Below are 56,305 nucleotides of genomic sequence, written 5' to 3'. Positions count from 1 at the left end.
GGCGGCCGTCCCGCCGGCCCTCGCCGTCGCGGTGAGCCCGCTGCTGGGACTGGACGTGGCGGGCGCCGTGTGGCTCGCGGTCGCGGTGGCCGTGGCCGGCCAGGTGGGCTGGTCGGCGGTCGGCGCACGGCAGGCGGGAGCGTCCTGGCGGCTGGTGTCCGTCACGGCGGCGGTCAATCTGCTGCTCGGCCTGGTGATCATCGCCTTCAAGATCGCGCTGACCCACTGACGCCCCCGCACCCGCCCGGTGTCCCCGGCCACCGTCCCCCGTATCACCTGCGCCGGGTGAGGTCCGGGGCGCGGGGGGCGGAGCAGGATCGCAGGTGAGACCGCAGGCGGCCCGCGGCGGGAGAACGGCACATGCGCTATGAGATCCGCGTCGATGGACACATGTCGGAGACCCTGACCAAGGCCTTCCCCGAACTGGACCATGTGATGATGTCCGGCCAGACGGTCCTGTTCGGGCGGATCATCGACCAGGCGCATCTCTACGGGCTGCTGGTCCGCTTCCAGTCACTGGGACTGCGGGTCGTGGAGATGCGGCAAGTCCCCGAGTGAAGGCCGGGGTTCGACCCTGGCCCGCCCCCTGGTCCGCTGGCCCGCCCCCTGGTCCGCCCCCTGTCTCCGCCGCCTCGACCCGCCTCCTCCCCGGCCTGCCGCCGTGACTCACACATCCGCCGCCCGGATCCGCCCCGAGCGCGCGGCCTCGCCCAGCGCCGCGAAGTCCCGCTCGTTCTGGTCCGCGTACGCCTGCGCGAAGTGGGGCAGCGCGCGGTCGAAGCGGTCCCCGCCGCCGAGGTAGGCGGCGATGGCGACGGGGTCGCCGGAGCGGGCGTGGGCCCGGGCCAGCGAGGCCCCGCACACCTGGCCGAACAGGTTCAGCAGAGGCGGGTCCATGGTCTCCGGGCGGACAATGCCCTTCCAGTCCCGCAGTTGGCGCACGTAGAAGTCCCGGCCCCGCCCGTCGAGGCCGATGACATGGGTCCAGCCCAGGAAGATGTCGCTGGTCGTCTGGATGAGCCGCTGGCCGGCCACCACCCGGTGCCCCTGGTTGTCGTACCGCTCCCCGTCCGTGTACGGCGCCAGCACCGACTCCTGGGCCTCCTTGGCCTGCAGCAGCAGGGGATCGTCGTCGTCCCGGCCGAGCAGCAGCAGGATCCAGCAGCGGGTGCCGACACTGCCGACGCCCACCACCTTGCGGGCGGCGTCCACCAGCCGGTAGTGGCCCAGCAGATGCCGCCGCTCCGAGGGCAGCGTGCGCGCGTACTGATCCAGCAGCGCCTGCAGGTACCGGTCCTCCTGCTCCGCCGGTCTGCCGGCCTCCAGGTCCCGCAGGGGAGTGATCAGCGGCGGGTCCGCCGCGATCCGCCGTCCCTGCGGCGTGAGCGTGGTCAGCTTGGCGAAGGCCTGCACATAGGTGCGTGAGCGGGCGCGCGCGGTCGCCTGTTCGGTACGGCGCCTGCCCGCCTTGTCCATCGAGGAGGCCAGCAGCGCGCGCATCCGGTCGGCGTCGTCCTGGGCGTACCAGATGTCGAGCGTGCGCAGGCGGGCGAACTCCCGCATCCGCTCCCGGTAGGCCCGCACGCAGCGGAGCACGGCCTCGTTCTGCTGCCTGACCGAGAAGCCGTCGGCCCGGCCCGCGATCACGAAGCTGGCCGCCAGCCGCTTGACGTCCCACTCGAACGGGCCCGGGAAGGTCTCGTCGAAGTCGTTGATGTCGAAGACCAGATGGCGCTCCGGTGAGGCCAGCAGCCGGAAGTTCAGCAGGTGGGCGTCGCCGCACAGTTGCACCTGGAGCCCGGTGCGGGGCAGCGGACCGAGGTCCGTCGCCATGACCGCCGCGGCGCCGCGGTAGAAGCGGAACGGGGACTCGAGCATCCGGCCGTAGCGGATCGGCACCAACTCCGGTACCCGGGTGGCGGACTGACGCTCCAGCACCTCGACCACGTCCGGCCGGTCCGGCGCGGGCCCGAAGACGCCGTGGCCCGAACGCGGGACGCGGGAGCGGGCGTTCCTGCCCCGGGCCGCGCGGTCGGCCAGTGACCGGGAGACGGTGACGGCACTCGGTGCGGTCATGATGTGGGCCCTCCTCGTGCCTCACCCCCGTGCCACTCCACCCCACCGTTCCGGCCGGTGGGAGGGATCACCCACCACGGGTGATCCCTCGCCCCTGCCGGAGCGGAATGCTTGCCGCTGAGGGGTTCGCGCGCCGCCCCACCGGCGGCCCGGCAGACGCCCCGTCGGTCACGCGAGGAGGAGCCATGACCGAGCCGCGTGGTACGACACCGGGCACCGGACCGTCGCATGCGTTCGGCGGGGCGGCCGCGGGACCGGGGCCGGGGCCGGGGGAGTCCATGACGGTGCTCGCCCGGTCGTGGCTCTGGATCCTGGGATCGGCGCTCGTGACGCTGGTTCCGGGGGTCCTGATCCTCGTCTGGCCGGACGAGACCCTGCACGTCCTGGCCGTTCTCATCGGCCTCTACCTGTTGCTCATCGGCGCCCTGCGATTCGTCACGGCCTTCTCTCTGGAGGGAGCCGGGGAACGGCTGCCCGGGCTGCTCATCGCGCTGCTGTTCGTCCTGGCCGGGGTGCTCTGCCTGCGCAACCCGCTGCAGACCATCACCGCGCTGTCACTGATCGTCGGGCTCGCCTGGCTGACGTCGGGCATCCTCACGCTCTACACCGCGATCTCCGCCGAGGACCTCCCGCACCGCGGGGTGGTCCTCGGCGCCGCGCTGCTCGGCATCGTCGCCGGGATCGTGGTGCTGGTCCTGCCCACCGAGTCGGCGCGGGCGCTGACCCGGCTGCTCGGGCTGTGGCTCGTGCTGCTGGGCCTGGTCGAGCTCGCGGTCGCCTTCGCCTGGCGGTCGGCGCTGCGCGGCGCGGACCGCCAGGCGAAGGCGACCGCACGGGCCACCCCGCCGAGCGCGTCATGAGACACCCCGTGCGACGCCACGCCGGGCGACCCCGGCTCGCCGCCGCGCGGGCGCCCGGCGGTTTTGGCCCGCCGCTCCGGGTGCCGCCGGACGGCGGTGGCGCAGCGGCCACGATCACCCGCCTCGGGTGAGGTCACCACGCCCCGCCCCGCGCACGCTGAGATCGGCACACACCGGCCCGGTCGGCTCGACAGGGCCGGAGCCCCGGACTGAGGAGAGAAATGAGCGCGCAGACCTACCTCGCGTACGACTATCCACTGCTGAGCGCCTTCTGGACGATGCTGGTGTTCTTCCTGTGGATCATGTGGTTCGTCCTGCTGTTCCGGATCATCGTCGACATCTTCCGCGACGACGGCATGAACGGCTGGGCCAAGGCCGGCTGGACGCTCTTCGTGATCGCGCTGCCCTTCCTGGGCGTCCTCGTCTACCTGATCGCCCGCGGCAAGGGCATGGGGAAACGGGAGCAGGAGCAGGCGCGCGCCCAGCAGGCCGCCTTCGACTCCTACGTCCGGGAGACCGCGCTGGGCGGCGCGGACCGCAGGAGCAGCGCCGACGAACTCGCCAAGCTGTCCGAGATGCGCTCGCGCGGCGACATCAGCGACGACGAGTTCCGCAGGGCCAAGGAACTGGTCCTCAGCGGCGGCGGCACGGCCACCGGCACCGCCACGGGCTCGGGGACGGCGCAGCAGCCCGCTCGCGGGGTACCGACCTCGTCCGGACACTGAGCACCTCCCACCACGACGAATGGAGGCACTGGTATGACCGCGTCACCGCGCACCAGCACGCACACCCGGACCGCCGAGCAGCAGTGGGCCGGTGGCCTGACGGCCTTCGCGGGCATCATGCTCATGATCGCAGGGCTGCTCAGCCTGTTCCGCGGCATCATGGCGATCGCCCAGGACGACGTCTTCGTTTTGACCCCGAACTACGTCTTCAAGTTCGACCTCACCAGCTGGGGCTGGATCCACCTGGTACTCGGTGTGATCGCGGTGGCCGTCAGCGTCGGTCTGTTCGGGCCGTCGATGTGGGCACGGGTCGCCGGCGTGGCCATCGCCGGGCTCGTCATCATCGCGAACTTCCTGTCCCTGCCGTACTACCCGGTCTGGTCGGTCCTGATGATCGCGCTGTCCGGCTTCATCATCTGGGCCCTGTGCGTCGTCAAGCGTGACGACGCCTCCGCGATGACCTAGAGGGCCACGCGCCGTCACCGGTGCGCGAGGAGGACGCATGGACAGGTATCCGCCCATCGCGGAGCACGGAATGGTGGGTGACCTCCAGACGGCGGCCCTGGTGTCGTCCGGCGGAACCGTCGACTGGTGGTGCACCCCCCGTTTCGACTCGCCCAGCGTCTTCGCCTCACTGCTGGACAGCGAGCGCGGCGGTCACTGTCGGCTGGCGGCGGAGCACCCGGAGGGCGACGGGATGTCGGTGCGCCAGCTGTACCTGTCCGACACGGCGATCCTGGTCACCCGGTTCATGGGGCCGGGCGGCGTCGGTGAGGTCGCCGACTTCATGGTGCCCATCGACTCGCCGGAGCCCACCGACCGGCACCGGCTGATCAGGGTCGCCCGGGTCGTGCGGGGCACCCTGCCCTTCGTCCTCAGCTGCCGGCCGCGCTTCGACTACGGGCGCGCCCGGCACTCCCTCGCCCTCACGGACGGCCACGCGGCCGTCCTGCGGGGCCCGGGCACGGACCTGCACGTCCAGACCACCGGCGGCATCACGCTGCGGGCCGACGAGGACGACGTCACCGCCCGCTTCACCCTCTCCGCGGGTCAGGCCGCCGCCGTCGTGCTGACCACCACGGAGGGGGTAGCCCCGGTGCCCGAGGCGCCGTCCCTCTCCGGCGTCGCCGAGGACGTGGAGCGGTGCCGCGACTTCTGGCTCTCCTGGCTGCGGTCCTGCACCTACCGGGGGCGCTGGCAGGAAGCGGTCAACCGCTCGGCGATCACACTCAAGATGCTCACGTACGCGCCGACGGGGGCACCCGTCGCCGCGGCCACCATGGGACTGCCCGAGCAGGTCGGCGGGGAGCGCAACTGGGACTACCGCTACACCTGGATCCGGGACGCCTCCCTGTCCGTGGGGACCCTGATCGACCTGGGGTTCGTGGAGGAGGCGTACGCGTTCCGCCGCTGGCTGCGCGACCGAGTCGAGGCCGGCGGCACCGCCTCGGGCGACCCCCTGCAGATCATGTACCGGGTGGACGGCGACCCCCATCTGACCGAGGAGATCCTCGACCACCTGGAGGGCTATCGCGGATCACGGCCGGTACGGGCCGGCAACGCGGCCGCCGACCAGCTCCAGCTCGACATCTACGGCGAGGCCTCCGACGCCTTCGTGGTCGGCGAGGACGTCGGCGCGATACGCGGCTGGAGGGCGCTGAGAGGTGTGCTGGACTGGCTGGCGGACAACTGGGACCGGCCCGACGAGGGCATCTGGGAGACCCGCGGCGGCCGGCAGAACTTCACCTACAGCCGGCTGATGGCCTGGGTTGCGTTCGACCGGGGCATCCGCGCGGCCACCGAGTTCTCCCGGCCTGCCGACATCGAGCGCTGGACCGCCGCCCGGGACGCGGTCTTCGAGCAGATCACCGAGCGCGGCTGGCACGACAAGCGGAAGGCTTTCGTGCAGCACTACGACACCGACGTGCTGGACGCCTCGCTGCTGCTGATGCCCCGGGTCGGCTTCCTCTCCCCGCACGACCCGGACTGGATCAGCACCCTCGACGCCATGGACGAGGAACTGGTCAGCGACAGCCTGGTCTACCGGTACGACCCCGCCGCGTCCCCCGACGGACTGCGCGGCTCCGAGGGCACGTTCAACCTCTGCAGCTTCCTCTACGTCGAGGCGCTCGCCCGCTCCGGCCGGCTCCTGCAGGCCCGGCACGCCTTCGACAAGATGCTCACCTACGCCAACCACGTCGGCCTGTTCGCCGAGGAGATCGGCCCCTCGGGCGAGCAACTCGGCAACTTCCCCCAGGCGTTCACCCACCTCTCCCTCGTCACCGCCGCCATGGCGCTCGACGAGGAGCTGAGCCGGGCGAGCACGATGCCGAGCGACGGCGGAACCCGGCACCCCGGCGTCCACGGCTTCAAGGTGCCGCCCGAAACCACGGACGGAGGCACCGAGGGTGACTGAGCAGCCGGTGCCGGCCAAGGTCCCGCCGGGGGAGCGGCGGGTCCTCGCCGCGCTGGCCCTCGCCCAGTTCATCTGCAGCTTCGCCGGCTCCAACATGAACGTGATGATCAACGACATCAGCAAGGACCTGGACACCACCGTCCAGGGGGTGCAGGTCTCCATCACCCTCTTCCTGCTGGTCATGGCCGCGCTGATGATCCCCGGCGGCAAGATCACCGACCGCTACGGCCGCAAGCGGTGCTTCCTCGCCGGTCTCGTCGTCTACGCCGTGGGCGCACTGCTGTGCGCGGGGGCACCGGGGCTCGGTGTCCTCATCCTCGGCAACTCGATCCTCGAGGGCGTCGGCACCGCCCTGCTGATCCCGCCGGTCTACATCCTCACCACGCTGCTGTACCCCGACGTCACCTCCCGCGCCCGGGCCTTCGGGGTCATCATGGCGCTGGGCGGCATCGGCGCGGCGGCGGGTCCGCTGATCGGCGGACTCATCACGACCGGCATCAGCTGGCGGGCGGCCTTCGTGTTCCAGGCGCTGGTCATCGCGCTGATCGTGTGGCTGAGCCGCGGTATCGAGGACCCCCTGCCCCCGGACCCGCACCGCGCGTTCGACACCGTGGGAGCGGTCCTGTCGGCCGCCGGCCTGGTGCTCATCGTCATGGGCATCCTGGCGGCGGACAACGACGTCTGGCTGATGATCGCGCTGCTCGTCCTCGGCGGCCTCGTCCTCGCCTGGTTCTTCCGGTCCACGCGCGCGAAGGAACGGGCCGGCCGCGAGCCGCTCCTCTCGCTGAGCCTGTTCCGCGACCGCACCTCCAACCTCGGGCTCATCACGCAGAACGTGCAGTGGCTGCTGCTCATGGGCACGTCCTTCACGGTGGCCGCCTACCTCCAGGTGGTCCGCGGCTACGACGCCATCCAGACCGGAGTGATCTTCACGGCGGCCACGCTCGGGCTGCTGCTGACCTCGCTGGCCGCCGAGCGGCTGGCCCAGCGGCGGTCGCAGCGGACCCTGATCATGGCCGGCTTCGCGCTCTCCGTCGCGGGCGTGGCGGTCCTGGTCGCCCTGGTCGCCGCCTTCTCCACCGCCTGGGCCTTCGTACCCGGGCTGCTGTTCATCGGGCTGGGACTCGGCGTGATGCTGACCCCGTCGGTGAACGTCGTCCAGTCGAGCTTCCCGGAGGAGCGGCAGGGCGAGATCTCCGGCCTGTCGCGCAGTGTGTCCAACCTCGGCTCGTCCTTCGGCACCGCCATCGCCGGCACCATCCTGGTCGCCGGGCTCACCACGGGCGCCTACGCCGCCGCGATGATCACCCTCGGCGTGATCGGCCTCGGCGGCCTCGCCGCGGCGGCCCGGCTGCCCCGCGCGCCGGGCGGCACGGCGGCCGGGGACGCGACGGCCGGCACCGCGCCGGGGACCGCGACGGCCGGCACGCCGCCTGGGACCGGGGCGGAAACAGGCGCGGAACCGCCGGTCCCGGACCCCGTGCGCCCCCCTGCTCCGCGCCGCCCGCACCGCGCGTGACATCATCGGCCCCGGTCAGGACCGACGCCGAAAGCGGTGGCAGGAGCCGCACGAGGAGCACGATGAACCCCGGTCTCACCGCCCCGCCCGCGGTGGGCACCTCGCTGCTGGACGACTTCTCGCTGGAGATGACCGGCAAGGACGTGCCGAAGCTTCAGGAGGCGCGCCACAGCATCCCGCCGGGCACGCGGATCAACGTGACCTTCCTCGCGGGCGAGGACCTCGCCACCCGGCTGGCCGCCGCCCGCGCGGTCAAGCGGCTCGGCTTCGTCCCGGTGCCGCACATCTCCGCCCGCCGCCTGCCCTCCCGGGGCCACCTGGAGGAGTTCCTGGCCGGCCTGGCCGCGGACGGCACCGCCGAAAACGTGTTCGTGGTCGGCGGCGACCCCGCCCGCCCCGAGGGCCCGTACCCGGACGCCCTCTCCGTCATCCGCACTGGCCTCCTCCAGCGGCACGGCGTACGCCACATCGGCATCAGCGGCTATCCGGAGGGGCACCCCGCGATCACCGACCGCACGCTGTGGTCGGCGCTCACCGACAAGTCGTCGGTCCTCGACGCCGAACGGCTCACCGGCGACGTCATCACCCAGTTCGGCTTCGACGTCGACCCGGTGCTCGGCTGGCTGGAGGCCGTCCGCGCCCGGGGCGTCGCCCTGCCGGTCCGCATCGGCGTACCCGGCCCCGCCGGGGTCCGCCGGCTGATGACCTACGCCACCCGCTTCGGCGTCGCCACCAGCGCCGCCGTGGCCCGCAAGTACGGCTTCTCGCTGACCAACCTCATGGGCACGGCCGGCCCCGACCGCTTCCTGCACGCCCTCGCCCGGCGCCACGACCCCGCCCGGCACGGCAGGGTGAAGGTGCACTTCTACACCTTCGGCGGGCTGCGGGCCACGTCCGAGTGGATAGCCCGGTTCCGGCACGGGGAGCGGACGGGCTGACCTTCGGGCGGGGCGAACCGGCTGCCGCCCGGCCACCGCGACGTACGTGTCGGATTCCCGCCAGCGAGCGCCCCCCGCGGTGACCGATCCTTGACCCATGCAGACAGGGATGCACCTCGACCGGGAGCACTGCGTGAGCGCCGTGCGCTCCAAGGACGCGCGGTTCGACGGATGGTTCTTCACAGCCGTCCTGACCACCCGCATCTACTGCCGGCCGAGCTGCCCGGCCGTCCCGCCGAAGGCGGAGAACATGACGTTCCTGCCGAGCGCGGCGGCCTGCCAGCAGGCAGGGTTCCGGGCCTGCAAGCGCTGCCGTCCCGACACCAGCCCCGGCTCCCCGGAGTGGAACCAGCGCGCCGACCTGGTGGCCCGGGCGATGCGGCTGATCGCCGACGGGGTCGTGGACCGCGAGGGAGTACCCGGGCTGGCCGCCCGGCTCGGCTACAGCTCACGGCAGGTCGAGCGTCAGCTCCTCGCCGAGCTGGGCGCCGGACCCCTCGCCCTGGCCCGGGCCCAGCGGGCGCAGACCGCGCGGCTGCTCGTCGAGACGACCCCGCTGCCCATGGCGGAGATCGCCTTCGCGGCCGGCTTCTCCTCCATCCGCGCCTTCAACGACACCGTCCGCGAGGTCTTCGCGCTCTCCCCGAGCGAGCTGCGCGCCCGGGTGCCGGGAAACCGCGCGGCGAGCACCCCCGGCACCCTCTCGCTGCGGCTGCCGTTCCGGGCCCCGCTGAACCCCGACAACCTCTTCGGCCACCTCGCCGCCACCGCCGTACCGGGCGTGGAGGAGTGGCGGGACGGCGCCTACCGGCGCACGCTGCGGCTGCCGTACGGACACGGCATCGTCGCCCTCACCCCGCGCCCCGACCACGTCGCCTGTCGTCTCACCCTCGGCGACCCGCGCGACCTGACCGTGGCCATCAGCCGCTGCCGGCGCATGCTCGACCTGGACGCCGACCCCGTCGCCGTCGACGAGCGGCTGCGCGCCGATCCACTGCTCGCGCCGCTGGTGGACCGGGCGCCCGGCCGCCGGGTGCCGCGCACCGTCGACGAGGCCGAGTTCGCCGTCCGCGCCGTGCTCGGACAGCAGGTCTCCACGGCCGCCGCCCGCACCCACGCCGCCCGCCTGGTCATCGCGCACGGCAAACCCCTGGACGACCCCGAGGGCGGCCTCACCCATCTCTTCCCGTCCCCCGAGACACTGGCCGCCGTGGACCCCGAGACCCTGGCCATGCCCCGCACCCGCCGCGCCACCCTCACCACCCTGGTGCGCCAACTGGCCGACGGCACCCTCCACCTGGGCGTCGAGTCCGACTGGGCGGAGGCCCGGGCCCGCCTGCTCGGCCTGCCCGGCTTCGGCCCGTGGACGGCCGACGTCGTCGCCATGCGGGCCCTCGGCGACCCCGACGCCTTCCTCCCCACCGACCTCGGGATCCGGCGCGCCGCCCGGGAACTGGGCCTGCCCGCCACCCCGGCCGCGCTCACCGCCCGCGCCGAGTCCTGGCGCCCCTGGCGGGCCTACGCGGTCCAGTACCTGTGGGCGACGGACGGCCACCCCATCAACTTCCTGCCCGCCTGAGGAGCTTCACCGTGAAGAAGCACACCGTCATCGACAGCCCCTACGGGCCCCTCACCCTCGTCGCCGAGGACGGCGTCCTGTGCGGCCTCTACATGGCAGGGCAGCGCCACCGCCCGGCGCAGGAGACCTTCGGCGACCCCGACGACACCCCCTTCGCCGAGGCCGGGGAGCAGCTCTCCGCCTACTTCGCAGGCGAGCTGAAGGAGTTCACCCTCGAACTCCGGCTGTCCGGGACCTCGTTCCAGCGCGGCGTCTGGGACCGGCTGACCCGCATCCCCTACGGCGAGACCCGCTCCTACGGCGAACTCGCCACCGAGCTGGGCAACCCCAGGGCCTCCCGCGCGGTCGGGCTCGCCAACGGCAGGAACCCGATCGGCATCATCGTGCCCTGCCACCGGGTCATCGGCGCCGCGGGCGGCCTCACCGGCTACGGCGGCGGCCTCGACCGCAAGCGCCGCCTGCTCGACTTCGAACGGGGAACGGCCCTGTTCTAGCGCGCGCCGCGCGACCGTTCACGCCCCTCCTCGGGCGTGCCCAGCCGGCCCAGCAACGCCGGCAGCGCCGTGCCGATCGGCTCGCGGACGACCTCGTCGGCCAGGTCGTCGTACGGTGTCGGCTCTGCGTTGACGATGATCAGCCGCGCCCCGTGGTCGGCGGCCACGCCCGCGAGGCCGGCCGCGGGCTGGACCTGGAGGCTGGTGCCGACGGCGATGAAGATCTGGCAGGCCTTGGTGATGGCGACCGCCTCGCCGAGGACTACCGGGTCGAGCCGTTCGCCGAACATCACGGTCGCCGACTTGAGGATGCCGCCGCACTTCAGGCACGGCGGGTCGTCCTCACCGGCCTCGACGCGGGCGAGGGCGTCCTCCATCGGCCCCCGGGCATGGCACCGGGTGCACACCACGCTCCGTGCGGTGCCGTGCAGCTCCAGCACCTTGCGGCCGGGCAGCCCGGCGAGCTGGTGCAGCCCGTCCACGTTCTGGGTGATGACCCTGACCGGGACCCCGGAGCGCTCCAGCCCGGCCACGGCCCGGTGCGCGGCGTTCGGCTCGGCGTCGCGCGCCCCGCTCGCGCGCCGCATCAGCCACGACCGCCGCCGGATCTCCGGATCGGCCATGTAGTACTCGTACGTCACGAGCTTCTCGGCCTCCGGGTCCCGCCGCCACAGCCCGTTGGGGCCGCGGTAGTCGGGAATGCCGGAGTCGGTGGAGATGCCGGCCCCGCTCAGCAGGGCGACGAGGGGCTTGGTCATGTGGCCGAGGGTAGGACGGCGATCGAGGGCACCGCGAGCGGATATCTCCGGGTACGGTCTCGGCGACGGGCGCCGGCTGTTAGCGTCCCGGCATGGCCAAGGTGACCGTCTCGCTCGACGCCCAGCTCGTCGTCGAGGTCATGGTGCTCGCGGGGGTCGGCAACCCGCAGGACGCCGTGGAACTCGTGGTCCGTGACTACATCCAGCGCGGGCACCGCACCGAGGCACGCGTCGCCGAGCCCGAGGAGGCGCTGCGCGACGTGGACGCCGGGCCCCCGGACCCGGAGGGCTGAACCCTCAGGCGACCCGGTGGCCGTTCTCCAGCTCCGCCGTGCACGCGCCCTCCGCCAGGACGTCCAGCGCGGCCAGTACCCGGCGGCCGAGGGCGCCGGGCAGGTGGTCGGGGAGGTCCTCGCGGGGCACCAGACGCCAGGACAGGAGTTCCTCCTCCTGCAGCCGGATGGCGTCGAACTCGGTCCCGGTGAGGACTCCGCCGTCGTACAGGTACGCCACCAGCGGTGGCCGGCCCGTGCCGTGCACCCAGTCCACCGCCAGCAGCCGGCCGAGCTCCCGGTCCAGGCCGATCTCCTCGAGCGTCTCGCGGCGGGCGCCCTGGCGCGGGGTCTCCCCGTCGTCGGACTCGACGGTCCCGCCCGGAAGGGCCCACCCCTCGCGGTAGTTGGGTTCGACGAGCAGCACCCGCCCCTCGGGGTCCCGGAAGAGCGCGGCGGCCGCGGCGAGGACCCGCGGCAGGCTCGCGATGTACGCGGCGAAGGTGTCCGTGCTGGTCATCCAGGAAGGGTATCCGGATACCGGATGGCTAAAGCCCGGCTGTCGCCAGGCGCACGGTGCGTTCGGCCAGTGCGCTGATCCGTACCCCGTCGAAGCCGAAGACGGCGCTGCGCACGGTGTCCCGCAGCGGCTCCGTCCACTGGGCCGGGATCGCGGCCGCGCCGGTCATCACCCCGGCCACCGAACCGGCCGTCGCGCCGTTGGAGTCGGTGTCCAGGCCGCCGCGGACGGTGAGGGCGATGGTGCTGGTGAAGTCGCCGTCGCCGTACAGCAGCCCGGCGGTCAGGACGGCCGCGTTGGGGACGGTGTGGATCCAGCCGAGGCCGGCGGTCTCCTCGGACATCGTGTCCAGGGTCTCCGCCCAGGACAGCCGGGTCCCGTGCAGGGACGTCACCCGGCGCACGGTACGGGCCAGCCTGCTGCTCGCCGGGATAACGGCCAGCGCGCTCTCCAGCGCGTCGCGCACGTCCGGCGCGGTGAACGCCGCGGAGATCAGCGCGGCCGCCCACATCGCCCCGTAGACGCCGTTGCCGGTGTGGGACAGCACCGCGTCCCGGCGGGCCAGCGAGGCCGCACGGCGCGGGTCGCCGGGGCAGGTCCAGCCGTGCACGTCGGCCCGGATCAGGGCGCCGATCCACTCCTGGTACGGGTTGTCGTACGTCGCCGTCAGCGGCGGCTTCAGACCGTTCGCGAGGTTGCGGTACGCGGCCCGTTCCGCGGTGAAGGTCTGCAGGTACGGCAGCCCGAGCAGCCACAGGTCGCCGACCTGCTCGGTGCTGAAGCCGAAACCGTGGGTCTCCAGCAGGTGCAGGCCGAGGATCGCGTAGTCGACGTCGTCGTCCCGGCAGCTTCCCCGCACGCGGCCGCGCACGCACCGGCGCCACTCGGGCCGCAGCAGGGCGGCGTCGGCCGGGTCGGTGGGCTCGGGCAGGTAGTCGGTGAGCGGCAGCGCCGCCGCCCGGCGCAGATAGCGGTCGATGCGCGCGCGTGTCCACACCTCGCCCTGCTCGACCGGCTTGCCGAGCATGTTGCCCGCGATCCGGCCGAGCCAGCCGCCGTGGACGCGGTCGGCGAGGTCCGGCCCGTTGTCGAGGTCACCCATGGCTGGTGCCTACCCGCTTTCCCCGGCCGCCTCCCAGCCGTTTCCCACGGGTCGGGCAGGGCATGGCGGCGCGGACGTCCTGCGGTTAAGGTCACAGCGGCGCGACTGGCCCCGACGTGCGCGGGGCCCGGAGAGCAAGGGGAATGCAAGGTGGCGGACGCTGCAGTGAACGGGACCCGTCGGGTGCTCATCGCCGCGGACAAGTTCAAGGGCTCACTGACGGCCGTGCGGGTCGCCGAGCGGGTCACGGCCGGGCTGCGCCGGGTCGTGCCCGATCTGGAGGTCGAGGCGCTGCCGGTGGCCGACGGCGGCGACGGCACGGTGGACGCGGCGGTCGCGGCCGGCTTCGAACGCCGTGAGGTCCGGGTGGCCGGGCCGCTCGGGCAGGAGGTCACGGCCGCGTACGCGCTGCGCGACGGCGCCGCGGTCGTGGAGATGGCCGAGGCGAGCGGGCTGCAGCGGCTGCCGGCCGGGGGGTTCGCGCCGCTGACCGCGTCGACGTACGGCTCCGGGGAACTGCTGCGCGCCGCACTGGACGCGGGCGCGCGGACGATCGTGTTCGGCGTCGGCGGCAGCGCCACGACGGACGGCGGCGCCGGGATGCTGTCGGCGCTGGGCGCCCGGTTCCTGGACTCGGACGGGGAGCCGGTGCCGCCGGGCGGCGGCGGCCTCGCCGCGTTGGCGCGGGCCGACCTGACCGGCCTCGACCCACGCCTCGACTCGGTGGAACTGGTCCTCGCCAGCGACGTCGACAACCCCCTGACCGGCCCGAAGGGCGCGCCCGCGGTGTACGGCCCGCAGAAGGGCGCCACTCCGGACGACGTGACCGCCCTGGACGCCGCGCTCGCGCACTTCGCCGAGGTGCTGGAGACCACCGTGGGCCCGCGTGCCGCCGACTTCGCGGCGGCGCCGGGCGCGGGCGCGGCCGGCGGCATCGGCTACGGCGCCCTCCTGCTGGGCGCCCGGTTCCGCCCCGGGATCGAGGTGATGCTGGACGTGCTGGGCTTCGCCCCGGCGCTGGCGCGCGCCTCGCTGGTGATCACCGGTGAGGGTTCGCTGGACGAGCAGACCCTGCACGGCAAGGCTCCGGCGGGGGTCGCCGCCGCGGCCCGGGCGGCCGGCAAGGAGGTCGTCGCGGTGTGCGGGCGGCTCGCCCTGCCCGAGGAGGCGCTGCGGCGGGCCGGGATCGGCCGGGCGTACCCGCTGACGTCCGTCGAGCCGGACGTCGCGAAGTGCATCGCCGACGCGGGGCCGATCCTGGAGCGGGTCGCGGAGCGGATCGCGCGGGACCTGCTGCGCTGAGGCCGGGGCGGGAAGCCGCCTTCCGCGACTCGGTGCTGTCCGGAAGTCCTTGATCGGCCGACGGGAACCGGGCAGCTCCTGCACGCGAAACGGGTGTGGCCCGAGTCCTCAGGACTCGGGCCACACCCGTCGGTGCCGGCGAGGGCGCTAGGGCAGCTGGGCCGCCCGCGACTCGCGGCGGTTGTCGCGGAAGTTGTTCACCCGGCGGGCCGTGGCGAACAGCGGGATCACCGCGCCCATGACGAGCTGCAGCGCGCAGCCGGTCTGCAGGAGCAGCTGCCCGCTCGGGGCCTCGAAGGCCCAGGCGGCCAGGAGGCCCATCGACAGGACGATCCAGGAGAGCATCGCCCCGGCGAGGCGGCCGCGCGGCTTCGGGTACTCGACGCGGCTCACCATCAGCCACGCGGTGCCCAGGATCGCCAGCAGGGTGGCCACGAAGGGCAGCTCCAGCAGGACGATCGAGACGACCGTCAGCGCGCCGAACGGCGAAGGCATGCCCTGGAACGTGCCGTCCTTCACCGTCACGCAGCTGAACCGCGCCAGCCTGAGCACCACCGCGAGGAGCACCACGATCGCCCCCAGCGCCGCCACCCTCTGGTGCGCGTCGTCCGCGACCATGCCGTAGACGAGGACGAAGTACGCGGGCGCCAGGCCGAAGCTGATCAGGTCCGAGAGGTTGTCCAGCTCCGCGCCCATCGGCGACGAGCGCAGCTTCCGCGCGACCAGGCCGTCGAACAGGTCGAAGACCGCCGCGCAGAGCATCAGGATGACCGCCGTGGCCGCGCTGTGGCGGGCCATGCCGGACTCCTGGCTGCCGGTGAGGTGCGGGATCAGGATGCCGGTGGTGGTGAAGTACACCGCCATGAACCCGCACGTGGCGTTGCCCAGCGTCAGGGTGTCCGCTATCGACAGGCGGAGAGAAAGAGGCATCTCCTCCTCGTCGTCCACGTCGTCGGCCTCGGGCACCCAGCCCGCCTGGGTCTCCGGATCAATCACGGTCAATGCGAGTCACCCCAGCCACGGTCTTCTGTCCGACCTCGACCGCGACCTCCACGCCCTCGGGCAGGTAGAGGTCGACACGCGAGCCGAAGCGGATCAGACCGATGCGGTCGCCCTGCTCGACCTTCGTGCCCTCGGGGATGTACGGCACGATGCGGCGGGCCACCGCGCCGGCGATCTGGATCATCTCGATGTCGCCGAGTTCGGTGTCGAAATGCCAGACTACGCGCTCGTTGTTCTCGCTCTCCTTGTTGAACGCGGGAACGAAGCCGCCGGGGATGTGCTCGACCGACGTCACGGTGCCGGCGAGCGGCGCGCGGTTCACGTGCACGTTGAGCGGGCTCATGAAGATCGCGACGCGGGTGCGGCCGTCCTTCCACGGCATGATGCTCTGCACCACGCCGTCGGCGGGCGAGATGACCCGGCCGGGGGCGATCTCGCGCTCGGGGTCGCGGAAGAACCACAGCATGCCCGCCGCGAGAGCGGTGACGGGCACGGCGACGGCCTTGGCCGCGCCCGAGCGGCGGGCGCGGGCCAGGCTGAGGGCTGCGGTGGCGACGGTCGGGAGAAGCCACGGCGATGCTCCGCGCGCGAGGCGTGCGCCTACCAGGCTGTCGCGGTGTGCAGAGGTTTGGCTGTGGGGCATGGATGACCTTCGTAGCGGATGATGCCGCGCTCTGACGGGGGACGGCGGCTTTCTCGGGATCGTACCGGTCGCAGGTCACAACTGGGCAAGCCAGGAAGCCGAGTCGGCGGCTGAAGGGTATCGACGGGGTGTGATCTTCTTCTCGAAGAAAACACCCCGTTTCCGGACAATCAGCCCTGGAATCGATACTCCTCGAGCAGCCTGCGCCCGATGATCATTTTCTGGATCTCGGCGGTGCCTTCACCGATCAGCAGCATCGGGGCCTCCCGGTAGAGGCGCTCGATCTCGTACTCCTTGGAGAAGCCGTAGCCGCCGTGGATCCGGAAGGCGTCCTCCACGACCTCCTTGCAGTACTCGGAGGCGAGGTACTTCGCCATGCCTGCCTCGAGGTCGTTTCGCTCCCCGGAGTCCTTTTTGCGTGCCGCGTTCACCATCATGGCATGCGCGGCCTCGACCTTGGTGGCCATCTCGGCCAGCTTGAACTGGATGGCCTGGTGCTGGGCGATCGGCTTGCCGAAGGTGTGCCGCTGCTGGGCGTACTGAACGCCCAGCTCGAAGGCGCGCTGCGCGACTCCGCAGCCGCGGGCCGCCACGTTGACGCGGCCGACCTCCACTCCGTCCATCATTTGGTAAAAACCTCGGCCGGTGACCCCGCCGAGCACCCGATCGGCCGGAACCCGCAGGCCGTCCATGATCAGCTCGGTGGTGTCGACGCCCTTGTAGCCCATCTTGTCGATCTTGCCCGGAATGGTCAGGCCGGGGCGGACCTCACCGAAGCCGGGCTCCTTCTCGACCAGGAAGGTCGTCATCGACTTGTGCGGGGCCGTGCCCTCGGGGTGACCTTCGTCACTTCGGACCAGAACGGCGACGAGGGACGACGTTCCGCCGTTCGTCAGCCACATCTTCTGGCCGTTCAGGACGTACTCGTCGCCGTCCTTCACCGCCTTCGACGTGATCGCCGACACATCGGAGCCGAGGCCCGGCTCCGACATGGAGAAGGCGCCGCGGATGTCGCCGGCCGCCATGCGGGGCAGGAAGTGGTCCTTCTGCTCCTGCGTGCCGTGCTGCTTGAGCATGTACGCGACGATGAAGTGGGTGTTGATGATGCCGGACACCGACATCCAGCCGCGGGCGATCTCCTCCACGCACAGCGCGTACGTCAGGAGCGACTCGCCCAGGCCCCCGTACTCCTCGGGGATCATCAGACCGAACAGGCCGAGTTCCTTCAGGCCGTCCACGATCGCTTGCGGGTACTCGTCGCGGTGCTCCAGCCCGGTCGCGACCGGAATGATCTCCTTGTCCACGAAGTCGCGGACGGTGGAAAGGATCTCCTGCTGGACGTCGGTCAGACCGGCGGTCTGGGCGAGGCGCGCCATGGTTACTTCTCCGTCTTTTCCGAAGGGTCGTTCAGCTCCGGGCGGCCGGGCTGCTCGCCGCCGCGCTCCTTGATGTACGTCTCGGTGGGCACCATGACCTTGCGGCGGAAGACGCACACCAGGGTGCCGTCCTGCTTGTAGCCCTTGGTCTCGACGTAGACGATGCCGCGGTCGTTCTTCGACTTCGACGGCCACTTGTCCAGCACGGTCGTCTGGCCGTAGATCGTGTCGCCGTGGAAGGTCGGCGCCACGTGCTTGAGCGACTCGATCTCCAGGTTGGCGATCGCCTTGCCGGAGATGTCCGGCACGGACATGCCGAGCAGCAGCGAGTAGATGTAGTTGCCCACCACGACGTTCTTGCCGAAGTCCGTCGTCTTCTCCGCATAGTTGGTGTCCATGTGGAGCGGGTGGTGGTTCATGGTGAGGAGACAGAACAGGTGGTCGTCGTACTCCGTGACCGTCTTGCCCGGCCAGTGCTTGTACGTCGCCCCGACCTCGAACTCCTCGTAGGTGCGTCCGAACTGCATCGCGCTCAGGCCTCCGGGATCTCGAACTTGCTGGTGCGCTGCATGCCGGCGGCACGGCCCTTGCCCGAGATGACCAGGGCCATCTTGCGGCTGGCCTCGTCGATCATCTCGTCGCCGAGCATCGCGGAGCCCTTCTTGCCGCCCGCCTCGGACGTGTAGTAGTCGTACGCGTCCAGGATCAGCTCGGCGTGGTCGTAGTCCTCCTGCGACGGCGAGAAGATCTCGTTGGACGCCTCGACCTGGCCCGGGTGCAGCACCCACTTGCCGTCGAAACCGAGCGCCGCGGCGCGCTGGGCGACCGCGCGGTAGCCCTCCACGTTGCGGATCTGGAGGTAGGGGCCGTCGATCGCCTGGAGGTTGTTGGCGCGGGCGGCCATCAGGATCTTCATCAGGATGTAGTGGTAGGCGTCCGCCGGGTAGCCGGGCGGCTGCTCACCCACGACCAGGGACTTCATGTTGATGGAGGCCATGAAGTCGGCCGGGCCGAAGATGATCGTCTCGACGCGCGGGGAGGCCTGCGCGATCTCGTTGACGTTGTTCAGACCCTGGGCGTTCTCGATCTGCGCCTCGATACCGATCTTGCCGACCTCGAAGCCCATCGTCTTCTCGATCTGGGTCAGCAGCAGGTCCAGCGCGACGACCTGCTGGGCCGTCTGCACCTTCGGCAGCATGATGCAGTCGAGGTTCTGGCCGGCCCCCTCGACGACCGTGACGACGTCCCGGTACGTCCATTCGGTCGTCCAGTCGTTCACCCGCACGACGCGCGTCTTGCCGGTCCAGTCGCCCTCGTTGAGGAACTTGACGATGGTGTGCCGCGCCTCGGGCTTGGCGAGCGGCGCGCACGCGTCCTCCAGGTCCAGGAAGACCTGGTCGGCGGGGAGGCCCTGGGCCTTCTCCAGAAAGCGCGGGTTGCTTCCCGGTACCGCCAGGCAGGAGCGGCGGGGGCGAAGGCGGTTGACTGTCGTCATGCGGGGACCTCCAGGGGGTCGAGCTTGTTCGCTTTCCGGATCTCGTCGGCTATGCGGCCGATGATCCCGGTGATGTCGAAGTCCTTCGGGGTGAACACCGCGGCCACACCGGCGGCCCGGAGCTCTTCGGCGTCACCGTTCGGGATGATGCCACCTGCGATCACCGGTATATCTGTGGCACCGGCCACACGCAGGCGCTCCAGCACGTCCGGTACGAGCTGCGCGTGCGAGCCGGACAGGATCGACAGGCCCACGGCGTGGACGTCCTCGGCCAGGGCGGCGTCCACGATCTGCTCGGGGGTGAGCCGGATGCCCTGGTAGACCACCTCGAAGCCGGCGTCGCGCGCGCGGACGGCGATCTGCTCGGCGCCGTTGGAGTGACCGTCGAGGCCGGGCTTGCCGACCAGGAAGCGCAGTTTGCCGACGCCCAGATCGCGGGCGGTGGCGTCCACCTTGGCGCGGACCTCGGCCATGGCCGAGCCGGCCTCGGCGGTGACGGCCACCGGTGCGGAGGACACTCCGGTCGGCGCCCGGAACTCGCCGAACACCTCGCGCAGGGCGCCCGCCCACTCGCCGGTCGTGACCCCGGCGCGGGCGCACTCCAGCGTGGCCTCCATCAGGTTGCCGGTGCCCTTGGCGGCCTCCTTCAGCCGGTCCAGGGCCTTGCAGGGGCGCGGGTGGTTGAAGGGCGGCTGGTAGCGGGTGTCCCGCCAGTTCTCCAGCGAGGCGACGACGCGGGCCTCGACCGCCGGGTCGACCGTCATGATCGCGGTGTCCAGGTCGGCCGTGAGCGGGTTCGGCTCGGTCGTCTCGAAGATGTTGACGCCGACGATCTTCTCCTGGCCGGACTCGATCCGCGCCCGCCGCTCGGCGTGCGAGGAGACGAGCTGCGCCTTGAGGTAGCCGGACTCGACGGCGGCCATCGCGCCGCCCATCTCCTGGATCCGGTCCATCTCGGTGAGGGACTCCTCCACCAGGGCGTTCACCTTCGCCTCGATGACGTGCGAGCCCTCGAAGATGTCCTCGTACTCCAGCAGGTCGCTCTCGTGGGCGAGCACCTGCTGGATGCGCAGGCTCCACTGCTGGTCCCACGGCCGGGGCAGGCCCAGGGCCTCGTTCCAGGCGGGGAGCTGCACGGCACGCGCGCGGGCGTCCTTGGAGAGGGTGACCGCCAGCATCTCGAGCACGATCCGCTGGACGTTGTTCTCCGGCTGCGCCTCGGTCAGGCCGAGCGAGTTGACCTGGACGCCGTAGCGGAAGCGGCGCTGCTTGGGGTTCTCGATGCCGTACCGCTCGCGGGTGACCTTGTCCCAGATGCGGCCGAACGCCCGCATCTTGCACATCTCCTCGACGAAGCGGACGCCCGCGTTGACGAAGAAGGAGATGCGGGCCACCACGTCGCCCATGCGCTCCTGCGGCACCTGTCCGGAGTCGCGCACGGCGTCGAGCACGGCGATCGCGGTGGACATCGCGTACGCGATCTCCTGCACCGGCGTGGCCCCGGCCTCCTGCAGGTGGTAGCTGCAGATGTTGATCGGGTTCCACTTCGGGATGTGGGAGACCGTGTACGCGATCATGTCCGTCGTCAGGCGGAGCGAGGGCCCCGGCGGGAAGACGTGCGTCCCGCGGGACAGGTACTCCTTGACGATGTCGTTCTGGGTCGTGCCCTGGAGCTTGGTGATGTCCGCGCCCTGCTCCTCGGCGACGACCTGGTAGAGCGCCAGCAGCCACATGGCGGTGGCGTTGATCGTCATCGAGGTGTTCATCTGCTCCAGGGGGATGTCCTGGAACAGCCGGCGCATGTCACCGAGGTGCGAGACGGGCACGCCCACCCGGCCGACCTCGCCGCGAGCGAGGATGTGGTCGGGGTCGTAGCCGGTCTGGGTCGGCAGGTCGAACGCCACCGACAGACCGGTCTGGCCCTTGGCGAGGTTGCGCCGGTACAGCTCGTTGGACGCCTCCGCCGTGGAGTGACCGGCGTACGTGCGCATGAGCCACGGCCGGTCCTTCTCCCTCCGCGATCCGGAGGGCTGACGCTCAGTCATCTATGACCTCCGGGTCCTCAGATGTTCCGGAAGCGGTTGATGGCGTCGATGTGCTCGGCGCGCATCTCCTCGTCGCGCACGCCCAGGCCCTCCTCGGGGGCGAGGCACAGCACGCCGACCTTGCCCTGGTGGAGGTTGCGGTGCACGTCGTAGGCCGCCTGGCCGGTGTCCTCCAGGGAGTACACCTTCGACAGGGTGGGGTGGATCTTGCCCTTGGCGATGAGGCGGTTGGCCTCCCAGGCCTCGCGGTAGTTCGCGAAGTGCGAGCCGATGATCCGCTTCAGCGACATCCACAGGTACCGGTTGTCGTACTCGTGCATGTAGCCCGAGGTCGAGGCGCAGGTGGTGATGGTGCCGCCCTTGCGGGTGACGAACACGGAGGCGCCGAAGGTCTCGCGGCCGGGGTGCTCGAAGACGATGTCGATGTCCTCGCCGCCGGTCAGCTCACGGATGCGCTTGCCGAAGCGCTTCCACTCCTTCGGGTCCTGGGTGTTCTCGTCCTTCCAGAACTTGTACCCCTCGGCGTTGCGGTCGATGATCGACTCGGCGCCCATGGAGCGGCAGATGTCCGCCTTCTGCTCGCTGGAGACGACGCAGATCGGGTTGGCGCCGCCGGCGAGGGCGAACTGGGTGGCGTAGGAGCCCAGGCCGCCGCTCGCGCCCCAGATGAGGACGTTGTCGCCCTGCTTCATGCCGGCGCCGTTGCGGGAGACCAGCTGGCGGTAGGCGGTGGAGTTCACCAGGCCCGGGGCCGCGGCCTCCTCCCAGCTCAGGTGGCCCGGCTTCGGCATCAGCTGGTTGGACTTCACCAGCGCGATCTCGGCCAGGCCGCCGAAGTTGGTCTCGAAGCCCCAGATGCGCTGCTCGGGGTCGAGCATCGTGTCGTTGTGGCCGTCCGAGGACTCCAGCTCGACGGACAGGCAGTGGGCCACGACCTCGTCACCGGGCTTCCAGGCGTTGACGCCCGGGCCGGTGCGCAGGACGACGCCGGCGAGGTCGGAACCGATGATGTGGTACGGCAGGTCGTGGCGCTTGGCCAGCTCGTTGGTGCGGCCGTAGCGCTCCAGGAACCCGAAGGTGGACAGCGGCTCGAAGATCGAGGTCCACACCGAGTTGTAGTTGACCGAGGAGGCCATCACGGCCACCAGGGCCTCGCCCGGACCCAGTTCGGGCAGCGGCACGTCGTCCAGGTGGATCGACTTGCGCGGGTCCTTGTCGCGGGTCTGCAGGCCCGCGAACATCTCCGTCTCGTCCTTGTGGACGGTGATCGCGCGGTACGACTCGGGGAGCGGCATGGCGGCGAAGTCGGCGGACGTGGCGTCCTTCGACTGGATCGCGTCCAGGATGTCCTTCACGGTCACGGTGTTGCCTCCGGCGGTGAGCGCCCTGAGGGAGGGGCGCTGGGGGATCGTCGGTGCTGCTGGGAGTGCTGCTGAGGGTTTTGAGGGTGTGCCGTCGGTTCGGCGGGGGTGGTGCTTCGGCAGCGCTTTGTGGCGCGGGAGGTTGCCTGTGACGCAGGCGTCCGGGCGCGCAGGCCGTCCGGCTTGCGGGGACAGCCGACGCACGAATGGTCTCTGCGCGCCGGCCGCCCGGACTCCCTTCAACGTATGACACCGCGTGTCATGCCGCAAGGCACTGAGTGCCAGAAGCTGCTCTCAGATGAAATCTTTACGTAACAAATGAGCGATGATCGATCGAACGGGCTCTTAAATCTCTCCGAAAAGGGCCCCTGGCATGCCAAAACGGCCACCCCGAAGGGTGGCCGTCCTCACAGGGCACGCGGTGCCTCAGCGCTCCTTGAGCGCCTCCTCGATGGTGCGCATGACCTCGTCGAGCGGGGCGTCGGTGCGGGCGACCGTCACCAGGACCTCGCCGTGCGCGGAGACCGTCGCCGGCGCCATGGTCGTCGCCGGGCCGGGGGCCGGGCCGCGTCCGGCGCCGATGCCGGTGCCGAAGGTCTTGCGGACGATGGCGAAGGCGTGGTCGAGCTGTGCCTCCACGTCGCCCTGGCCGCCGGCCCGCAGCCAGCGCCTGAGGACGTGGTTGTGGGCGGTGACGACGGCGGAGGCGGCGACCTCGGCGAGCAGCGGGTCGTCGTTGGCGTCGTCGGCGTGCGCGTGCTCGTCGAAGTGGCCGAGCAGATAACGGGTGAACAGGCGCTCGTAACGGGCCACCGAGGCGATCTCGGCCTCGCGCAGGGTGGGCACCTCGCGCGTGAGCTTGTAGCGGGCGACCGAGATCTCCGGCCGGGCCGCGTACATCCTCATGACCTCCTTGATGCCGCGGCACACCGTGTCGAGCGGATGCTCGTGCGCGGGGGCGGCGTTGAGGACCGCCTCGGCGCGGATCAGGGTGTCGTCGTGGTCCGGGAAGATCGCCTCTTCCTTGGAGCGGAAGTGGCGGAAGAACGTGCGGCGCGCGACCCCGGCCGCGGCCGCGATCTCGTCGACGGTGGTCGCCTCGTACCCCTTGGTCGCGAACAGTTCCATCGCTGCGGCCGCCAGTTCCCGGCGCATTTTCAGCCGCTGGGCGGCGGCGCGACTGCCTGCGGCACTTTCCGGCGCGTCGGGCGTGGCTGGTGTACGTGAGGACTTGGCGGGCTGGGGCATGACCCGAACGTACTGCATGTGCGCGGCAGAATGCGCAGGTCCGGGGGATCCCCCGCCCGCGAGGGGCGGGGGAGTTCCCGCTGGGCCGAGCAGTCCGCCCCAGTCCGTCTCCGTGCGGGACCAGTCGCCGACGCCGTCAGCGGCGGGCATACTCGCGGAAGCCGCGGCCGGTCTTGCGGCCGAGGCAGCCCGCGGCCACCAGGTGCTCCAGCAGCGGCGCCGGGGCCAGGCCCGGGTCGCGGAACTCGCGGTGCAGCACCTTCTCGATCGCCAGCGAGACGTCCAGGCCGACCACGTCCAGCAGCTCGAACGGGCCCATGGGGTAGCCGCCGCCGAGCCTCATCGCCGCGTCGATGTCGTCCAGCGTCGCGTAGTGCTCCTGGACCATCTTGATCGCGTTGTTGAGGTACGGGAACAGCAGCGCGTTCACGATGAAGCCGGCCCGGTCGCCGCAGTCCACGGCGTGCTTCCTGATCCGCCCGCAGACCTCGCGGACGGTGGCGTGCACGTCGTCGGCCGTCAGGACCGTGCGCACGACCTCCACCAGCTTCATCGCCGGGGCCGGGTTGAAGAAGTGCATGCCGATCACGTCCTGCGGGCGCGAGGTGGCACGGGCGCAGGCGACGACGGGCAGCGAGGAGGTGGTGGTGGCCAGCACCGCGCCCGGCTTGCAGACCTTGTCCAGCGCCGCGAAGAGCTGCCGCTTGACCTCCAGGTCCTCGGCCACCGCCTCGACCGCCAGGTCGACGTCGGCGAAGGCGTCGTAGGAGCCCGCCGGGGTGATCCGGCCCAGGGTCTCGGCGGCCGCCTCGGCGGTCATCCGCCCCTTGTCGACAGAGCGCGAAAGCGACTTGCCGATACGGGCCTTGGCCGTCAGCGCCTTCTCCTCGCTGCGGGCGGCGAGGACGACCTCGTAGCCGGCCTTGGCGAAGACCTCGGCGATGCCGGAGGCCATGGTGCCCGAGCCCGCGACACCGACGGACCGGACCGGACGCCCCTCGGCCCCGTCGGCGCCGGCGGCCGGCGTCAGCGGGTCCGGCACGACCGTCGCGCTGCCCGGCGCCTCGTAGGTGTAGAAGCCGCGTCCGGACTTGCGGCCGGTCAGGCCCGCCTCGCTGAGCTGCTTGAGGATCGGGGCGGGGGCGTGCAGCCGGTCGCGGGACTCGGCGTACATGGCGTCAAGGACGGTGCGCGCGGTGTCGATGCCGATCAGGTCCAGCAGGGCCAGCGGGCCCATGGGCAGGCCGCAGCCGAGCCGCATCGCGGCGTCGATGTCCTCGCGGGAGGCGTACTTCGCCTCGTACATCGCGGCGGCCTGGTTGAGGTAGCCGAAGAGCAGCCCGTCCGCGACGAACCCGGGGCGGTCGCCGACCGCGACCGGCTCCTTGCCCAGCTCGATCGCGAGATCCGTGACCGCGGCGACCGCGGCCGGCGCGGTCAGCACCGAGGAGACGACCTCGACCAGCTTCATCGCCGGGGCCGGGTTGAAGAAGTGCAGGCCCAGCACGCGCTCGGGGCGCGCGGAGTCGGCGGCGAGACGGGTCACGGACAGCGCGTTGGTGCCGGTCGCCAGGATGGTCTCCGGACGCACGATGCCGTCCAGCTCGCGGAAGATCTGGTGCTTGATCTCGTACGACTCCGGGACCACCTCGATGACCAGGTCGGCGTCGGCCGCCGCGCGCAGGTCGGTGGAGAGGCGGACCCGGGCCAGGAGGCCGGCGCGGTCCTGCTCGGTCAGCCGGCCGCGCTCGACGGCGCGGGCGGTGGCGGCCTCCAGGGCGGCGAGCGCCCGTGCGGTCTGGGCCTCGGCGACGTCGATGCCGATCACCTCGCGGCCCGCCTTGGCGAGGACCTCGGTGATGCCGGTGCCCATGGTGCCGAGGCCGACGACGGCGATCGTCTTGAGCGGGGACAGAGGGGTGTCGGACAGGGGAGTGGCCATCGCGGGACTCCAGGAATGAGGGTGACGACTGGGAACGCGCCGGGTGCGCCCGAAGGCGCACACCGGGGCGGAGTGGAGTGCGGGTGTTGCCGGGCTGCTGGCGCACACGCCCGGTGCCGGAACCGCGGGCGTGCACACGCCCGGGAACGGCGGAATCCGACCGGCTCTGTCCCGAAGCCGGGTCGTACTGCGGTACCGAGGTACCGAACCGACCGGCGCACGACGGCTGCGTCACCAAACCGTCGTGAGCGAACAGCGAGTGGGTAACTCGCTCGTCTGAGCTTAACCGGCCAGTAACGAGCGCGCCAGCCCCGCGCCGGAGCCGACTTTGTGATGTAGCTCCCTCCGCGCCGGCGACCGGCCTACGCTGGCCCCGTGGACGAAGAGTTGCGATCGCTCACGGAACGCTTACGGCAGGAGTCGCACGGCTCGCCCGGTTACGAGCGGCTGCTGACGACCGGGGACCACGACGAACTGGCCGGGGTGCTCACCGCGCCCGGACAGCCGCTGTGGGCCCGGGAACTGGCCGCGTTCCGGCTGGGCCGGGCCGGCGACCGGCGCGCCTTCGAAGCGCTCGTGCTGCTGCTCAACCACCGCGACCCGCCCCGCTGCGCCGCCGCCGCCCACGCTCTCGCCCGGCTCGGCGACCCGCGTACGGCCCGTGCCGCGGCGGCCCTCGCCACCAACGAACTGCGCGTCGCCTACGCCCTGTACCCGGTACGGCTCCTGGTCGAGCTACGCGCCCCGGAGTCCGTACCCGCGCTGATCGCCACCCTGGAGCGCCGGCTGCGCCCGCACGACCCCTACCGGCGGGTGGCCCTCGCCTGCGTGGACGGTCTCGGCGCCCTCGGCGACGCCCGCGCCCGGCGGGTGCTGGGCGAGGCCCTGGCGCACCCGGCCCTCGCCGAGGCGGCGGTACGCGCGCTGGCGCGCATCCCGCGCCAGGACCGGAAGTGACGCCGGGTCAGCCGCCCAGCGTCCGGGCGTACCGCACCTCGGGCACGAGTTCGCCGCCCGCCTCGAAGGGCTCCTCGGCGCCGTCCCGGCGGAAGCCGGCCCGCTCGTAGAAGCGGCGGGCGCGCGTGTTCTCCTTCAGCACCCACAGGAACATGCGCGGGTACCCGGCGCACCGCTCGACCGACTCCGCCAGCAGTGCCCGCCCCACTCCGGTCCCGAGATGGTCCGGGTCGAGGTAGATGGCGTACAACTCGGCGTCGGCGGTGCGCACTTCACCGTCGCGGTACGGCCCGTACGCCGCCCAGCCGACCACTTCGCCGCCCCGCTCGGCGACCAGGTTCACCACGGCGCCGTTCCCCTGCGCGAACCAGGTCCGCCGCCGCTCGGCGTCCCGCGCCACGCTGAGCGCGTCCAGATACGGCTGCGGCATGAGCCCGCGGTAGGCGTGCCGCCAGCCCCGGACACGGATCTCCGAGACACGGTCGCAGTCGTCGAGGGTCATCGGGCGGATGCGGAGGGAGGGGTCGTCCATGACCGCACCCTAAGGAGCCCGCTCCGCCCGGCGCCCGTGAATTTCCGGCGGCCCGGCCGGCGCGGGGCCGGCCGGGCCGATCGTGAGGCTGCGGACAAGGCCTAGCCGCGGAAGCCCAGCAGCCGGTGCAGCTCCGCGCCCCGAGAGGCCGTCGGGGCCGCCTTGTCCGCCGGGGGCTCGGGGTCCGGCGTCCTCTCGCACACCGCGTCGGCCGTACCGGCCGTGCCGCCCTGGCGCGGGAGCCTGCCGTCGGACAGGTAGTCGGCCAGGTACCGGTCCAGGCACGCGTTGCCGCTGAGGCTGATGCCGTGGTTGCCGCCGCCCTCCTCGACCACCAGGCGGGAACCGGCCAGCAGCCGGTGGGCCGCCACCCCGCCCGCGTACGGCGTCGCCGCGTCGTCGGTCGCCTGGAACAGCAGCGCCGGCGGCAGCTTCGTGTTGGCGACGTCCACCGGCCGCTTGGACCCGGTCGGCCAGAACGCGCACGGTGCGTTGTACCAGGCGTTGTTCCAGGCCATGAAGGGCGCCTTCGCGTACACCCCCCAGGTCTCCGTCCGCCAGCGGTTCCAGTCACGCGGCCAGGACACGTCACGGCACTGCACCGCCGCGTAGACGCTGTACCCGTTGTCGCCCGGGCCGTCCACGGCGCCGTAGTCCTGGTACGCCTTCACCAGCGGCCCGGTCCTGCCCTCGTTCACATAGGCCGCGAACGCCGTCGCGAGGTGCGGCCAGTAGCCGTTGTAGTAGCCGCCGGGGATGAAGGCGTCCTCCAGTTCGGCGGCGCCCACCTTGCCGCCGGCCGGCTTCTTCGCCAGGGCCGCCCGCATCGCGTACCACTTGGCCTCGACCTTCGCGGGGTCCTTGCCCAGCCGGTACGTGGCGTCGTGCCGGGCGGTCCAGGCCATCAGGGCCCGGTGGCGGGTGTCGAAGGCGTAGTCCTGGCCGACGTTGTCCTCGTACCAGACGCCCGTCGGGTCCACGACCGAGTCCAGCACCAGACGCCGTACCCGCTCGGGGTAGAGCTTGGCGTACACCGCGCCCAGATAAGTGCCGTACGAGTACCCGAAGTAGCTGATGCGCGGCGCGCCCAGGGCCCGGCGGACGGCGTCGATGTCATGGACGGCGTCGACGGTGTCGATGTACGGCAGCACGTCCGCGTACTTGCGGCCGCAGGCGGCGGCGAAGGACCGGGCGCGCTCCAGGTTAGTCCGCTCCAGCGCGGGTGTGGCGGGCACGGTGTCGGGCCGCACCGGCGCGAAGCGGCCGTTCGAGCAGTCCAGCGCGGGCGTGCTCTTCCCGACACCCCGCGGGTCGAAGCCGATGACGTCGTACTGGGCCGCCACCGACTTCGGCAGCGCCGACGCGACGTAGCCGGCGAGCCTGAGACCGCTGCCGCCGGGGCCGCCGGGGTTGACCAGCAGCGGGCCCTGGGAGGTCGGGGCGGTGTGCGGGACGCGGGACAGGGCGAGCGTGATCTGCCGGCCGGACGGCCGCGCGTGGTCCAGCGGTACCTTCAGTGACGCGCACTGCAGGGCCGGGTAGTCGTCGGTGCCGCACTTCTTCCAGCTGAGCTTCGGCGCCGGAGCGGTGGGGGCCGCCTGGGCGGGGACGGCCGTGACCGAGCCCGCCACCATGGCGGCGGCTGCGCACAGCACGGCTGCGCGTGTCCTCATGGGTCCTCCCGGGACGGAGGGTGACGCGAACCGTGTGATCACGGTCCTCGCCGGATCGTCCCGGAATCGACGCCCTGCGGAACCCGTTCTGTCGATACTTGACCCAATTGGGCCGAGGGATGCCCTCCAACGCTCCCGGAGTCCGACGCTCGCGGAGTCCGACGCTCCCGGAGTCCGGCGCCCTCAGAGGAGGGTGAGCTGGGTCGGCTCCGCGGGGGCGGGCGCCTCGGCCGCCTCGGCCGGGCGGATCCGCCGGGCCGCGCCCGCGCGCGTGGGGCCGATGCCGTACTCCTGGGCGAGGTCGTGCACCTGGCGGGTGATGCGGCGCTGGTACCACTTGGGCGCGTAGGCGCCCTCCGCGTACAGCCGCTCGTAGCGGCGTACCAGGTGCGGGTGGTGCTGTCCGAGCCAGGCCATGAACCACTCCCGCGCGCCGGGCCGCAGATGCAGCACCAGGGGCGTCACCGAGGTGGCCCCGGCCGCCGCGATCGCCCGCACCGTCTCGCGGAGCCGGTCCGGGTGGTCGCTCAGGAAGGGGATGACCGGTGCCATCAGAACCCCGCAGCCGATGCCGTGCTCGCCGAGGACGCGGACCACGTCCAGCCGCCGCTCGGGCGCGGGAGTGCCCGGCTCCACGGTGCGCCACAGCCCGGTGTCCATGAAGCCCACCGAGACCGAGATGCCGACGTCCGTCACCCGGGCGGCCCGGGTCAGCAGCTCCAGGTCGCGCAGGATCAGGGTGCCCTTGGTCAGGATCGAGAAGGGGTTCGCGTGCTCGGTGAGGGCCGAGATGATGCCCGGCATCAGCCGGTAGCGGCCCTCGGCGCGCTGGTAGCAGTCGACGTTGGTGCCCATCGCCACGTGGTCGCCCTGCCAGCGGCGCGAGGCGAGCTGACGGCGCAGCAGCTCGGGAGCGTTCACCTTCACCACGATCTGGGTGTCGAAGCCGATGCCCGTGTCGAGGTCCAGGTAGCCGTGCGTCTTGCGGGCGAAGCAGTAGACGCACGCGTGCGTGCAGCCGCGGTACGGGTTCACCGTCCACTCGAACGGCATCCGGGAGGCGCCCGGCACCCGGTTGAGGATCGAGCGCGCCCGGACCTCGTGGAACGTGATCCCCCGGAACTCGGGCGTGTCGAAGGTGCGGGTGGTCACCGCGTCCGCGCCGAACAGGGCCGGGTCGGCCCGGCGGTGTTCGGGCTCGCCGGTGAGGTTCTCCCAGCGCATGAGGCCTCCTCGGTAGCACTGCCGCACAGAATAGAACATCTGTTCCCATGATCGTGCGACCCCCGATTTGGGCGGCCGGGCACCGGGGTGGTTGGCTTGCTCCCACTTCGAGAAAACAGGTCCTGGAGGAACGCAATGGCGCAGGTCGAGGCCACTACGGAGCGGGTCGTCGCGGCGGACGCGGAGAAGGTGTTCGACGCCCTCGCCGACTACAGCGGCACACGGCAGCGGCTGCTGCCCGAGCACTTCAGCGAGTACGAGGTGCGCGAGGGCGGTGACGGGGAGGGCACCCTCGTGCACTGGAAGCTCCAGGCCACCAGCAAGCGGGTGCGCGACTGCCTGCTGGAGGTCAGTGAGCCCACCGACGGCGAGCTGGTCGAGAAGGACCGCAACTCCTCCATGGTCACCACCTGGCGCGTCACCCCCGCCGGCGAGGGGGGCTCCCGGGTCGTCGTCACCACCACCTGGCAGGGCGCGGGCGGCATCGGCGGCTTCTTCGAGCGCACCTTCGCGCCCAAGGGCCTCGGCCGGATCTACGACGCCGTCCTCGCCAACCTGGCGCGCGAAGTGGAGAAGTGACCGGGCGCGTCCGCGGCTGACCCCAAACGCCGCCTGCCGACCGGGTGTTGTGTCCCTCACCGGTTCGAGTGGAATCGCATCCCGTCCGAGCTTGTGCCGTAACTCGCCGTACTTGTCCGCAGTTGTCGTCTCGCGCGGCGATTGTGTGACAGGTGCGACGAGGGGAGCGGTACGTGGGCGGGACGACTCTGGTGCGGGACGAGCCGGTCGCGGCACCCCCCGGGACACCCGCGCCCCCACCACCCCGGACCGCCGAACTCGGCGCCCGGCAGGTGCGGCTGGTCTTCCTCGGGCTGATGCTGGCGCTGCTGCTCGCGGCGCTGGAGCAGATGATCGTCGCCACCGCGCTGCCGAAGATCGTCGGCGAGCTGCACGGCCTGGACAAGATGTCCTGGGCGATCACCGCCTATCTGCTCACCGCCACCATCGGCCTGCCGCTGTACGGCAAGCTCGGTGACCTCTTCGGCCGCAAGGGCGTCTTCCAGTTCGCCATCCTGGTCTTCGTGGCCGGTTCCGCGCTCGCCGGACGGGCGCAGACCATGGACCAGCTCATCGCCTTCCGCGCCGTGCAGGGCGTCGGCGCGGGCGGGCTGATGATCGGGGTGCAGGCGATCATCGCCGACATCGTGCCGCCCCGGCAGCGCGGCCGCTACATGGGCCTGATCGGCGCCGCGTTCGGTGTCGCCTCCGTCGCCGGTCCACTGCTCGGCGGCTACTTCACCGACCATCTCTCCTGGCGCTGGTGCTTCTACATCAACGTCCCTTTCGGCCTGCTCACCCTCGCCGTGGTAAGCGCCGTCCTCAAACTCCCCAGGCCCCGCGTCCGCGCCCGGCTCGACGTGCCCGGCGCGCTGCTGCTCGCCGCCGCCTCCACCTGCCTGGTGCTGCTCACCAGTTGGGGCGGCACCGAGTACGCCTGGGGCTCACGGGAGATCCTCGGCCTCGGCGCGGGCGCCCTGGCCGCCACCGTCCTCTTCCTCGTCGCCGAGCACTTCGCCGCCGAACCCCTCATCCCGCTGCGCCTGTTCCGGGACTCCGTCTTCAACGTCACCGGCCTGGTCGGCCTGGTGATCGGTGTGGCGCTGTTCGGCGCCGCCAGCTATCTGCCGACCTTCCTGCAGATGGTCGACGGGGCCAGCGCCACCGAGTCCGGGCTGCTGATGCTGCCCATGATGGCCGGCATCGTCGGCGCCTCGATCATCGGCGGGCAGCTCATCAGCCACACCGGGCGGTACAAGCTCTACCCCGTCCTCGGCGGCGCCCTGTCCGCCGTCGGCATGTGGCTGCTGTCCCGGCTCGAGGTGGACACGCCCCGGCTGTACTACAGCGTCTGGATGGCCGTCCTCGGCGCCGGCATCGGCCTGGTGATGCCGGTCCTGGTGCTCGCCGTGCAGAACTCCGTGCGCCCCGCCGACCTCGGCACCGCCACCAGCGCCAACAACTACTTCCGGCAGATCGGCGGCAGCGTCGGCGCCGCCGTCTTCGGCACGCTCTTCGCCGGCCGGCTCACCGACGCCCTGCGGCGCGAACTGCCGCCGCGCGCGGGCGCCGGACTGCCCGACCCCGAGTCCCTGACCCCGCAGCTCGTGCACGCGCTGCCACCGGCGCTGCGCGACGCCTACATCCGCGCCTACGCCGACGCGATGCCCCGGATCTTCCTCTACCTGGTCCCGGTGCTCGTCCTCGGCCTGCTCATCGCCTTCTTCCTCAAGGAGAAACCGCTGGTGTCCCACAACGCCGCCGAAACCGGGCCCGCGTCCCCGGCCACCCCCATCCCGCAGGCCCGCCACCAGCAGCCCCCGGCCGCGGCGTCCCGCTCGCCGTACGCCGCCGGAGTGCCCGTCTGCGGCACGGTGCAGCATCCCGACGGGACCGTGGTGCCCCGCGCGGCGCTCACCCTCATCGACGTCGCGGGCCAGCAGATCGGGCGCGGTGCGAGCGGTGACGACGGGCGCTACGCCCTCGCCACGCCCGGCGTCGGCTCGTACGTGCTGATCGCCGCCGCAGGCGGCCACCAGCCGCAGGCCGTCTCCGTCACCGTCGGCGAACGGCCCGTCGAACTCGACGTCGTCCTCGGCGGCGCCGGACGCCTCGCCGGCAGCGTGCTCACCGCCGACGGCAGCCCCGTCCGGGACGCCACCGTCACCCTCACCAACGTGCACGGCGAGGTCGTCGCCAGCACCCGCAGCGGCCGTGAGGGCGGTTACGTCATCACCGAGCTGGTGGCGGGCGAGTACACCCTCGCCGCCAGCGCGCCCGCCTTCCGGCCCGCCGCGCTCCCGGTCACCGTGCAGGCCGCCCGGGAGACCCGGCAGGACGTCGAACTCTCGGGCGGCGCCGTGCTGCGGGGCACCGTCCGGGCGAGCGGCGGCCGTCCGGTGGAGGACGCCCGCGTCACGCTCCTGGACGCCGCCGGGAACGTGGTGGACACCCTCACCACCGGAGCCGACGGAGCGTTCCGGTTCGTGGACCTGTCCTCCGGCGAGTACACGGTCATCGCCGCGGGTTACCCGCCGGTCGCGACCGTCCTGCAGGTCGCCGGCGGCGGCCGCACGGAGCGGGATCTCCAACTCGGCCACGAGGACTGACGGGGGCGCACGCAGGGCGCTGAGCTGCGCGCCGGGGCGGTCCGGCGACATCAATTCCCGGATTGCCGCACATCGCGACCGGCCGCCGCCGTACCGTAGTGGCGGGCGGCACAGATCGTTTGCGAACAGCCGTGGGGAGAGAGGGCCGGGGCCATGGACCATGGCAGCGAGCGGGACACACCTCCCGGCCGCGGCGCCGACGACGCCGCGGCGGGCCGGATTCCGCTTGCCGTCGTGGTCGTGGACCGCGACGGCCTGGTGTCCCACTGGAGCAGTGGCGCGGGCCGTCTGTTCGGTGTCGGCCGGGAGGACGCCGTGGGGCGCCCCGCGGTGGATCTGCTGCCGGTATCCGGCGCGCTCTCCGACGACCCGCACGCCGACGCGGCGCCGGACGCCTACGGCCCCTACGACACGTACGACGGCCTCGGCCCCGACCTGGAGTCCTCGCTCGGCGGCCGTACCGCCTACCCGGCGGCCGGCCGGGCCCGCCAGTTCCCGCACAGGGACGCGAGTTCCGGTGCCGGGGCGGCCGACGGCGAGCGGATCGACGTGCTCTGGTGGGCCTACCCGCTGGTCGGCCCCGGCCCGTTCCGGCTGCTGGTGCTCGCCGCCGACGCCGCCCGGCTGCGCGAGGAGCGCGGCTACGACGACGAGACGGCCGAGCACATCTCGCCCGGTTTCGCCCGCCACACCGAACTTCCCGCCTCCGACGAACTCGAGCGGCGGCTCCCCGAGATCCTGCCCAGCATGGGCCCCGACCTCAGCGGCCGCATCGTCTCCCAGATCCTCGAACTCGGCTATCCCGTCCTGGAGTTCAGCCAGTTCGACCGGGTGCCGGTCACCCCTTACTGGGGTGTGCCGCGCCGCCCCGGCCGCAGCCGCGCCGAGGCCGTCGTACCGCAGCAGCGGACCGCGCCCGTGATCCCGGCCGGAGCCGAACGGGACCTGGAGTACGCCGCCGTGCGCGAGCGGCTGGAGTTCCTCAACGAGGTCAGCTCCGGCATCGGCACCTCGCTCGACCTCGGCGAGACCATCCGCGAGGTCACCAGCGCCGCCGTCCCCCGCTTCGCGGACTTCGCCGGCACCCATCTGCGTTCCGCGGTGCTCGCCGGCGAGGGCTTCCCGGACGGCCCGCCGGACGCGAGCACGGTGATGCACCGGGTCTGGGTCGAGCACAACGACGAACCGGGCCGCTGGGACGACACCGTGCCGGTCGGCGAGACCTTCGCCTTCCCCGAGCACACCCCGTTCTACAAGTGCATGGTGACGGGCGAGCCGGTGCTGATCCCGAGGGTCACCGAGGAGCTGTCCGGCCGCATCGCCGGCGAGTTCGAGAAGCGCGACCTCAGGCCGCTCATCAGCGGCCGCTCCCTGCTGATCGTGCCGCTCAAGGCGCGCAACGTCGTCCTCGGCTTCATGGTGCTGATGCGCCGCCCGGACCGCGCCGCGTTCGACGACATGGACCGCACCACGGGCGCCGAACTGGCCGCCCGCGCCGGCCTGGTGCTCGACAACGCCCGTATGTACACGTACCAGGAGAACGTCGCCGACACCCTGCAGGACAGCATGCTGCCGCAGGTCACCCCGCGGATGGCGGGCTGCGACGTGGCGACCCGCTACCTGCCCGGCACCCGGCTCGGCCGGATCGGCGGTGACTGGTTCGACACCATCAAGCTGCCCGGCTCCCGCACCGCCCTCGTGGTCGGCGACGTCATGGGCCACGGGCTGAACTCGGCCGCCATGATGGGGCAGTTGCGCACGGCCGTACAGACCATGGCCACCATGGAGACCCCGCCCGCCCAACTGCTGCGCAACCTCGACGACCTCGCCCGGCGGCTCGGCGAGAACTACCTCGCCACCTGCCTCTACGCGGTCTACGACCCGATCCGCGGCGAACTGCACCTCGCCAACGCCGGGCACATCCCGCCCGTGCTGGTGCGGGCCGAGAACGGCCGCAGCGAACTGCTCGACCTGCCGACCGGCGCGCCCATAGGCGTGGGCGGTGTCCCCTTCGAGGCCACCGTCGTCCGGGTCGCGCCCGGCGACCGGCTGGTGCTGTGCACCGACGGCCTGGTCGAGGTGCGCGGCTCCGACATCGGCGAGGGCCTGGCCGCGCTCTGCGAGTCCGCCGCCCATCCCGCGGCCTCCATGGACGACGCCTGTGACACCATCATCCGGGCCCTCAACACCCATGGCGGCCGCAAGGACGACGTCGCCCTGCTCATGGCCCGGCTCAACGGCATCCCCGGCGACCACGTCGCCGATTGGCACTTCGACGCGGACCCGCGCGAGGTCGCCCGGGCCCGGGGCCTGGTCCGCGACCGGCTGCTGGACTGGGATCTGCCGCAGGCCGTGGAGACGGCGCGACTGCTGGTCAGCGAGGCCGTCACCAACGCCGTACGGCACGGCGGGGGCGGGCGCGTCGGACTCCGAGTGGTCCGCACCGACGCGCTGCTGTTCGAGGTCACGGACGACGAGCCCGCCCTGCCCAGCATGCTCGCCGCGGGGCCGTACGACGAGGCCGGGCGCGGGCTGCGGGTGGTCAGCAGACTCGCCCGCGAGTGGGGCGCCAGCGCCACCGGCCACCGCAAGACCGTCTGGTTCGAACAGGGCCTCACCGAAGGGCGATGAACCGGGGCGCGCCGTCTGCTCCGAGCGCCCCCGGCGATGGCCGCGGTCCGTACATCCGGTGAAGGCGACCTCCAGCCCCTTGCCCCGCACACGGCGGTCGCGATATCCCGATCACGCAACCGACCGTGGGGAGACCGCCATGAACGTCTCGGACAACTACCGCAACTCCTGGGAGAGTTACTGGCGGGAGACCGCCGACGGGACGGGAGAGGCGATCTGGGACTCCGACCCGTCCCTGAGTGCCGAGCCGCACAGCGCGCTGCTCCTGCCGTACGCGGACACCGGGCGCGCCATAGTGGACCTCGGCTGCGGCAACGGCACCCAGACGCGCTTCCTCGCCACCCGGTTCGCCCGCGCCGTCGGCGTCGACCTCTCGCACGCCGCCGTCGAGCACGCCCGGCGCGCCACGAACGGCGGCCCGGTCGAGTTCCAGCAGCTCGACCTGACCGACACCGGCGCCGTACGGGAGCTGCACGAGCGGCTCGGCGACAGCAATGTCTACATGCGCGCCGTCATCCACCAGAGCGAGCCGCACGCCCGCGCCGCGGTGGCCGCCGCGGTCGCCGAGCTCCTCGGCACCGACGGACGCGCGTTCGTCGTCGAGCTGACGTCCGGATCCCGCGACGTCCTCAAGCTGGCCGCCGGCGGGCCCGAGGGGCCGGGGCCCAAGCTGCGCCGGGTCTTCCACCACGGCCTCAAGCCCGCCGACGCCGACGACGAGGAGATCCCGCGCCTGCTCGGCGAGGCCGGCCTCGAGATCCTGGCCACCGGCGAGACCACCGTGCCGCAGACCGAGCACCTGGCCGACGGCACCCGCATCGACCTGCCCGCCCGCTGGTTCGTGCTCGCCGGCAAGTGACGAGGTCCCGGGGCCGGCGGTCCTGCGCACGGGGGTCGTAGCCGCCGCCCCGGGGCACCGCGTAACGTGCGGTGCATGAAGATCCTCATCAGTGCGGACATGGAGGGTGCCACCGGCGTCACCTGGCCGGCCGACGTGCTCCCGGGGACGCCGCAGTGGGAGCGGTGCCGGTCCATGTTCACCTCCGACGTGAACGCCGCCGTGCTCGGCTTCTTCGACGGCGGCGCCGACCAGGTGCTCGTCAACGAGGCCCACTGGACCATGCGCAACCTGCTCCTGGAGCAGCTCGACGAGCGGGTCGAGATGCTCACCGGCCGGCACAAGTCGCTCTCCATGGTGGAGGGCGTCCAGCACGGCGACGTCGACGGCATCGCGTTCATCGGCTACCACGCGGGCGCCGGCATGGAGGGCGTCCTCGCCCACACCTACCTCGCGAACCAGATCACCGGGGTGTGGGTGAACGACGTCCGCGCGAGCGAGGGTCTGCTCAACGCGCACGTCGTCGCCGAGTACGGCGTCCCCGTCGTGCTCGTCACCGGCGACGACCTGGCCTGCGAGGACGCCCTCGGGTACGCGCCCGAGGCGCTGAAGGTCGCGGTCAAGGACCATGTGTCCCGGTACGCGGCGGTCTGCCGTACTCCGGCCCGCACCGCCACCGACATCCGCGCCGCGGCCAAGGAGGCCGCACGGCTCGCCGTCCGGTACGAGCCGGTGCGGGGCGGCCCGTTCGCGGTCGCCGTCGAGTTCGACGCCGAGCACCTGGCGATGGCCGCGACCGTCGTGCCGGGCGTGGCACGCGTCGGCGAGCGCAAGGTGGCGTACACCAGCGACACCATGTACGAGGGAATCCGTACCTTCAAGGCGGTCACCACGATCGTCTCGGCCGCAGTGGAGGAGCAGTATGGCTGACCAGCAGGCCCTGGACGAGGTGGTGGAGTTCACCTCCGGCCTGATCCGCATCGACACCACCAACCGGGGCGGCGGCGACTGCCAGGAGCGGCCGGCGGCCGAGTACGCGGCCGAGCGGCTGGCCGGGGCGGGCCTTGAACCCCTGATGCTGGAGCGGACCCGGGGGCGGAGCAATGTGGTCGCCCGGATCGCGGGCACCGACCCGTCCGCCGACGCGCTGCTGGTGCACGGCCACCTCGACGTGGTGCCGGCCGAGGCCGCCGACTGGAGCGTCGACCCGTTCTCGGGTGAGATCCGAGACGGCGTGGTGTGGGGCCGCGGCGCCGTCGACATGAAGAACATGGACGCGATGATCCTCGCGGTCGTCCGCTCCTGGGCCCGGCAGGGCGTACGGCCCCGCCGGGACGTCGTCGTCGCGTTCACCGCCGACGAGGAGGCCAGCGCCGAGGACGGCTCCGGGTTCCTCGCCGACGAGCACCCGGAGCTGTTCGAAGGCTGCACCGAGGGTGTCAGCGAGTCGGGCGCCTTCACCTTCCACGACGGCTCCGGGCGGCAGATCTACCCGATCGCAGCGGGGGAGCGGGGCACCGGCTGGCTGAAGCTGACCGCGCGCGGCCGGGCCGGACACGGCTCCAAGGTGAACACGGAGAACGCGGTCACCCGGCTCGCCGCCGCCGTCACCCGCATCGGCGAGCACGAGTGGCCGCTCAGGCTCACCCCGACCGTGCGGGCCGCGCTCGGCGAACTCGCCGCCCTGTACGGCGTCGACGCCGACTTCGAGGACGTGGACGGGCTGCTGAGGAAGCTGGGCCCGGCCGCCAAGCTGGTCGAGTCCACCGTCCGCAACAGCGCCAACCCGACGATGCTGGACGCCGGTTACAAGGTCAACGTCATCCCGGGCGAGGCGGTGGCCTACGTGGACGGACGGTATCTCGCGGGCGGCGAGGAGGAGTTCCGCGCCACCCTCGACCGGCTCACCGGGCCGGACGTGGAGTGGGAGTTCGCCCACCACGAGGTCGCCCTGCAGGCCCCCCTGGACTCGCCCACCTACGCGAAGATGCGGGCGGCCGTCGAGGAGTTCGCGCCCGAGGGGCACGTGGTGCCGTACTGCATGTCAGGCGGCACGGACGCCAAGCAGTTCTCGCGGCTCGGTATCACCGGCTACGGCTTCGCACCGCTGAAGCTCCCCGAGGATCTCGACTACCAGGCGCTCTTCCACGGCGTCGACGAGCGCGTCCCCGTCGAGGCGCTGCACTTCGGTGTCCGTGTCCTCGACCGGTTCCTGCGGACGGCCTAGACGATGGGGGAAGACATGAAGCAGCCGTACGGTTCGTGGCCCTCGCCGATCGACGCGGCGCTGGCCGCGGCGCACGACGGTCAGCCGGAGTGGGTGGGCTTCGTCGGCGACGAGGTCTGGTGGACCGAGCCCCGGCCCGCCGAGGGCGGCCGCCGGGCCCTGGTGCGGCGCACGGCCGAGGGCACCGAGGAGTCGGTACTGCCCCCGCCGTGGAACGTGCGCACCCGCGTCATCGAGTACGGCGGCCGGCCGTGGACCGGAACGGTCCAGGACGGCGCGCCCCTGGTGGTGTTCGCGAACTTCGCCGACCAGCGGCTGTACCGGTACGAGCCCGGCGGCGAGCCGCGCCCGCTCACCCCTTCGTCACCGGTGGCGGGCGGACTGCGCTGGGCGGAGCCGCGGGTGGACCTCGCCAGGGGCGAAGTGTGGTGCGTGCTGGAGGAGTTCACCGGGGAGGGACCGGACGACGTACGGCGCGTCCTGGCCGCCGTACCGCTGGACGGCTCGGCCGCCGAGGACCGGGCAGCCGTACGGGAACTCGTCCCGGAGAAGCACCGGTTCGTGACCGGGCCCCGGCTCTCGCCCGACGGCCGCCGGGCCGCCTGGCTGGCCTGGGACCATCCGCGGATGCCGTGGGACGGCACGGAGCTGCTCGTCGGCGAGGTCGGTGACGACGGCACCCTGCACACGGTCCGCACGGTCGCCGGCGGCCCCGAGGAGTCCGTCGCGCAGGTGGACTGGGCCGCCGACGGTGCCCTGCTGTACTCCAGTGACCGCGGCGGCTGGTGGAACCTCTACCGCGACGGCACCCCGCTGTGCCCGCGCGAGGAGGAGTTCGCCGGGCCGCTGTGGAAGCTCGGCCTGAACTGGTTCGCGCCGCTGGACAACGGCCTGATCGCGGTCGTGCACGGCCGCGGGGCCGCCGGACTCGGGATACTGGACCCCGAGTCCGGCGAGGTCGTCGACGCCGCCGGACCGTGGACCGAGTTCGGGTCCACCCTCGCGGCCCACGGCGAGCGGGTCGTGGCGATCGGGGCCGGCCCGCGCACCGGGCCCGAAGTGGTGGAACTGGACACCCGGATCGGACGCGCCCGGGCCATCGGCGCCCGCCACCGGGACGCCGTGGACTCCGGGTACTACCCGGAGCCCGAGACCCGTGTCTTCACCGGCCCCGGCGGACGCGAGGTGCACGCCCACGTCTACCCGCCGCACCACCCCGGCCGCACCGCCCCCGACGGCGAACTGCCGCCGTACGTCATCTGGGCGCACGGCGGCCCCACCGGCCGGGTGCCGTGCGTACTCGACCTGGAGATCGCCTACTTCACCTCGCGCGGCATCGGCGTGGCCGAGGTCAACTACGGCGGCTCCACCGGGTACGGCCGCGCCTACCGGGAGCGGCTGCGCGAGCAGTGGGGCGTGGTCGACGTCGAGGACTGCGCGGCCGTCGCCCTCGCCCTCGCCGAGGAGGGCACCGCCGACCGCGGCCGGCTCGCCATCCGGGGCGGCAGCGCGGGCGGCTGGACCACCGCCGCCTCCCTGACCGGGACGGACGTGTACGCCTGCGGCACGATCATCTACCCCGTCCTGGACCTCGCCACCTGGGGACCGGGGGAGACCCACGACTTCGAGTCGCGCTATCTGGAGTCGCTGATCGGCCCGCTCGCCGAGGTCCCCGACCGGTACGCCGAGCGTTCGCCCACCGCGCACGCCGACCGGCTCAGCGCGCCGTTCCTGCTGCTCCAGGGCCTGGACGACGTGATCTGCCCGCCCGCCCAGTGCGAGCGCCTGCTCGCCGGCATCGAGGGCCGGGGCGTGCCGCACGCCTACCTCACCTTCGAGGGGGAGGGGCACGGCTTCCGGCGGGCCGACACCATGGTGCGCGCCCTGGAGGCCGAACTCTCCCTCTACGCCCAGGTGTTCGGGCTGGACCCGACCCCGGCCGTGCCGAAGCTGGAGCTGGGCACATGAGGGACGGGCACACCGGCCGACCGCGCCGGCCGGACCGGCTGGCCCCCGGCGCGCGGGTGGCCGTCGTCGCCCCCAGCGGGCCGGTGTCCGAGGAACGGCTCCAGGCCGGTCTCGACGTGCTGCGCGGCTGGGACCTGGACCCGGTGGTCGCGCCCCATGTGCTGGACCGGCACGGGGAGCTGGGTCACCTGGCGGGCACCGACGCCGACCGGGCGGCCGACCTGCAGCACGCCTGGTGCGATCCCGCCGTGGACGCGGTGCTCTGCGCCCGCGGCGGGTACGGCGCCCAGCGCATGGCCGATCTGCTCGACTGGGAGGCGATGCGCGCGGCCGGTCCGAAGGTGTTCGTCGGTTTCAGCGACATCACCGTGCTGCACCAGGCGTTCGCCACCCGGCTCGGCCTGGTCACCCTGCACGGGCCGGCCGCCGCGGGCGTCGACTTCATCAAGAACGCGCGGGCGCAGGAGCATCTGCGGGCCACCCTGTTCGCACCGGAGACCGTCCAGGCCCTCGCCTCGGGCCGCCCCGCGCTGGCGCCCGGGCGGGCCCGCGGGGTGACCCTCGGCGGCTGTCTCAGCATGCTCGCCAGTGACCTCGGCACGCCCCTGGCCCGCCCCGGCGCCCGTGGCGGACTGCTGCTGCTCGAGGACGTGGGGGAGCAGCCGTACCGCGTGGACCGGCTGTTGACCCAGCTCATGCGCTCCGGCTGGCTCGACGGCGTCGCCGGGATCGGACTCGGCTCCTGGCGGGACTGCGGACCGTACGGCGAACTCCGCGCGGTCCTCGCCGACCGGCTCGGCGGGCTCGGGGTGCCGGTCGTCGAGGAGATCGGATTCGGGCACTGCGACGGCGCGTTGACGGTGCCGTTCGGAGTGACGGCCGAACTCGACGCCGACGCGGGGACCTTGACGCTGGACGAACCCGCGCTGCGCTGACCCGGTACCGGCCGGTCCCGCACGCGGTGGGGCCCGGCCGGAACCGGGACAGCGCGCCGCCGTGGCCCGGCCGGTGACGCGTAGGCTGGCCGGATGCCGCACACCGCAGCCCACTACCTCGCCACCGGCCCCCGCGTGGGCATCCGTGCCTTCACCCTCGAGGACGGCCCCGAGTTCACCGCCCGGGCCAGGGAGAGCAAGGACCTGCACCGGCCGTGGCTGTTCCCGCCGGACACCGGCGAGGGCTACGCGAATTACGCCGGGCCGCTCATCAAGGACCCGGCCAGGGCCGGGTTCCTCGTGTGCGAGAAGGACACCGGGGACATCGCCGGGTTCATCAACATCAACAACATCGTCCGGGGCGGCTTCCAGTCAGGTGCCCTCGGCTACGGCGCCTTCGCCCACGCGGCCGGCCGGGGACTGATGCGCGAGGGCCTCGACCTGGTGATCGGCTACGCGTTCGGGGCGCTCGGACTGCACCGGCTCGAGATCAACGCACAGCCGGAGAACGCCGCCTCCGTCGCGCTGGCCCGCGGCGCCGGCTTCCGCCTGGAGGGCTTCTCACCGGCCATGATCTTCATCGACGGCGCCTGGCGCGACCACGAACGCTGGGCACTGACCACCGAGATGCGCACCGGCAACTGAACCCGTCGTCCGGCTGAGGAAGATCCCCATGCGAACGCTCGTCCTGCTCGACGCCCCCTCCAACCTGGGCCTGCGCCCGCCTGCCCCCGGCACCGTCCCGGGCTGCTACAAGCTGGCGGGAGCCCTCCGCGAGCAGGGCCTGCTGCGGCGGCTCGGCGCACGGGAGGGCGGGGTGGTCGTACCGCCCCGCTACGACCGCGGCGACTGGCGGGAGGGCGACGGCGTGTTCAACGCGGCCGCGCTCGCCGGGTACACCGTGCGGCTCGCCGACCGCGTCGAACGCCACCTGCGCGCCGGGGAGTTCCCCGTCGTGCTCGGCGGCGACTGCTCCATCCAGCTCGGCGCCTCCCTCGCCATGCGCCGGCTCGGCAGGTACGGGCTCGCCGCGATCGACGCCTCGCACGACTTCCGGCACCCCGGGAACTCCGGCCGGATCGGCGCCGCGGGCGGCGAGGAGGTCGCGATCGGCACCGGACGCGGGCAGGAGGACCTGACGGACCTGGAGGGCCTGCGGCCCTACCTCAGGGACGAGGACGTACGGTTCTTCGGCATCCGCGACGCCTTCACGGACGACCTGGCCGAACTCGCCTCACTGAAGATGCCGGTCGCCACCGTCGGCGGTATCCGCGCCGAGGGCGCCGGGGCGGTCGCCCGCGCCGCCGCCGAGGCCTTCCGGGCACCCGGACTCGACGGCTTCTGGGTCCACCTGGACGCCGACGTCCTCGATCCGTCCGTGATGCCGGCCGTCGACAGCCCCGACCCGGACGGCCTGCTGCCCGCCGAACTGGAGGAACTGCTGCGCCCGTTGCTCGCCTCCCCGCGCTGCGTGGGTCTCAACGTCACCATCTACGACCCCGACCTCGACCCCGAGGGCACGGCGGGAGCCCTGCTGGCCGATCTCGTCGTGGCCGCCTTTGCGCAATCCTGACCGGCAGATCCCCTGGCCGACTCGCCGCACGCCGGGTTCCATGGTCATCGTGACGAGGATCCGACGTGAGGTCATCACCCTGCCCGCCGCGCGGTTGGGCCCCGACAACCCCCTGCCCCCGCTCCGTCCCCTCGACGAGGTGCACCATGTCGACGACCGGGACCGCGGGGACGTGCCCCGCGACATGGCACGGCAGCTCGACTACGAGCCGTTGCGCAGCCTGCTGCCGGTGCGGGTGCGCGACGGGTACGGCAGAGAGCGCGAACCCCGCGCCCTCCAGGCCCTGGTGATCGAGAACGACCGGCTGCGGGCCACCGTCCTGCCCGGCCTCGGTGGCCGGATCGCCTCCCTGGTCCACCTGCCCACCGGACGCGAACTGCTGTACCGCAACCCGGTGTTCCAGCCCGCCAACTTCGCGCTCAACGGCGCCTGGTACTCCGGTGGCATCGAGTGGAACATCGGTGCCACCGGCCACACCACCCTGTCCTGCGCCCCCCTGCACGCCGCCCGCGTCTCCGCCCCCAACGGCGGCGACATGCTGCGCCTGTGGGAGTGGGAGCGGCTGCGTGACCTGCCGTTCCAGGTCGACCTGTGGCTCCCCGAGGGATCCGACTTCCTGTACGTGGGCGTCCGGATCCGCAACCCGCACGAGCACGCGGCGCCCGCCTACTGGTGGTCCAACATCGCCGTCCCCGAGGACCGCCGGGTCCTCGCCCCCGCCGACGAGGCCTGGCAGTTCGGCTACGAGCGCCGGCTGCGCCGGGTGCCGGTCCCCAGCCACGACGGCATCGACCGCACCCGCCCCCTCAACAGTCCCTACGCCGCCGACTACTTCTACGAGGTCCCGGACGGACGGCGCCGCTGGATCGCGGCGCTGGACGCGGACGGGCACGGGCTGGTGCAGACCTCCACCGACGTGCTGCGCGGCCGGAAGCTGTTCGTGTGGGGCAGCGGCCCCGGCGGCCGACGCTGGCAGGAATGGCTGACCGAGCCCGGCACCGGCGGCTACTGCGAGATCCAGGCCGGCCTCGCCCGCACCCAGCTCGAGCACGTCCGGCTGGAACCCGAGAGCGAGGTGTCCTGGCTGGAGGCGTACGGCCCGCTGGACGCCGCTCCCGACGGCCCCTCGTGGCCGGCGGTCGTGCGGGGGGCCGAGGACCGGCTGGCGTCGGTGCTGCCGCGGGCCCGCGTCGAGCGGGCGTACTCGGACTGGAGGCCGTACGCCGACACCGAACCCGGCGAGCGGCTGGCCACCGGCTCCGGCTGGGGCGCGCTCGAGGTCCTGCGCGCCGACTGGAAACTGCCCGGCACGCCGTTTTCCGAGTCCACCCTCGGCGAGGCGCAGGAGCCCTGGCTGGAACTGCTGCGCACCGGGTCGCTGCCGGAACCGCGCCGGGTCCGCCCGCCTGGCGGGACACTGGTCGCCCCGCACTGGCGGGACATGCTGGAGACGGCGCCCGCCACCCCGCACACCGAGTACCACCTCGGCATCGCCCAGTGGCACGCCGGGGACCGCGCCCAGGCGGTGCGCAGCTGGGAGCGGGCCGTGCCGCTCGCCCCCTCGCTGTGGCCGCTGCTGCGCTGCCTGGCCGTCGCCGACCAGGAGTCCGGCCACCACGAGCGGGCCGCCGACCGGTACGCGGAGGCCTTCGACGATCTGTGCCGCGAACGCCGCGACGACGGCGAGGCCTGGACCGCCGCCGTGGCCGCGCTGGGCCGCGAGGGGCTCCGGGCGCTGCTGCGGACGGGGCGCACGGCGCAGGCCCGCGCGGTGTGGGAGCGGCTGCTGCCCGCGGTGCGGCAGCGCGGCGCGTTCCGCTTGCTGGAGGCGGATCTGCTGCTCGCCGAGGGGCGGCGGGCGGACGCCCGGGCCGTCCTCGACGAAGGGTTCGAGGTGGCGGACCTCCGGGAGGGCGCGGACGTGATCGAGCTGCTGTGGGCCCGGCTCACCGACGAACCGCTGCCCGCCCGCCTGGACTTCCGGATGCGGCCGGACGCCGGCTGAGCGGGAGGCCGGCTCAGCCGCTCTGGTCGACGTACTCGAAGATCGAGCCGTCCGGGTGCATCGCCAGCAGGTTTCGGCCCGCCGGGGTCGGCACCGGCCCGGCGATGACCCGGGCGCCCAGGTCGGTCAGCAGCCGGTGCGCCTCGGTCACGTCCTTGACGGCGATCGTCGCCGTGACCTTGCGCAGCACCTCCAGCTCCGCCTCCGGGCCGCTCATCAGAAGGAAGGAGCCGATCGCGGCCACCTGCACCCCACCGCGTTCGAACCGGAGCGCCCGGCCGCCGGCCAGCCTCTCGTAGAAGGGGATCGCGGTGTCGAGGTCGTCGACGCAGATGCGCAGTGTGGCGCCCAGAATCTCCATGCGCACGAGCCTAGTTGGGACGCCCGGACCGGCACAGTCCGAGCCCCCGGCGGGCACCGGGCGATGCCGTTACCGCCGGGATCGGACGGGTAGGCGTATTACATGGACCGTTTGGATCACCTGGAACATCTGGACAAGCACCTCGTCGAAGAGCTGGCACAGGTGGCACGCGAGACGGTACGCGACGAACTGCGCGAGCAGAGCCGCAAGCAACGCCGCACCGCCATGCTCTACGCCGCCTCGGGCGCCGTCGCCCTGTACGCGGGCGGCGCCCTGGCGCTCGCGGTTGGCCTCGCCCTGGCGGTGGGCCTGCCGGGCTGGGCGGCCGCACTGATCACCGCCGCGATCCTGGGCGCCCTCGCCTACGTACTGCGCGGCGCCGCCCACCCGAAGCACGGCCACGGCCCCGCCCGGACGGCGGCCACCCCCTACCCCCCGATGCCCACCGAGCCGCCGGACGAAGTCCCCCACCACAGGGCCTGACCCCACCCCCGCGCCCGGCAGGGGCGCGGGGAACCGCGCGCCCCCGCCGGGCGCAACCCACCCGCACCCGACAATGCACCACGCCGCCTATGACCCCCGAGCCATCCAAGCAGGCGCCGACTCAGCAGGGGCGCGGGGAACCGCGCGCCCAGCCACACTCAACCCGCACCCGAAAGCCCGAAAACGCACGGCCCTCACCCGAGCCGCGGCAGCACCTTCGTGCGGTAGAAGTCGAAGAACCCCTTCTGATCCGGCCCGATCTGGTTCACGTACACCCGGTCGAAGCCCGCGTCGGCGAACGCCCGCAGCGCCGAGACATGCTCGTCGACGTCGTCGCCGCACACCGACTTCTCCCGCACCATGTCCTCGGTGACCAGCTCCGCGAGCTGCTCGAAGTGCCGGGGCGAGGGCAGCACCTGGCCCATCTCGCCGGGCAGCAGCTCGTTGTACCAGAGCTCGCGCACCGTCCGCACACAGTCGTCGCGGTCGGCGCCGTAACAGACCTTCGTACCGCCGCTGACCGGCTTGACCCCGCCGCCGCCCTTGCGGAACTGGGTGACCATCTCCTCGTCCGGCATCATCGTGATGTAGCCGTCGCCCACCCGCGCGGCCAGCGAGGTGGCCTTCGGGCCGAAGCCGGAGATGTCGATCGGGACGGGCTCGTCCGGGATCGTGTAGAGCCGGGCGTTCTCCACCGTGTAGTGCGTGCCGTGGTGGTTGACCTCCTCGCCGGTGAACAGCCGGCGCATCACCTGGATGGACTCCTCCAGCATCTCCAGGCGCACGTGTGCCGGAGGCCACCGATCACCGAGGATGTGCTCGTTCAGCGCCTCGCCGGTGCCGACCCCGAGCCGGAAGCGGCCTCCGGTCAGCACCGCGCTGGTCGCCGCGGCCTGTGCCAGCACCGCCGGATGGATGCGTACCGTCGGGCACGTCACCGCCGTCTCGATGGGCAGCGACACGGCCTCCGACAGCGCGCCGATCACCGACCAGACGAACGGGCTCTGCCCCTGCGCGCCGTTCCACGGGTGGTAGTGGTCGGAGATCCACAGTGCCTGGAAGCCGGCCTGTTCTGCCATCCGGGCCTGTTCGATCAGCTCGGCCGGGCCGTGCTCCTCGCAGGCCAGGAAGTAACCGTATTCGGGCATGACAGACACCTCCGCGCGACCGCACGGCCGGGGTCGCGACTGGTGGGGATCGCAGGGACCCGGGCCGGGTAACCGCCGCCGACCGGGCGAAACGCGGGCACGACCGGCGTCCGGGTGAGCCGGGCGGCGTTTGGGTGCGGTTGCCCCGGTTACGCGGAAGGCCTGGAGGGAGCCACACCGCCGGAGGGACACCCGTGAGTCGAGCACGTGTCGTGATCGTCGGCGCCGGCTTCGCCGGGTACCGGGCCGCCCGCACCCTCGCCCGGCTGACCCGCGGCCGCGCCCAGATCACGCTGCTCAACCCGACCGACTACTTCCTGTACCTGCCGCTGCTGCCCCAGGTGGCCGCCGGGATCCTGGAGGCCCGTCGGGTCACCGTCTCGCTGCTCGGCACTCTGCGCGGGGTGCGGCTGGTCCTCGGGGAGGCCACCGGCGTCGACCTCGACCGGCGCACCGTCCACTACCGGGACCCCGAGGACGGCACCGGGACCCTCGGCTACGACCGGCTCGTGCTGGCCGTCGGCAGCGTCAACAAGCTGTTGCCCATCCCCGGCGTCGCCGAGCACGCACACGGGTTCCGCGGGCTTCCGGAGGCGCTGTACCTGCGGGACCACGTCACCCGGCAGGTGGAACTCGCCGCGATCGAGGACGACCCGGAGGCGCGCGCCGCGCGGTGCACCTTCGTCGTGGTCGGTGCCGGCTACACCGGCACCGAGGTTGCCGCGCAGATGCGGATGCTCACCGACCACCTGGCCCGCCGCGACCTGCCGGGTCTGGCACGGCCCCGCTGGATCCTGCTGGACACGGCGCCCCGCGTGCTGCCGGAGATGAACGAAAGGCTCTCCCGCACCGCCGACCGGGTGCTGCGGGCGCGCGGCGTCGACGTCCGCACCGGCACCTCGGTGAAGGAGGCCACCCACGACGGCGTACTGCTCACCGACGGCGACTTCGTGGCGTCGCGGACCCTGGTCTGGTGCGTCGGGGTCCGCCCGGATCCGCTGATCGAGGCCGTCGGACAGCCGCTGGAGCGGGGCCGGCTCATCGTCGATCCGTACCTCCAGGTGCCGGGCCGCACCGAGGTGTTCGCCTGCGGGGACGCGGCGGCCGTACCGGACCTGGAGCGCCCCGGCGAGTTCACCCCGATGACCGCCCAGCACGCCTGGCGGCAGGGCAGGGTGGCCGGCGAGAACGTGGCCGCCTCGCTCGGCCTCGGCCGGCGCCGGCGCGCCTACCGTCACCGCGACCTGGGCTTCGCCGTGGACCTCGGCGGGGTACGGGCCGCCGCCAACCCGTTCGGTGTCCCGCTGTCCGGCCCGCCGGCCGGCGCGGTCACCCGCGGCTACCACCTGGCCGCCCTGCCCGGCAACCGCCTGCGCGTGGCCGCCGACTGGCTGCTGGACGCCGTACTCCCGCGCCAGACCGTGCAGTTGGGCCTAGTGCGGTCCTGGTCGGTCCCGCTGGACACGGCATCCCCCGAGTTGCCCCGGGTACCCGGCGGCCCCGGACAGCCGGGCGAGGGCGCACACGACGGCGACGGCGGCGAACCCGCCGCGAGCCGGCCCGTCGAGCGGCCCGCCGGGAGCCGGCCCGCGGACGCGCCCGCGGCGGACCGGCCCGCATCAGCACCGCCCACCGGCCATCCCGCCCCGGGCCCGGTCCGGCGCACCGACCCCGAGGATCCGGCGGACCGCCGGGACCCACCCGAACCAGCAGAAGGAGATTCATGAACACCGCCGAACTCGCCGAACTCGGGCAGCAGTTGCGTGTGGACAGCGTGCGGGCCGCCGCCGCGGCGGGCTCCGGGCATCCCACCTCGTCGATGTCCGCCGCCGACCTGATGGCCGTCCTGCTCGCCAACCACCTGCGCTACGACTTCGAGCGCCCCGAACACCCCGCCAACGACCGCTTGGTGCTCTCCAAGGGCCATGCGTCGCCGCTGCTGTACGCCGCGTACAAGGCGGCCGGCGCGGTGGAGGACGGCGAGCTGCTGACCTTCCGCAAGCTCGGCAGCCGCCTGGAGGGGCACCCGACCCCGCGCCGGCTGCCGTGGGTGGAGACCGCCACCGGCTCGCTCGGCCAGGGCCTGCCGGTCGGCGTGGGCATCGCGCTCGCCGGGCAGCGGCTGGACCGCACCGGCTTCCGCGTGTGGGTGCTGTGCGGGGACAGCGAACTGGCCGAGGGCTCCGTCTGGGAGGCGGCCGAGCACGCCGCGTACGAGAACCTGGACAACCTCGTGGCCATCGTGGACGTCAACCGGCTGGGCCAGCGCGGCCCGACCCGGCACGGCCACGACCTGGACGCCTATGCCCGCCGCTTCCAGGCCTTCGGCTGGCACACCATCGAGATCGACGGCCATGACGTCGACGCGATCGACCGGGCGTACGGAGAGGCCCTGTCGACGAGCGGACAGCCCACCGTGATCCTCGCCCGCACCCTCAAGGGCAAGGGCGTCGCCTCCGTCGAGGACCGCGAGGGCCTGCACGGCAAGCCGCTGCCCGAGGCCGACGAGGCCATCGCCGAGCTGGGCGGACCGCGGGACGTGCGCGTCCGGGTCAACGAGCCGGCCGGCGCGGCGACGGTCCGCTCCCTCAACGCCGAGGTGGTCCGGCTGCCGCGGTACGACAAGGGCGAGGAGGTGGCCACCCGGGACGCCTTCGGCAAGGCCCTCGCCGCGCTCGGCTCCGCCCGGGGCGACGTCGTCGCGCTGGACGGCGAGGTGGGCGACTCGACTCGCACCGAGGTGTTCGCCAAGGAGCACCCCGACCGCTTCTTCGAGTGCTACATCGCCGAACAGCAGCTCGTCGCCACCGCGGTCGGCATGGCGGCCCGCGGCTGGGTGCCGTACGCCTCGACGTTCGCGGCCTTCTTCAGCCGCGCCCACGACTTCGTCCGCATGGCCTCCATCAGCGGCAGCGGGATCAACCTGGTCGGCTCGCACGCCGGCGTGGCGATCGGGCAGGACGGGCCCTCTCAGATGGGCCTTGAGGACCTGGCGATGTTCCGGTCCGTGTACGGCTCGACCGTGCTGTACCCGTGCGACGCCAACCAGACGGCCCGGCTGGTCGCCACCATGGCCGGCCTCGACGGCGTCCGCTATCTGCGCACCTCACGCGGCAAGAGCCCGGTGATCTACGGCCCCGAGGAGGAGTTCCCGGTCGGCGGCAGCAAGGTGCTGCGCTCCGGCGAGCGGGACCGGCTGACCGTCGTCGCGGCCGGGGTCACCGTCCACGAGGCCCTGGCGGCCGCCGACCGGCTCGCCCAGGACGGCATCGAGGTCCGGGTGATCGACCTGTACTCCGTGAAGCCCGTCGACGGCGAGACCCTGCGCCGGGCCGGCGAGGAGACCGGCTGCCTGCTCACGGTCGAGGACCACCACGAGGAGGGCGGCCTCGGTGACGCCGTCGCCCAGGCGTTCGCCGACGGCCGGCCCGTGCCCCGCCTGGTGCGGCTCGCGGTGCGCACCATGCCGGGCTCGGCCGCGCCCGACGAGCAGCTCAACGCCGCCGGCATCGACGCCGCGGGCATCGCGGCCGCGGCGAAGCTGCTGGTCGAGGAGGCGGTCGTGGGATGAGCGACGACGACGCGCGGACGATACGGGCGGGCCGCCGCTCGGTGCGCGTCCGGCGGCCCGGGAAGGTCCTCCTCCCGGGCGGCGCCCAGGGGTACACCAAGGGCGATCTCGCCGACTACCACCGGTCCGTCGCGCCGTATCTGCTGCCGCACCTGCGGGGCCGTCCGCTGATGCTGGAACGGTATCCGGACGGCCTCGACGGCCCCCGCTTCATGCAGAAGAACACCCCCGGCCACTACCCGGACTGGATCACCCGGTCCGAGGTCGCCAAGGAGGGCGGCACGGTGACGCACGTCGTCTGCGACGACACCGCCACCCTGCTGTACCTCGCCGACCAGGCCTGTCTCACCCTGCACCGCTGGCTCTCCCGCACCGACCGGGCCGGCGGCCCGGACCACCCCGACCGGCTGGTGTTCGACCTCGACCCCGCCCCGGCGCCCGACGGGCCCGGCGGCAGCCCCGAGGAGGGCTTCGCCGCCGTACGGGAGGCGGCCGGCGTACTGCGCGAGCTGCTGGACGAGCTGGGCCTGCCCGCGGCACCCATGACCACGGGCTCGCGCGGACTGCACCTGGTCGTCCCGCTGGACGGCCGCCACGACTTCGACGAGGTACGCCGGTTCGCCCGCGACGTGGCCGAGTTCGCCGAGGCCGCGCACCCCGACCGGCTCACCACCGCCGCGCGCGTCCGCGACCGCGGCGACCGCCTCTACCTCGACGTGCAACGCAACGGCTACGCGCAGACCGCCGTGGCCCCGTACACCGTGCGCGCCCTGCCCGGCGCGCCGGTCGCCGTACCCCTAAGCTGGGAACAGGTGGCCGATCCAGGCGTCCACGCCCGCCGCTGGACCATCGCCGACGCCGCCGACCAGGCCCGCACCGACCCGTGGGCCGCACTGCCGGGCCGGGGACGCGCCCTCGGACCCGCCCAGCGCCGCCTCGCGGGACTGAAGGGCTGACGGCGGCCGGCCGTGGCCGGTTCCGGGCCCGCGCTCACCATCTGTGACCTGCGGCTTCGAGAACCCGTACCCCCGGAATGTTTGGCCAAGGGATGAGCGGCCACACGCAGGGGAGAGGTGGCCATGACGAACACAAAGAACACGCATCAGTCACAGAATTCACAGAATTCACAGGATGAGCGGAACGCGTCCCAGGCGGACGACGACGCGCCGCGGGGCGCGGCCACCGGCCGGCGGCCGCGTCCCATGGAGGTGCTGCGCGAGGCCCGCGCCCAGCTCGCCGAGCTGACCGGGCTCCAGCCGGAGTCGGTGTCCTCCTTCGAGCAGACCGAGAGCGGATGGTCGCTCGATGTGGAGGTCCTCGAACTCGAGCGGGTGCCGGACACCATGAGCCTGATGGCGAGTTACCAGGTGGAGCTGGACGAGGACGGGCAGCTCACGGGCTATCGCCGCGTCCGCCGTTACGAACGCGGACGGTCGGACGCGCGCGGCCGCTAGACCGCCCGTCCCCCCCGTGTGCGGCACCCACCGGCGCACCGCTTGTCCGAACACCGAGAGAAGGAGGAACGGCCGGCATGACCGTTGTACCGGCACAACAGAGCGGCGGCGGAGGCGGCAGCAGCGGCCTCTACGACGTACTGGAACTGGTTCTGGACAGGGGGCTCGTGATCGACGCGTTCGTCCGTGTCTCCCTGGTCGGCATCGAGATCCTGAAGATCGACGTCCGCGTCGTCGTGGCCAGCGTCGACACCTATCTGCGCTTCGCCGAGGCGTGCAACCGCCTCGACCTGGAGTCGGGTCCGAACAAGAGCCCCGGCCTGCCCGAGATCGTCGGCGAGGTCACCGAGTCCGGCGCCCGCGGCAAGAGCAAGGGCGCGCTGTCGGGGGCCGCGGAGACCATATCCGGCGCCTTCCAGCAGGCCCGTGACGAGGGGCAGGAGGGTCAGAGGGAGTCCCGTCCGCGGGCCCGCAAGACCGCGGCCCGGCGTAAGGAGGAGTCGGAGTGAGCACCTACGTCTACGGCATCACCGCCCGCTCGCACCCGGCGCTTCCCGACGGCATGTCCGGCGTCGGCGAGCCGCCGCTGCCGGTGCGCGTGCTGACGGCCGGTGACCTGGCGGCCGTGGTCAGCGACGCGCCCGAGGGGCTGCGGCCCAAGCGCCGCGACCTGCTCGCGCACCAGAACGTGCTCGCCGAGACCGGCGCGGCCGGCTGCATCCTGCCGATGCGCTTCGGCAGCGTCGCGCCCGACGACGACTCCGTCACCCAGGTGCTCGGCGAGCGCGCGCAGCACTACCTGGAGCGGCTGCGGGAGCTGGACGGCAAGGTCGAGTACAACGTCAAGGCCACGCACGTCGAAGAGGCGGTCCTGCACCGCGTGATGGCCGAGAACGCCGAGGTGCGCTCCCTGGCCGAGGCCAACCGGCAGTCCGGCGGCGGCAGTTACGACGACAAGATCCGTCTCGGTGAGATGGTCGCGGCCGCCGTCAAGGCCAAGGAGGCCGAGGACGCGGCCGAGGTGCGCGCCGCCCTCGAGACGGCCGGCGCCGACATCAGCGTGGGCCCCGAGTCGACCGGCTGGCTCGTCAACCTGTCGTTCCTGGTGGCCCGGGACACGGCCGAGGAGTTCCTGGCCGCGGTCGAGCAGGTCCGCACCAGCCACCCCCATCTCGATCTGCGGGTCAACGGGCCGCTCCCGCCGTACAGCTTCGTGGAGCCCGGTCCCGCCGCGCCCGCGGACAGCACGGCCGGCGCCGACGCCGGAGCGCACTGACCCAGGTCCGGCCCGAACGGAAAGGAGGGACATCGTGGGACTGATCAGCGAGGTGCTGCTGCTGCCGTTCGCACCGGTCCGCGGCGCCGGATGGGCGATCGAACAGGTGTACCGCGAGGCGGAGCGCATCTACTACGACCCCGCCACCGTACGGGCCGAACTCGCACGCCTCGAGGAGGAGCTGGAGGCGGGCGAGATCACCGAGGAGGAGTTCGACCGCCGCGAGGACGAACTGCTCGACCGGCTGGAGACCGCCCTGCGCTCCGGCGAAACCACAGGCAACGGGACGACGTGATGAATCGATCGGGACTCGGCCTCGCGATAGGGGCCGGATACCTTCTGGGACGTACGAAGAAACTGAAAATGGCCCTCGCGGTCGGCTCCCTGGTGGCCGGCAAGAAGCTGAACCTCGGCCCGCGGGGCCTCGCGGAGCTGCTGAACCAGCAGCTCCGCGACAACCCGCAGTTCAAGGAGATCGGGGATCAGCTCCGCCAGGATCTGCGCGGCGTCGGCAAGGCCGCCACCGGGGCGATGGCCGAGCGGCAGATGAGCGCGCTCGCCGACCGGCTGCACGGCCGTACCAGCGCGGTGCGCGACCAGCTCTCCGGCGTGGTGCCCGGCAACGGGTCCGAGCCGGAGGAGACGGAGGAAGAGGACGACGGAGCCCGCGAGGACTCCGCCGGGCGGGAGGACGAACAGCCCCGTCGCGAGGCGCCTGCGAAGAAGGCGCCCGCCGGGAAGGCCCCCGCGAAGAAGGCCGCGGCGAAGAGCACGGCCGGCCGGACGGCCGCCAAGAAGGCGGGCGCGGCCCGCAGAACGGCCACGAAGAAGACGGCCGCGGCCGGCGGCAGCCGTAACACCGGCCGGTCCCGGCAGTCGAAGGGCGGCGATGACCGATGACCGAGAGTGTTGGATCCGCGACGTCAGCCGCCGGCAAGGCCGCGGGCGGAGCGGCCACGAGCAACCCCCTGACCGATCTGGCGCACAGTGAGGCGGCGGACCGGCTCAAGGCGGAGGTGCAGGACTACCTGGCCGCCCAGGCGCAGAAGCTGCTGACCGGCTTCGGCCGCAAGCTCGGCGAGACCACGGGCAAACTCAACGACATCGCCGAGGGCAACAGCCCGGGCTTCGCCAAGCTCGCCCTGAACGCCGGCCGCAAGGTCGCCGAGGGCAAGGGCCCGCTGCGCTCCGCGCTGGAGCTCGGTGCCTCGCACGCCAAGGACACCGTCATGGACAAGCTGAAGGGCCTGGGGGGCGGCAAGGGCAAGGGCAAGCGCGGGGGAGGCAACAAGCCCACGGTGATCATCGAGTCCATCGACGTCGGCGTGCCGGTGCGCACTGCCTACGACCAGTGGACCCAGTACCAGGACTTCAGCACCTTTGCCAAGGGTGTGAAGAGTGCGAGCCGCATCGACGACACGACCTCCGACTGGAAGGGGAAGATTTGGTGGTCCACCCGCAGCTGGAAGGGCCTCACCGTCGAGCAGATCCCCGACTACAAGATCCAGTGGTCGTCGGAGGCCGCCAAGGGCACCCACAAGGGCGTCGTCACCTTCCACCGGCTCGACGACAACCTCACCCGCATCCTTCTGGTCATGGAGTACTACCCGAGCGGCTTCTTCGAGAAGACCGCCAACATCTGGCGTGCTCAGGGCCGCCGGGTCCGCCTCGACTTCAAGAACTTCGACCGCTACATCACCCTCAAGGGAGAGGCGGAGGACGGCTGGCGCGGCGAGATCCGCGACGGTGAGGTGGTCCGCAGCCACGAGGACGTGGTGGCCGAGGAGGAGTCCGAGCAGGAGAAGTCCGAGCAGGAGGAGCCCGAGGAGGGCGAGGAGCCCCAGGAGTCCGCGGAGCCCGAAGAGGGCGAGGAAAGCGAGGAGCCCGAAGAGGGCGAGGAGGGCGAGGAGGGCCGCGAGCCCGCCGCCGAGGACGAGAACGGGGAGGCCTACGAGGACGAGGAGAAGCCCGAGGAGGAGGAGTACGAGGACGAGGAGGAGGGCCCCTACGAGGACGAGGACGAGTACGAGGAGGAGCCCGAGGGGGAGGAGTACGAGGAAGAGGAGGAGCCTGAGCACTCCGGAGGCAGGAGCCGTCGATGACGACTGCCAGCCGGTTCCCCGAGCCCTACGGCCAGAGCGGCAGCGGGGCCAACCTCGCCGACATTCTGGAACGGGTGCTCGACAAGGGCGTCGTCATCGCGGGCGACATCAAGATCAACCTGCTCGACATCGAACTCCTCACCATCAAGCTCCGGCTCGTCATCGCCTCGGTCGACAAGGCCAAGGAGATGGGCATCGACTGGTGGGAGACCGACCCCGCGCTGTCCTCCCGCGCCCGCCAGAACGAGCTGGCAAAGGAGAACGCCGAGCTCAGGGAGCGGCTGGAACGGCTCCAGGAACTGGCACCCGGCAGCGTGCCGACGGAGGAGGAGGCCCAATGAGCGCACTGCGGTACGTCTACGCCGTCTGCCGGCCTCTCGACGCGCCTCTGCAGGCCGAGCTGACCGGTATCGGGGGTGCCCCGCCGGCGCTGCTGCACCACCACGGGCTGGTCGCGGTCGTCAGCGCGGTGCCGGAGGCGGACTTCGACGAGCAGGGGCTGCGGTC

General features: G+C 72.5%; 54 protein-coding genes (2 of these 54 cut by a window edge). 36 read left to right on the top strand and 18 right to left on the bottom strand.

The window, feature by feature from the left end; translation table 11 throughout:
* Both AB0924_RS12495 and AB0924_RS12490 read left to right on the top strand, forming a co-directional pair.
* On the top strand, positions 1–229 hold the final stretch of the coding sequence (locus AB0924_RS12495; protein ID WP_358927729.1) for a hypothetical protein. 290 nt of this gene lie to the left of the window's left edge; 229 of the gene's 519 nt are visible here — the last part of the coding sequence; its start codon lies off the left edge, out of view; it ends in the stop codon at positions 227–229.
* 131 nt (positions 230–360) lie between these two features.
* Positions 361–558 (top strand): hypothetical protein, encoded by a 198-nt coding sequence (locus AB0924_RS12490; RefSeq protein WP_351671639.1) that lies wholly within the window; start codon positions 361–363, stop codon positions 556–558.
* A gap of 108 nt (positions 559–666) precedes the next feature.
* Here the strand turns inward: AB0924_RS12490 and AB0924_RS12485 are convergent, their stop codons facing one another.
* Positions 667–2,076: a DUF2252 domain-containing protein gene (locus AB0924_RS12485; protein ID WP_366911339.1), complete on the bottom strand. Its 1,410-nt coding sequence runs from the start codon at positions 2,074–2,076 to the stop codon at positions 667–669.
* A gap of 185 nt (positions 2,077–2,261) precedes the next feature.
* Here AB0924_RS12485 and AB0924_RS12480 point away from each other — a divergent pair, with 185 nt between their 5' ends.
* From AB0924_RS12480 to AB0924_RS12445, 8 genes are all read left to right on the top strand, one after another.
* The gene (locus tag AB0924_RS12480) at positions 2,262–2,936 is read left to right on the top strand and encodes a DUF308 domain-containing protein (RefSeq protein WP_358927734.1); all 675 of its coding nucleotides are present in this window, start codon (positions 2,262–2,264) and stop codon (positions 2,934–2,936) included.
* A 221-nt stretch (positions 2,937–3,157) separates the two neighbouring features.
* Positions 3,158–3,661: an SHOCT domain-containing protein gene (locus AB0924_RS12475; RefSeq protein WP_358927736.1), complete on the top strand. Its 504-nt coding sequence runs from the start codon at positions 3,158–3,160 to the stop codon at positions 3,659–3,661.
* A gap of 33 nt (positions 3,662–3,694) precedes the next feature.
* Positions 3,695–4,126, top strand: coding sequence for a hypothetical protein (locus AB0924_RS12470; RefSeq protein WP_358927738.1), 432 nt, complete (start codon positions 3,695–3,697; stop codon positions 4,124–4,126).
* 37 nt (positions 4,127–4,163) lie between these two features.
* On the top strand, positions 4,164–6,077 hold the full coding sequence (locus tag AB0924_RS12465; protein WP_366911338.1) for a glycoside hydrolase family 15 protein: 1,914 nt from the start codon (positions 4,164–4,166) through the stop codon (positions 6,075–6,077).
* Entirely contained in the window at positions 6,070–7,596 is a 1,527-nt protein-coding gene (locus AB0924_RS12460) for an MFS transporter (protein WP_366911337.1), read from the top strand. The genes AB0924_RS12465 and AB0924_RS12460 overlap by 8 nt, the downstream gene beginning before the upstream one ends.
* A 62-nt stretch (positions 7,597–7,658) precedes the next feature.
* Complete coding sequence (locus tag AB0924_RS12455; protein ID WP_366911336.1) at positions 7,659–8,534, top strand: methylenetetrahydrofolate reductase; 876 nt, start codon at positions 7,659–7,661, stop codon at positions 8,532–8,534.
* Between the two features lie 97 nt (positions 8,535–8,631).
* Positions 8,632–10,113 (top strand): AlkA N-terminal domain-containing protein, encoded by a 1,482-nt coding sequence (locus tag AB0924_RS12450; protein ID WP_358927746.1) that lies wholly within the window; start codon positions 8,632–8,634, stop codon positions 10,111–10,113.
* Between the two features lie 11 nt (positions 10,114–10,124).
* Positions 10,125–10,607: a methylated-DNA--[protein]-cysteine S-methyltransferase gene (locus AB0924_RS12445; RefSeq protein ID WP_358927747.1), complete on the top strand. Its 483-nt coding sequence runs from the start codon at positions 10,125–10,127 to the stop codon at positions 10,605–10,607.
* Here AB0924_RS12445 and AB0924_RS12440 read toward each other — a convergent pair.
* Entirely contained in the window at positions 10,604–11,365 is a 762-nt protein-coding gene (locus AB0924_RS12440; protein WP_366911334.1) for a Sir2 family NAD-dependent protein deacetylase, read from the bottom strand. The two genes, AB0924_RS12445 and AB0924_RS12440, sit on opposite strands and share 4 nt — an antisense overlap.
* Before the next feature lie 92 nt (positions 11,366–11,457).
* Here AB0924_RS12440 and AB0924_RS12435 point away from each other — a divergent pair, with 92 nt between their 5' ends.
* Complete coding sequence (locus AB0924_RS12435; protein WP_366911333.1) at positions 11,458–11,658, top strand: DUF2191 domain-containing protein; 201 nt, start codon at positions 11,458–11,460, stop codon at positions 11,656–11,658.
* A gap of 4 nt (positions 11,659–11,662) precedes the next feature.
* Here AB0924_RS12435 and AB0924_RS12430 read toward each other — a convergent pair whose 3' ends face one another.
* Both AB0924_RS12430 and AB0924_RS12425 read right to left on the bottom strand, forming a co-directional pair.
* Positions 11,663–12,157 carry an NUDIX hydrolase gene (locus AB0924_RS12430; RefSeq protein ID WP_358927752.1) on the bottom strand — a complete coding sequence of 165 codons (495 nt, stop codon included), beginning with the start codon at positions 12,155–12,157 and terminating at the stop codon, positions 11,663–11,665.
* 28 nt (positions 12,158–12,185) lie between these two features.
* Positions 12,186–13,259: an ADP-ribosylglycohydrolase family protein gene (locus AB0924_RS12425; RefSeq protein ID WP_366911332.1), complete on the bottom strand. Its 1,074-nt coding sequence runs from the start codon at positions 13,257–13,259 to the stop codon at positions 12,186–12,188.
* A 165-nt stretch (positions 13,260–13,424) separates the two neighbouring features.
* Between AB0924_RS12425 and AB0924_RS12420 the strand changes: the two genes are divergently transcribed.
* Positions 13,425–14,561 (top strand): glycerate kinase, encoded by a 1,137-nt coding sequence (locus tag AB0924_RS12420; RefSeq protein ID WP_358928080.1) that lies wholly within the window; start codon positions 13,425–13,427, stop codon positions 14,559–14,561.
* Between the two features lie 147 nt (positions 14,562–14,708).
* On the opposite strand, the gene pssA is transcribed toward AB0924_RS12420, so the two are convergent.
* From pssA to AB0924_RS12375, 9 genes are all read right to left on the bottom strand, one after another.
* Entirely contained in the window at positions 14,709–15,527 is an 819-nt protein-coding gene (gene pssA, locus AB0924_RS12415) for a CDP-diacylglycerol--serine O-phosphatidyltransferase (protein ID WP_366911378.1), read from the bottom strand.
* Positions 15,528–15,549: 22 nt separating this feature from the next.
* The gene (locus AB0924_RS12410) at positions 15,550–16,206 is read right to left on the bottom strand and encodes a phosphatidylserine decarboxylase (RefSeq protein ID WP_199212681.1); all 657 of its coding nucleotides are present in this window, start codon (positions 16,204–16,206) and stop codon (positions 15,550–15,552) included.
* Positions 16,207–16,376: 170 nt separating this feature from the next.
* Positions 16,377–17,582, bottom strand: coding sequence for an acyl-CoA dehydrogenase family protein (locus AB0924_RS12405; protein WP_358927757.1), 1,206 nt, complete (start codon positions 17,580–17,582; stop codon positions 16,377–16,379).
* Between the two features lie 2 nt (positions 17,583–17,584).
* Positions 17,585–18,109 carry a MaoC family dehydratase gene (locus AB0924_RS12400; protein ID WP_358927759.1) on the bottom strand — a complete coding sequence of 175 codons (525 nt, stop codon included), beginning with the start codon at positions 18,107–18,109 and terminating at the stop codon, positions 17,585–17,587.
* A 5-nt stretch (positions 18,110–18,114) separates the two neighbouring features.
* The gene (locus AB0924_RS12395) at positions 18,115–19,077 is read right to left on the bottom strand and encodes a CoA ester lyase (RefSeq protein WP_161291613.1); all 963 of its coding nucleotides are present in this window, start codon (positions 19,075–19,077) and stop codon (positions 18,115–18,117) included.
* Positions 19,074–21,122, bottom strand: a complete 2,049-nt coding sequence (locus AB0924_RS12390) for a protein meaA (protein WP_358927762.1) — start codon at positions 21,120–21,122, stop codon at positions 19,074–19,076. The genes AB0924_RS12395 and AB0924_RS12390 overlap by 4 nt, the downstream gene beginning before the upstream one ends.
* A 17-nt stretch (positions 21,123–21,139) precedes the next feature.
* Positions 21,140–22,477: a crotonyl-CoA carboxylase/reductase gene (gene ccrA, locus AB0924_RS12385; protein ID WP_358928083.1), complete on the bottom strand. Its 1,338-nt coding sequence runs from the start codon at positions 22,475–22,477 to the stop codon at positions 21,140–21,142.
* Between the two features lie 432 nt (positions 22,478–22,909).
* Positions 22,910–23,731, bottom strand: a complete 822-nt coding sequence (locus tag AB0924_RS12380) for a TetR family transcriptional regulator (RefSeq protein ID WP_358927764.1) — start codon at positions 23,729–23,731, stop codon at positions 22,910–22,912.
* Positions 23,732–23,867: 136 nt separating this feature from the next.
* The gene (locus tag AB0924_RS12375; RefSeq protein ID WP_358927766.1) at positions 23,868–25,673 is read right to left on the bottom strand and encodes a 3-hydroxybutyryl-CoA dehydrogenase; all 1,806 of its coding nucleotides are present in this window, start codon (positions 25,671–25,673) and stop codon (positions 23,868–23,870) included.
* A gap of 375 nt (positions 25,674–26,048) precedes the next feature.
* Here AB0924_RS12375 and AB0924_RS12370 point away from each other — a divergent pair, with 375 nt between their 5' ends.
* Entirely contained in the window at positions 26,049–26,630 is a 582-nt protein-coding gene (locus AB0924_RS12370; protein WP_358927768.1) for an adenylosuccinate lyase, read from the top strand.
* Between the two features lie 7 nt (positions 26,631–26,637).
* On the opposite strand, the gene AB0924_RS12365 is transcribed toward AB0924_RS12370, so the two are convergent.
* The 3 genes from AB0924_RS12365 to AB0924_RS12355 all read right to left on the bottom strand — a co-directional run bounded on the left by AB0924_RS12365 (position 26,638) and on the right by AB0924_RS12355 (position 30,059).
* Positions 26,638–27,162: a GNAT family N-acetyltransferase gene (locus tag AB0924_RS12365; protein WP_358927770.1), complete on the bottom strand. Its 525-nt coding sequence runs from the start codon at positions 27,160–27,162 to the stop codon at positions 26,638–26,640.
* A gap of 101 nt (positions 27,163–27,263) precedes the next feature.
* On the bottom strand, positions 27,264–28,835 hold the full coding sequence (locus tag AB0924_RS12360) for an alpha/beta hydrolase (RefSeq protein WP_366911331.1): 1,572 nt from the start codon (positions 28,833–28,835) through the stop codon (positions 27,264–27,266).
* A 183-nt stretch (positions 28,836–29,018) separates the two neighbouring features.
* Positions 29,019–30,059, bottom strand: coding sequence for an Rv2578c family radical SAM protein (locus AB0924_RS12355; protein WP_358927775.1), 1,041 nt, complete (start codon positions 30,057–30,059; stop codon positions 29,019–29,021).
* Between the two features lie 135 nt (positions 30,060–30,194).
* Here AB0924_RS12355 and AB0924_RS12350 point away from each other — a divergent pair, with 135 nt between their 5' ends.
* From AB0924_RS12350 to AB0924_RS12300, 11 genes are all read left to right on the top strand, one after another.
* Entirely contained in the window at positions 30,195–30,638 is a 444-nt protein-coding gene (locus tag AB0924_RS12350; protein ID WP_358927777.1) for an SRPBCC family protein, read from the top strand.
* A gap of 173 nt (positions 30,639–30,811) precedes the next feature.
* Positions 30,812–33,226: an MFS transporter gene (locus AB0924_RS12345; RefSeq protein ID WP_366911330.1), complete on the top strand. Its 2,415-nt coding sequence runs from the start codon at positions 30,812–30,814 to the stop codon at positions 33,224–33,226.
* Positions 33,227–33,379: 153 nt separating this feature from the next.
* Positions 33,380–35,857: a SpoIIE family protein phosphatase gene (locus AB0924_RS12340; protein WP_366911329.1), complete on the top strand. Its 2,478-nt coding sequence runs from the start codon at positions 33,380–33,382 to the stop codon at positions 35,855–35,857.
* Between the two features lie 139 nt (positions 35,858–35,996).
* Positions 35,997–36,716, top strand: coding sequence for a class I SAM-dependent methyltransferase (locus AB0924_RS12335; RefSeq protein WP_358927783.1), 720 nt, complete (start codon positions 35,997–35,999; stop codon positions 36,714–36,716).
* Between the two features lie 75 nt (positions 36,717–36,791).
* On the top strand, positions 36,792–37,625 hold the full coding sequence (locus tag AB0924_RS12330; protein ID WP_366911328.1) for a M55 family metallopeptidase: 834 nt from the start codon (positions 36,792–36,794) through the stop codon (positions 37,623–37,625).
* Positions 37,618–38,922 carry a M20/M25/M40 family metallo-hydrolase gene (locus AB0924_RS12325; protein ID WP_366911327.1) on the top strand — a complete coding sequence of 435 codons (1,305 nt, stop codon included), beginning with the start codon at positions 37,618–37,620 and terminating at the stop codon, positions 38,920–38,922. Before AB0924_RS12330 ends, AB0924_RS12325 begins: the two co-directional genes overlap by 8 nt.
* A gap of 3 nt (positions 38,923–38,925) precedes the next feature.
* Positions 38,926–40,890: a prolyl oligopeptidase family serine peptidase gene (locus AB0924_RS12320; RefSeq protein ID WP_358927789.1), complete on the top strand. Its 1,965-nt coding sequence runs from the start codon at positions 38,926–38,928 to the stop codon at positions 40,888–40,890.
* Positions 40,887–41,825, top strand: a complete 939-nt coding sequence (locus tag AB0924_RS12315) for an LD-carboxypeptidase (protein ID WP_358927791.1) — start codon at positions 40,887–40,889, stop codon at positions 41,823–41,825. The genes AB0924_RS12320 and AB0924_RS12315 overlap by 4 nt, the downstream gene beginning before the upstream one ends.
* A 93-nt stretch (positions 41,826–41,918) precedes the next feature.
* The gene (locus AB0924_RS12310; protein WP_358927793.1) at positions 41,919–42,470 is read left to right on the top strand and encodes a GNAT family N-acetyltransferase; all 552 of its coding nucleotides are present in this window, start codon (positions 41,919–41,921) and stop codon (positions 42,468–42,470) included.
* Positions 42,471–42,498: 28 nt separating this feature from the next.
* Positions 42,499–43,398: an arginase family protein gene (locus AB0924_RS12305; RefSeq protein WP_366911326.1), complete on the top strand. Its 900-nt coding sequence runs from the start codon at positions 42,499–42,501 to the stop codon at positions 43,396–43,398.
* 40 nt (positions 43,399–43,438) lie between these two features.
* Complete coding sequence (locus tag AB0924_RS12300; RefSeq protein WP_366911325.1) at positions 43,439–45,403, top strand: DUF5107 domain-containing protein; 1,965 nt, start codon at positions 43,439–43,441, stop codon at positions 45,401–45,403.
* A gap of 13 nt (positions 45,404–45,416) precedes the next feature.
* On the opposite strand, the gene AB0924_RS12295 is transcribed toward AB0924_RS12300, so the two are convergent.
* Positions 45,417–45,764, bottom strand: coding sequence for a VOC family protein (locus AB0924_RS12295; RefSeq protein WP_358927799.1), 348 nt, complete (start codon positions 45,762–45,764; stop codon positions 45,417–45,419).
* A gap of 102 nt (positions 45,765–45,866) precedes the next feature.
* Between AB0924_RS12295 and AB0924_RS12290 the strand changes: the two genes are divergently transcribed.
* Positions 45,867–46,247 (top strand): phage holin family protein, encoded by a 381-nt coding sequence (locus AB0924_RS12290; RefSeq protein WP_358927801.1) that lies wholly within the window; start codon positions 45,867–45,869, stop codon positions 46,245–46,247.
* 194 nt (positions 46,248–46,441) lie between these two features.
* On the opposite strand, the gene AB0924_RS12285 is transcribed toward AB0924_RS12290, so the two are convergent.
* Positions 46,442–47,395, bottom strand: coding sequence for an LLM class F420-dependent oxidoreductase (locus AB0924_RS12285; RefSeq protein WP_358927803.1), 954 nt, complete (start codon positions 47,393–47,395; stop codon positions 46,442–46,444).
* A gap of 194 nt (positions 47,396–47,589) precedes the next feature.
* On the opposite strand from AB0924_RS12285, the gene AB0924_RS12280 reads away from it, so the two are divergent.
* The 11 genes from AB0924_RS12280 to AB0924_RS12230 all read left to right on the top strand — a co-directional run.
* Positions 47,590–49,122: an NAD(P)/FAD-dependent oxidoreductase gene (locus tag AB0924_RS12280; protein ID WP_358927805.1), complete on the top strand. Its 1,533-nt coding sequence runs from the start codon at positions 47,590–47,592 to the stop codon at positions 49,120–49,122.
* Positions 49,119–50,966 carry a transketolase gene (locus AB0924_RS12275; RefSeq protein ID WP_358927807.1) on the top strand — a complete coding sequence of 616 codons (1,848 nt, stop codon included), beginning with the start codon at positions 49,119–49,121 and terminating at the stop codon, positions 50,964–50,966. The genes AB0924_RS12280 and AB0924_RS12275 overlap by 4 nt, the downstream gene beginning before the upstream one ends.
* Positions 50,963–51,922, top strand: coding sequence for a non-homologous end-joining DNA ligase (gene ligD / locus AB0924_RS12270; RefSeq protein ID WP_358927809.1), 960 nt, complete (start codon positions 50,963–50,965; stop codon positions 51,920–51,922). The genes AB0924_RS12275 and ligD overlap by 4 nt, the downstream gene beginning before the upstream one ends.
* 123 nt (positions 51,923–52,045) lie before the next feature.
* Positions 52,046–52,420, top strand: a complete 375-nt coding sequence (locus AB0924_RS12265; protein ID WP_358927811.1) for a gas vesicle protein — start codon at positions 52,046–52,048, stop codon at positions 52,418–52,420.
* A gap of 77 nt (positions 52,421–52,497) precedes the next feature.
* A complete protein-coding gene (locus tag AB0924_RS12260; protein WP_358927813.1) occupies positions 52,498–52,929 on the top strand; it encodes a gas vesicle structural protein GvpA in 432 nt (143 codons plus the stop codon).
* On the top strand, positions 52,926–53,696 hold the full coding sequence (locus AB0924_RS12255) for a GvpL/GvpF family gas vesicle protein (protein ID WP_366911324.1): 771 nt from the start codon (positions 52,926–52,928) through the stop codon (positions 53,694–53,696). Before AB0924_RS12260 ends, AB0924_RS12255 begins: the two co-directional genes overlap by 4 nt.
* Before the next feature lie 34 nt (positions 53,697–53,730).
* Positions 53,731–53,991: a gas vesicle protein GvpG gene (locus tag AB0924_RS12250; RefSeq protein WP_358927817.1), complete on the top strand. Its 261-nt coding sequence runs from the start codon at positions 53,731–53,733 to the stop codon at positions 53,989–53,991.
* A complete protein-coding gene (locus AB0924_RS12245; RefSeq protein WP_366911323.1) occupies positions 53,991–54,596 on the top strand; it encodes a DNA primase in 606 nt (201 codons plus the stop codon). Before AB0924_RS12250 ends, AB0924_RS12245 begins: the two co-directional genes overlap by 1 nt.
* Positions 54,593–55,798: an SRPBCC family protein gene (locus tag AB0924_RS12240; RefSeq protein ID WP_358927821.1), complete on the top strand. Its 1,206-nt coding sequence runs from the start codon at positions 54,593–54,595 to the stop codon at positions 55,796–55,798. Before AB0924_RS12245 ends, AB0924_RS12240 begins: the two co-directional genes overlap by 4 nt.
* Positions 55,795–56,139 (top strand): gas vesicle protein, encoded by a 345-nt coding sequence (locus AB0924_RS12235; protein ID WP_366911322.1) that lies wholly within the window; start codon positions 55,795–55,797, stop codon positions 56,137–56,139. The genes AB0924_RS12240 and AB0924_RS12235 overlap by 4 nt, the downstream gene beginning before the upstream one ends.
* Positions 56,136–56,305, top strand: the 5' end (the start) of a protein-coding gene (locus tag AB0924_RS12230; RefSeq protein ID WP_366911320.1) for a GvpL/GvpF family gas vesicle protein. The gene runs 589 nt beyond the window's last position; only the first 170 of its 759 coding nucleotides appear in the window; the start codon lies at positions 56,136–56,138; its stop codon lies beyond the right edge, outside the window. The genes AB0924_RS12235 and AB0924_RS12230 overlap by 4 nt, the downstream gene beginning before the upstream one ends.

The organism is Streptomyces sp. NPDC047869, from assembly GCF_040704065.1.
In the GTDB taxonomy this organism is placed as follows: domain Bacteria; phylum Actinomycetota; class Actinomycetes; order Streptomycetales; family Streptomycetaceae; genus Streptomyces.
This window is presented reverse-complemented; position numbering and strand designations above follow the sequence as displayed.

Excerpts from the sequence above, each read along its gene's own strand:
- AB0924_RS12490 (WP_351671639.1), top strand. The coding sequence starts at position 361 with ATGCGCTATGAGATCCGCGTCGATGGACACATGTCGGAGACCCTGACC.
- AB0924_RS12485 (WP_366911339.1), bottom strand. The coding sequence starts at position 2,076 with ATGACCGCACCGAGTGCCGTCACCGTCTCCCGGTCACTGGCCGACCGC.
- AB0924_RS12480 (WP_358927734.1), top strand. The coding sequence starts at position 2,262 with ATGACCGAGCCGCGTGGTACGACACCGGGCACCGGACCGTCGCATGCG.
- AB0924_RS12475 (WP_358927736.1), top strand. The coding sequence starts at position 3,158 with ATGAGCGCGCAGACCTACCTCGCGTACGACTATCCACTGCTGAGCGCC.
- AB0924_RS12470 (WP_358927738.1), top strand. The coding sequence starts at position 3,695 with ATGACCGCGTCACCGCGCACCAGCACGCACACCCGGACCGCCGAGCAG.
- AB0924_RS12465 (WP_366911338.1), top strand. The coding sequence starts at position 4,164 with ATGGACAGGTATCCGCCCATCGCGGAGCACGGAATGGTGGGTGACCTC.
- AB0924_RS12455 (WP_366911336.1), top strand. The coding sequence starts at position 7,659 with ATGAACCCCGGTCTCACCGCCCCGCCCGCGGTGGGCACCTCGCTGCTG.
- AB0924_RS12450 (WP_358927746.1), top strand. The coding sequence starts at position 8,632 with ATGCAGACAGGGATGCACCTCGACCGGGAGCACTGCGTGAGCGCCGTG.
- AB0924_RS12440 (WP_366911334.1), bottom strand. The coding sequence starts at position 11,365 with ATGACCAAGCCCCTCGTCGCCCTGCTGAGCGGGGCCGGCATCTCCACC.
- AB0924_RS12435 (WP_366911333.1), top strand. The coding sequence starts at position 11,458 with ATGGCCAAGGTGACCGTCTCGCTCGACGCCCAGCTCGTCGTCGAGGTC.
- AB0924_RS12430 (WP_358927752.1), bottom strand. The coding sequence starts at position 12,157 with ATGACCAGCACGGACACCTTCGCCGCGTACATCGCGAGCCTGCCGCGG.
- AB0924_RS12425 (WP_366911332.1), bottom strand. The coding sequence starts at position 13,259 with ATGGGTGACCTCGACAACGGGCCGGACCTCGCCGACCGCGTCCACGGC.
- AB0924_RS12410 (WP_199212681.1), bottom strand. The coding sequence starts at position 16,206 with ATGCCCCACAGCCAAACCTCTGCACACCGCGACAGCCTGGTAGGCGCA.
- AB0924_RS12405 (WP_358927757.1), bottom strand. The coding sequence starts at position 17,582 with ATGGCGCGCCTCGCCCAGACCGCCGGTCTGACCGACGTCCAGCAGGAG.
- AB0924_RS12400 (WP_358927759.1), bottom strand. The coding sequence starts at position 18,109 with ATGCAGTTCGGACGCACCTACGAGGAGTTCGAGGTCGGGGCGACGTAC.
- AB0924_RS12395 (WP_161291613.1), bottom strand. The coding sequence starts at position 19,077 with ATGACGACAGTCAACCGCCTTCGCCCCCGCCGCTCCTGCCTGGCGGTA.
- AB0924_RS12390 (WP_358927762.1), bottom strand. The coding sequence starts at position 21,122 with ATGACTGAGCGTCAGCCCTCCGGATCGCGGAGGGAGAAGGACCGGCCG.
- AB0924_RS12380 (WP_358927764.1), bottom strand. The coding sequence starts at position 23,731 with ATGCCCCAGCCCGCCAAGTCCTCACGTACACCAGCCACGCCCGACGCG.
- AB0924_RS12375 (WP_358927766.1), bottom strand. The coding sequence starts at position 25,673 with ATGGCCACTCCCCTGTCCGACACCCCTCTGTCCCCGCTCAAGACGATC.
- AB0924_RS12365 (WP_358927770.1), bottom strand. The coding sequence starts at position 27,162 with ATGGACGACCCCTCCCTCCGCATCCGCCCGATGACCCTCGACGACTGC.
- AB0924_RS12360 (WP_366911331.1), bottom strand. The coding sequence starts at position 28,835 with ATGAGGACACGCGCAGCCGTGCTGTGCGCAGCCGCCGCCATGGTGGCG.
- AB0924_RS12355 (WP_358927775.1), bottom strand. The coding sequence starts at position 30,059 with ATGCGCTGGGAGAACCTCACCGGCGAGCCCGAACACCGCCGGGCCGAC.
- AB0924_RS12350 (WP_358927777.1), top strand. The coding sequence starts at position 30,195 with ATGGCGCAGGTCGAGGCCACTACGGAGCGGGTCGTCGCGGCGGACGCG.
- AB0924_RS12340 (WP_366911329.1), top strand. The coding sequence starts at position 33,380 with ATGGACCATGGCAGCGAGCGGGACACACCTCCCGGCCGCGGCGCCGAC.
- AB0924_RS12335 (WP_358927783.1), top strand. The coding sequence starts at position 35,997 with ATGAACGTCTCGGACAACTACCGCAACTCCTGGGAGAGTTACTGGCGG.
- AB0924_RS12330 (WP_366911328.1), top strand. The coding sequence starts at position 36,792 with ATGAAGATCCTCATCAGTGCGGACATGGAGGGTGCCACCGGCGTCACC.
- AB0924_RS12325 (WP_366911327.1), top strand. The coding sequence starts at position 37,618 with ATGGCTGACCAGCAGGCCCTGGACGAGGTGGTGGAGTTCACCTCCGGC.
- AB0924_RS12320 (WP_358927789.1), top strand. The coding sequence starts at position 38,926 with ATGGGGGAAGACATGAAGCAGCCGTACGGTTCGTGGCCCTCGCCGATC.
- AB0924_RS12315 (WP_358927791.1), top strand. The coding sequence starts at position 40,887 with ATGAGGGACGGGCACACCGGCCGACCGCGCCGGCCGGACCGGCTGGCC.
- AB0924_RS12310 (WP_358927793.1), top strand. The coding sequence starts at position 41,919 with ATGCCGCACACCGCAGCCCACTACCTCGCCACCGGCCCCCGCGTGGGC.
- AB0924_RS12305 (WP_366911326.1), top strand. The coding sequence starts at position 42,499 with ATGCGAACGCTCGTCCTGCTCGACGCCCCCTCCAACCTGGGCCTGCGC.
- AB0924_RS12300 (WP_366911325.1), top strand. The coding sequence starts at position 43,439 with ATGGTCATCGTGACGAGGATCCGACGTGAGGTCATCACCCTGCCCGCC.
- AB0924_RS12295 (WP_358927799.1), bottom strand. The coding sequence starts at position 45,764 with ATGGAGATTCTGGGCGCCACACTGCGCATCTGCGTCGACGACCTCGAC.
- AB0924_RS12290 (WP_358927801.1), top strand. The coding sequence starts at position 45,867 with ATGGACCGTTTGGATCACCTGGAACATCTGGACAAGCACCTCGTCGAA.
- AB0924_RS12285 (WP_358927803.1), bottom strand. The coding sequence starts at position 47,395 with ATGCCCGAATACGGTTACTTCCTGGCCTGCGAGGAGCACGGCCCGGCC.
- AB0924_RS12275 (WP_358927807.1), top strand. The coding sequence starts at position 49,119 with ATGAACACCGCCGAACTCGCCGAACTCGGGCAGCAGTTGCGTGTGGAC.
- ligD (WP_358927809.1), top strand. The coding sequence starts at position 50,963 with ATGAGCGACGACGACGCGCGGACGATACGGGCGGGCCGCCGCTCGGTG.
- AB0924_RS12265 (WP_358927811.1), top strand. The coding sequence starts at position 52,046 with ATGACGAACACAAAGAACACGCATCAGTCACAGAATTCACAGAATTCA.
- AB0924_RS12260 (WP_358927813.1), top strand. The coding sequence starts at position 52,498 with ATGACCGTTGTACCGGCACAACAGAGCGGCGGCGGAGGCGGCAGCAGC.
- AB0924_RS12245 (WP_366911323.1), top strand. The coding sequence starts at position 53,991 with ATGAATCGATCGGGACTCGGCCTCGCGATAGGGGCCGGATACCTTCTG.
- AB0924_RS12240 (WP_358927821.1), top strand. The coding sequence starts at position 54,593 with ATGACCGAGAGTGTTGGATCCGCGACGTCAGCCGCCGGCAAGGCCGCG.
- AB0924_RS12235 (WP_366911322.1), top strand. The coding sequence starts at position 55,795 with ATGACGACTGCCAGCCGGTTCCCCGAGCCCTACGGCCAGAGCGGCAGC.